Source organism: Pseudorhizobium xiangyangii, assembly GCF_020531965.1.
Taxonomy (GTDB): Bacteria; Pseudomonadota; Alphaproteobacteria; order Rhizobiales; family Rhizobiaceae; genus Neorhizobium; species Neorhizobium xiangyangii.
The window spans coordinates 52,406-107,627 of the sequence record NZ_JAJAWH010000004.1 but is presented as its reverse complement, the minus strand read 5'-3'; the positions used below and the strand labels follow the sequence as shown (position 1 = coordinate 107,627).

Annotated in this window: 58 protein-coding genes and 1 tRNA gene (2 of these 59 cut by a window edge); 20 read left to right on the top strand and 39 right to left on the bottom strand. The window is 60.8% G+C overall.

The window, feature by feature from the left end:
- The 3 genes from LH464_RS04725 to LH464_RS04715 form a co-directional block, all read right to left on the bottom strand.
- Positions 1-920, bottom strand: the 5' portion of a protein-coding gene (locus LH464_RS04725; RefSeq protein ID WP_226785216.1) for a L,D-transpeptidase family protein. Its footprint begins 403 nt before the window's first position; 920 of the gene's 1,323 nt are visible here — the first part of the coding sequence; its start codon is at positions 918-920; its stop codon lies beyond the left edge, outside the window.
- Between the two features lie 108 nt (positions 921-1,028).
- Complete coding sequence (locus tag LH464_RS04720) at positions 1,029-2,321, bottom strand: DNA polymerase IV (RefSeq protein WP_226785215.1); 1,293 nt, start codon at positions 2,319-2,321, stop codon at positions 1,029-1,031.
- A gap of 96 nt (positions 2,322-2,417) precedes the next feature.
- Entirely contained in the window at positions 2,418-2,726 is a 309-nt protein-coding gene (locus LH464_RS04715; protein ID WP_226785214.1) for a DUF3572 domain-containing protein, read from the bottom strand.
- Positions 2,727-2,855: 129 nt separating this feature from the next.
- Here LH464_RS04715 and LH464_RS04710 point away from each other — a divergent pair, with 129 nt between their 5' ends.
- Entirely contained in the window at positions 2,856-3,227 is a 372-nt protein-coding gene (locus tag LH464_RS04710) for a response regulator (protein ID WP_142521022.1), read from the top strand.
- Between the two features lie 16 nt (positions 3,228-3,243).
- Positions 3,244-4,614: a PleD family two-component system response regulator gene (locus LH464_RS04705; protein WP_226785213.1), complete on the top strand. Its 1,371-nt coding sequence runs from the start codon at positions 3,244-3,246 to the stop codon at positions 4,612-4,614.
- A 693-nt stretch (positions 4,615-5,307) separates the two neighbouring features.
- Here the strand turns inward: LH464_RS04705 and rpmG are convergent.
- The 6 genes from rpmG to topA form a co-directional block, all read right to left on the bottom strand.
- The gene (gene rpmG / locus LH464_RS04700; protein WP_226785212.1) at positions 5,308-5,475 is read right to left on the bottom strand and encodes a 50S ribosomal protein L33; all 168 of its coding nucleotides are present in this window, start codon (positions 5,473-5,475) and stop codon (positions 5,308-5,310) included.
- A 93-nt stretch (positions 5,476-5,568) separates the two neighbouring features.
- Positions 5,569-6,753, bottom strand: coding sequence for an MFS transporter (locus LH464_RS04695; protein WP_226785211.1), 1,185 nt, complete (start codon positions 6,751-6,753; stop codon positions 5,569-5,571).
- 9 nt (positions 6,754-6,762) lie between these two features.
- Entirely contained in the window at positions 6,763-7,458 is a 696-nt protein-coding gene (locus tag LH464_RS04690; RefSeq protein WP_226785210.1) for an NUDIX hydrolase, read from the bottom strand.
- Complete coding sequence (locus tag LH464_RS04685) at positions 7,455-7,907, bottom strand: DUF983 domain-containing protein (RefSeq protein ID WP_226785209.1); 453 nt, start codon at positions 7,905-7,907, stop codon at positions 7,455-7,457. Before LH464_RS04685 ends, LH464_RS04690 begins: the two co-directional genes overlap by 4 nt.
- 11 nt (positions 7,908-7,918) lie before the next feature.
- Entirely contained in the window at positions 7,919-10,291 is a 2,373-nt protein-coding gene (gene rnr, locus LH464_RS04680) for a ribonuclease R (RefSeq protein ID WP_226785208.1), read from the bottom strand.
- Positions 10,288-12,954, bottom strand: a complete 2,667-nt coding sequence (topA, locus tag LH464_RS04675; protein ID WP_226785207.1) for a type I DNA topoisomerase — start codon at positions 12,952-12,954, stop codon at positions 10,288-10,290. Before topA ends, rnr begins: the two co-directional genes overlap by 4 nt.
- Positions 12,955-13,193: 239 nt before the next feature.
- On the opposite strand from topA, the gene LH464_RS04670 reads away from it, so the two are divergent.
- Positions 13,194-13,412, top strand: coding sequence for a hypothetical protein (locus tag LH464_RS04670; RefSeq protein WP_226785206.1), 219 nt, complete (start codon positions 13,194-13,196; stop codon positions 13,410-13,412).
- Here the strand turns inward: LH464_RS04670 and dprA are convergent.
- From dprA to LH464_RS04650, 4 genes are read right to left on the bottom strand one after another with little or no spacing between them, the layout of a single operon-like run.
- On the bottom strand, positions 13,365-14,516 hold the full coding sequence (gene dprA / locus LH464_RS04665) for a DNA-processing protein DprA (protein ID WP_226785205.1): 1,152 nt from the start codon (positions 14,514-14,516) through the stop codon (positions 13,365-13,367). The genes LH464_RS04670 and dprA overlap by 48 nt on opposite strands.
- Before the next feature lie 2 nt (positions 14,517-14,518).
- Complete coding sequence (plsY, locus tag LH464_RS04660) at positions 14,519-15,124, bottom strand: glycerol-3-phosphate 1-O-acyltransferase PlsY (RefSeq protein WP_226785355.1); 606 nt, start codon at positions 15,122-15,124, stop codon at positions 14,519-14,521.
- Positions 15,125-15,148: 24 nt separating this feature from the next.
- Positions 15,149-16,435 (bottom strand): dihydroorotase, encoded by a 1,287-nt coding sequence (locus LH464_RS04655; RefSeq protein ID WP_226785204.1) that lies wholly within the window; start codon positions 16,433-16,435, stop codon positions 15,149-15,151.
- The gene (locus LH464_RS04650) at positions 16,432-17,373 is read right to left on the bottom strand and encodes an aspartate carbamoyltransferase catalytic subunit (RefSeq protein ID WP_226785203.1); all 942 of its coding nucleotides are present in this window, start codon (positions 17,371-17,373) and stop codon (positions 16,432-16,434) included. The genes LH464_RS04655 and LH464_RS04650 overlap by 4 nt, the downstream gene beginning before the upstream one ends.
- A 121-nt stretch (positions 17,374-17,494) precedes the next feature.
- Between LH464_RS04650 and LH464_RS04645 the strand changes: the two genes are divergently transcribed.
- Both LH464_RS04645 and LH464_RS04640 read left to right on the top strand, forming a co-directional pair.
- Entirely contained in the window at positions 17,495-19,147 is a 1,653-nt protein-coding gene (locus tag LH464_RS04645) for an acyl-CoA dehydrogenase family protein (protein WP_226785202.1), read from the top strand.
- Positions 19,148-19,260: 113 nt separating this feature from the next.
- Positions 19,261-19,905, top strand: coding sequence for a TetR/AcrR family transcriptional regulator (locus LH464_RS04640; protein ID WP_226785201.1), 645 nt, complete (start codon positions 19,261-19,263; stop codon positions 19,903-19,905).
- A gap of 93 nt (positions 19,906-19,998) precedes the next feature.
- Here the strand turns inward: LH464_RS04640 and LH464_RS04635 are convergent, their stop codons facing one another.
- The 3 genes from LH464_RS04635 to LH464_RS04625 are packed head-to-tail and all read right to left on the bottom strand — an operon-like array spanning position 19,999 to position 22,569.
- Positions 19,999-21,009, bottom strand: a complete 1,011-nt coding sequence (locus LH464_RS04635) for a Bug family tripartite tricarboxylate transporter substrate binding protein (protein WP_226785200.1) — start codon at positions 21,007-21,009, stop codon at positions 19,999-20,001.
- A 28-nt stretch (positions 21,010-21,037) separates the two neighbouring features.
- On the bottom strand, positions 21,038-21,901 hold the full coding sequence (locus LH464_RS04630; protein ID WP_226785199.1) for an amidohydrolase family protein: 864 nt from the start codon (positions 21,899-21,901) through the stop codon (positions 21,038-21,040).
- On the bottom strand, positions 21,898-22,569 hold the full coding sequence (locus tag LH464_RS04625) for a TetR/AcrR family transcriptional regulator (protein WP_226785198.1): 672 nt from the start codon (positions 22,567-22,569) through the stop codon (positions 21,898-21,900). The genes LH464_RS04630 and LH464_RS04625 overlap by 4 nt, the downstream gene beginning before the upstream one ends.
- Before the next feature lie 201 nt (positions 22,570-22,770).
- Here LH464_RS04625 and LH464_RS04620 point away from each other — a divergent pair, with 201 nt between their 5' ends.
- Positions 22,771-22,947 carry a hypothetical protein gene (locus LH464_RS04620; RefSeq protein ID WP_390624924.1) on the top strand — a complete coding sequence of 59 codons (177 nt, stop codon included), beginning with the start codon at positions 22,771-22,773 and terminating at the stop codon, positions 22,945-22,947.
- Entirely contained in the window at positions 22,944-23,273 is a 330-nt protein-coding gene (locus tag LH464_RS04615; RefSeq protein ID WP_226785196.1) for a DUF6105 family protein, read from the top strand. Before LH464_RS04620 ends, LH464_RS04615 begins: the two co-directional genes overlap by 4 nt.
- Here the strand turns inward: LH464_RS04615 and ruvX are convergent.
- Positions 23,222-23,704 carry a Holliday junction resolvase RuvX gene (ruvX, locus tag LH464_RS04610; RefSeq protein WP_226785195.1) on the bottom strand — a complete coding sequence of 161 codons (483 nt, stop codon included), beginning with the start codon at positions 23,702-23,704 and terminating at the stop codon, positions 23,222-23,224. The two genes, LH464_RS04615 and ruvX, sit on opposite strands and share 52 nt — an antisense overlap.
- 114 nt (positions 23,705-23,818) lie before the next feature.
- On the opposite strand from ruvX, the gene LH464_RS04605 reads away from it, so the two are divergent.
- From LH464_RS04605 to gatA, 3 genes are all read left to right on the top strand, one after another.
- Complete coding sequence (locus tag LH464_RS04605; RefSeq protein WP_226785194.1) at positions 23,819-24,523, top strand: metal-dependent hydrolase; 705 nt, start codon at positions 23,819-23,821, stop codon at positions 24,521-24,523.
- Between the two features lie 74 nt (positions 24,524-24,597).
- A complete protein-coding gene (gatC, locus tag LH464_RS04600) occupies positions 24,598-24,885 on the top strand; it encodes an Asp-tRNA(Asn)/Glu-tRNA(Gln) amidotransferase subunit GatC (RefSeq protein ID WP_226785193.1) in 288 nt (95 codons plus the stop codon).
- A gap of 56 nt (positions 24,886-24,941) precedes the next feature.
- Positions 24,942-26,423, top strand: a complete 1,482-nt coding sequence (gene gatA / locus LH464_RS04595) for an Asp-tRNA(Asn)/Glu-tRNA(Gln) amidotransferase subunit GatA (RefSeq protein ID WP_226785192.1) — start codon at positions 24,942-24,944, stop codon at positions 26,421-26,423.
- 138 nt (positions 26,424-26,561) lie between these two features.
- Here gatA and LH464_RS04590 read toward each other — a convergent pair whose 3' ends face one another.
- Complete coding sequence (locus tag LH464_RS04590) at positions 26,562-26,819, bottom strand: YjhX family toxin (protein WP_226785191.1); 258 nt, start codon at positions 26,817-26,819, stop codon at positions 26,562-26,564.
- A 279-nt stretch (positions 26,820-27,098) separates the two neighbouring features.
- Between LH464_RS04590 and LH464_RS04585 the strand changes: the two genes are divergently transcribed.
- Positions 27,099-27,608 (top strand): GNAT family N-acetyltransferase, encoded by a 510-nt coding sequence (locus LH464_RS04585; RefSeq protein ID WP_226785190.1) that lies wholly within the window; start codon positions 27,099-27,101, stop codon positions 27,606-27,608.
- Here LH464_RS04585 and LH464_RS04580 read toward each other — a convergent pair.
- Entirely contained in the window at positions 27,602-27,940 is a 339-nt protein-coding gene (locus LH464_RS04580; RefSeq protein WP_226785189.1) for a DUF1294 domain-containing protein, read from the bottom strand. The genes LH464_RS04585 and LH464_RS04580 overlap by 7 nt on opposite strands.
- Before the next feature lie 142 nt (positions 27,941-28,082).
- Here LH464_RS04580 and gatB point away from each other — a divergent pair, with 142 nt between their 5' ends.
- From gatB to LH464_RS04555, 5 genes are all read left to right on the top strand, one after another.
- Positions 28,083-29,585, top strand: a complete 1,503-nt coding sequence (gene gatB / locus LH464_RS04575; protein WP_226785188.1) for an Asp-tRNA(Asn)/Glu-tRNA(Gln) amidotransferase subunit GatB — start codon at positions 28,083-28,085, stop codon at positions 29,583-29,585.
- 3 nt (positions 29,586-29,588) lie between these two features.
- On the top strand, positions 29,589-30,092 hold the full coding sequence (locus tag LH464_RS04570) for a GNAT family N-acetyltransferase (RefSeq protein ID WP_226785187.1): 504 nt from the start codon (positions 29,589-29,591) through the stop codon (positions 30,090-30,092).
- A 13-nt stretch (positions 30,093-30,105) separates the two neighbouring features.
- Positions 30,106-30,570, top strand: coding sequence for a GNAT family N-acetyltransferase (locus tag LH464_RS04565; RefSeq protein WP_226785186.1), 465 nt, complete (start codon positions 30,106-30,108; stop codon positions 30,568-30,570).
- Between the two features lie 111 nt (positions 30,571-30,681).
- Positions 30,682-31,080: an NADH:ubiquinone oxidoreductase subunit NDUFA12 gene (locus LH464_RS04560; RefSeq protein ID WP_226785185.1), complete on the top strand. Its 399-nt coding sequence runs from the start codon at positions 30,682-30,684 to the stop codon at positions 31,078-31,080.
- Positions 31,081-31,174: 94 nt separating this feature from the next.
- Complete coding sequence (locus tag LH464_RS04555; protein WP_226785184.1) at positions 31,175-31,591, top strand: DUF2155 domain-containing protein; 417 nt, start codon at positions 31,175-31,177, stop codon at positions 31,589-31,591.
- A gap of 4 nt (positions 31,592-31,595) precedes the next feature.
- Here LH464_RS04555 and aat read toward each other — a convergent pair whose 3' ends face one another.
- From aat to LH464_RS04525, 6 genes are all read right to left on the bottom strand, one after another.
- Entirely contained in the window at positions 31,596-32,213 is a 618-nt protein-coding gene (gene aat, locus LH464_RS04550; protein ID WP_226785183.1) for a leucyl/phenylalanyl-tRNA--protein transferase, read from the bottom strand.
- A 7-nt stretch (positions 32,214-32,220) separates the two neighbouring features.
- Positions 32,221-33,567, bottom strand: coding sequence for an acetyl-CoA carboxylase biotin carboxylase subunit (accC, locus tag LH464_RS04545; protein ID WP_226785182.1), 1,347 nt, complete (start codon positions 33,565-33,567; stop codon positions 32,221-32,223).
- Positions 33,568-33,575: 8 nt separating this feature from the next.
- On the bottom strand, positions 33,576-34,037 hold the full coding sequence (gene accB / locus LH464_RS04540; RefSeq protein WP_226785181.1) for an acetyl-CoA carboxylase biotin carboxyl carrier protein: 462 nt from the start codon (positions 34,035-34,037) through the stop codon (positions 33,576-33,578).
- Between the two features lie 28 nt (positions 34,038-34,065).
- Positions 34,066-34,503 carry a type II 3-dehydroquinate dehydratase gene (gene aroQ / locus LH464_RS04535; protein WP_226785354.1) on the bottom strand — a complete coding sequence of 146 codons (438 nt, stop codon included), beginning with the start codon at positions 34,501-34,503 and terminating at the stop codon, positions 34,066-34,068.
- 120 nt (positions 34,504-34,623) lie between these two features.
- Positions 34,624-35,382, bottom strand: a complete 759-nt coding sequence (locus tag LH464_RS04530) for a DsbA family protein (protein WP_226785180.1) — start codon at positions 35,380-35,382, stop codon at positions 34,624-34,626.
- Between the two features lie 212 nt (positions 35,383-35,594).
- Positions 35,595-38,456, bottom strand: coding sequence for an Rne/Rng family ribonuclease (locus LH464_RS04525; protein ID WP_226785179.1), 2,862 nt, complete (start codon positions 38,454-38,456; stop codon positions 35,595-35,597).
- A 603-nt stretch (positions 38,457-39,059) separates the two neighbouring features.
- On the opposite strand from LH464_RS04525, the gene LH464_RS04520 reads away from it, so the two are divergent.
- The 3 genes from LH464_RS04520 (at position 39,060) to prfB (ending at position 44,225) form a co-directional block, all read left to right on the top strand.
- Positions 39,060-40,301 carry an N-acetylmuramoyl-L-alanine amidase gene (locus LH464_RS04520; protein WP_390624919.1) on the top strand — a complete coding sequence of 414 codons (1,242 nt, stop codon included), beginning with the start codon at positions 39,060-39,062 and terminating at the stop codon, positions 40,299-40,301.
- Positions 40,302-40,536: 235 nt separating this feature from the next.
- Positions 40,537-42,993, top strand: coding sequence for a penicillin-binding protein 1A (locus tag LH464_RS04515; RefSeq protein WP_226785178.1), 2,457 nt, complete (start codon positions 40,537-40,539; stop codon positions 42,991-42,993).
- 103 nt (positions 42,994-43,096) lie between these two features.
- Positions 43,097-44,225, top strand: a protein-coding gene (prfB, locus tag LH464_RS04510) for a peptide chain release factor 2 (RefSeq protein WP_226785177.1) whose coding sequence is annotated in 2 segments (ribosomal slippage) — positions 43,097-43,165 and positions 43,167-44,225 — 1,128 coding nt in all. Because the reading frame shifts where the segments join, the coding sequence is not laid out codon by codon here.
- A gap of 63 nt (positions 44,226-44,288) precedes the next feature.
- On the opposite strand, the gene LH464_RS04505 is transcribed toward prfB, so the two are convergent.
- Positions 44,289-45,062 carry an NAD kinase gene (locus tag LH464_RS04505; RefSeq protein ID WP_226785176.1) on the bottom strand — a complete coding sequence of 258 codons (774 nt, stop codon included), beginning with the start codon at positions 45,060-45,062 and terminating at the stop codon, positions 44,289-44,291.
- Between the two features lie 172 nt (positions 45,063-45,234).
- Here LH464_RS04505 and LH464_RS04500 point away from each other — a divergent pair.
- Positions 45,235-45,310 (top strand) — tRNA-Thr (locus LH464_RS04500).
- A 91-nt stretch (positions 45,311-45,401) separates the two neighbouring features.
- On the opposite strand, the gene LH464_RS04495 is transcribed toward LH464_RS04500, so the two are convergent.
- From LH464_RS04495 to LH464_RS04430, 13 genes are all read right to left on the bottom strand, one after another.
- A complete protein-coding gene (locus LH464_RS04495; RefSeq protein WP_226785175.1) occupies positions 45,402-45,956 on the bottom strand; it encodes a hypothetical protein in 555 nt (184 codons plus the stop codon).
- 201 nt (positions 45,957-46,157) lie between these two features.
- Positions 46,158-46,457, bottom strand: a complete 300-nt coding sequence (locus LH464_RS04490) for a hypothetical protein (protein ID WP_226785174.1) — start codon at positions 46,455-46,457, stop codon at positions 46,158-46,160.
- A 194-nt stretch (positions 46,458-46,651) separates the two neighbouring features.
- Entirely contained in the window at positions 46,652-46,996 is a 345-nt protein-coding gene (locus tag LH464_RS04485) for a hypothetical protein (protein WP_226785173.1), read from the bottom strand.
- Positions 46,996-48,201 (bottom strand): N-acetylmuramidase domain-containing protein, encoded by a 1,206-nt coding sequence (locus LH464_RS04480; protein ID WP_226785172.1) that lies wholly within the window; start codon positions 48,199-48,201, stop codon positions 46,996-46,998. The genes LH464_RS04485 and LH464_RS04480 overlap by 1 nt, the downstream gene beginning before the upstream one ends.
- 5 nt (positions 48,202-48,206) lie before the next feature.
- A complete protein-coding gene (locus LH464_RS04475; RefSeq protein WP_226785171.1) occupies positions 48,207-49,370 on the bottom strand; it encodes a phage late control D family protein in 1,164 nt (387 codons plus the stop codon).
- Position 49,371: 1 nt separating this feature from the next.
- The gene (locus LH464_RS04470; protein ID WP_226785170.1) at positions 49,372-49,590 is read right to left on the bottom strand and encodes a tail protein X; all 219 of its coding nucleotides are present in this window, start codon (positions 49,588-49,590) and stop codon (positions 49,372-49,374) included.
- Positions 49,583-49,939, bottom strand: coding sequence for a DUF6527 family protein (locus tag LH464_RS04465; RefSeq protein ID WP_226785169.1), 357 nt, complete (start codon positions 49,937-49,939; stop codon positions 49,583-49,585). The genes LH464_RS04470 and LH464_RS04465 overlap by 8 nt, the downstream gene beginning before the upstream one ends.
- Positions 49,939-50,307: a phage tail protein gene (locus LH464_RS24780; protein WP_390624922.1), complete on the bottom strand. Its 369-nt coding sequence runs from the start codon at positions 50,305-50,307 to the stop codon at positions 49,939-49,941. Before LH464_RS24780 ends, LH464_RS04465 begins: the two co-directional genes overlap by 1 nt.
- A gap of 52 nt (positions 50,308-50,359) precedes the next feature.
- Positions 50,360-52,336: a hypothetical protein gene (locus LH464_RS04455; protein WP_226785168.1), complete on the bottom strand. Its 1,977-nt coding sequence runs from the start codon at positions 52,334-52,336 to the stop codon at positions 50,360-50,362.
- Between the two features lie 151 nt (positions 52,337-52,487).
- Entirely contained in the window at positions 52,488-52,760 is a 273-nt protein-coding gene (locus LH464_RS04445; RefSeq protein WP_226785166.1) for a phage tail assembly protein, read from the bottom strand.
- Between the two features lie 9 nt (positions 52,761-52,769).
- On the bottom strand, positions 52,770-53,276 hold the full coding sequence (locus LH464_RS04440) for a phage major tail tube protein (protein WP_226785165.1): 507 nt from the start codon (positions 53,274-53,276) through the stop codon (positions 52,770-52,772).
- Complete coding sequence (locus tag LH464_RS04435; RefSeq protein ID WP_226785164.1) at positions 53,276-54,703, bottom strand: phage tail sheath subtilisin-like domain-containing protein; 1,428 nt, start codon at positions 54,701-54,703, stop codon at positions 53,276-53,278. The genes LH464_RS04440 and LH464_RS04435 overlap by 1 nt, the downstream gene beginning before the upstream one ends.
- 87 nt (positions 54,704-54,790) lie before the next feature.
- Positions 54,791-55,222: the 3' portion of a hypothetical protein gene (locus LH464_RS04430; protein WP_226785163.1), read on the bottom strand. It continues 150 nt past the right edge of the window; 432 of the gene's 582 nt are visible here — the last part of the coding sequence; its start codon lies off the right edge, out of view; the stop codon is at positions 54,791-54,793.

Here is a 55,222-nt window from a genome sequence, read left to right as displayed (position 1 = left end):
TTCTTCAACCCGACAGGCGCCTCGAACAATGGTTCGAAGTTCTGCCGCACAAGGATCTGTCCGAGCGGAGGCTCATTCTTTCCAGAGGAGCGGTAAAGGGCGGTCAGGAAATCGCTCGATAGGAGCGGGCCGTTCTGCGGCAGTTCCTTCCACCGCTTGAAGCCCGCAATGGCAGAGCGGGTCAGCGATCCGGCAATGCCGTCTGCCACGCCCGCATCGAAGCCCAGGTCGTTGAGAAGCACCTGCACGTCGTGGGTGATTTCGCGCTCGCCGCGCCGGTGAATGAGGATCTTGAGCGGCGCTTCGCCGCGTCCGGATATGGAGGACGTGATGGTCATATCCGGCGTCTCTTCGGCAGAGTTCATCGCAACCTCGTAAGGTCCGGAAGTCTTCCGTTTCACGGTGGGTCTGAGGTCGATATCCGAGAGCAGGGGTTCTGTCTGCAAGGGCTTCAGCGGTGCAAAGAGATTGACGTGCTCGATCCGGAGCGGTTCGACGGGGGCATCCGAGACCACGACGTGCACACCGCGCTGCGTCATATCGAACAACGTTTTAGCAAAGCCGGGTGGCAGGCGTACACAGCCGTGAGATGCTGGATAGTTCGGAACGTTCCCCTCGTGCAGGGCTATGCCAGACCACGTCAACCTCTGCATGAAGGGCATCGGTGCATTCGAATAGATGTTGGATTCGTGATACTTGCGTTTCTCCAGAATGGAGAAGATGCCGCTTGGGGTCGTATGGCCGCTCTTGCCGGTAGAGACCCGGGTGGTCGCGACGACTGTGGCGCCGTCATAGACCGTCATCGACTGGGCAGTCTTGGAAATCACGATCTGCAATGTGCGCTCGGCTTCGGCAAATGCGGAATGCGACAACATAGCCGCGGACATGAGCCCTAGCCCGAACACGAAACGATGCAACATGAACAACCTCTTACGCAATACAGAGCGGCCATATTAGCGTTGCGAACTTAATGAAGGTTTTCGAGGCGAGGGGCAGATCTCATGCCAGGCGCCCAATTTCATCACATTTCATTGATCCCGGCGGCGGTCGCCGAACGTGTAGCCCGTCTCAACGGCTGCCTTCCCGAACTTGTCGCGAAGACGGTCCATGGCCGCTTCTGCGGCGGCGCGTCGAGTGGCATTGTGATCCACCAGATCCAGGGGATCGGCGCGTGCCGGGTCGCAGAGATCGCTGACACCGATCCCGATCAGCCGGAATTTTGTTCCGTCGGTTTCCCGCTCGAGAAGAGACAGGCCCGTCCGGAATATCCGGTCAGCCAGTTGGGTCGGGTCTTCCAGCCGCCGGTTGCGTGTCCGGCTCTTGAAGTCGGAAGTCTTGAGCTTCAGCACAACGGTATGACCGGCGATGGTGTGCTTCTTCAGCCGCGCCGACACCTTTTCCGACAGGCGCCGCAGGATCGGAACCAGATCCTCATGGCGCGAGATGTCTTCGAAAAAGGTCGTTTCCGCGGAAACGCTCTTGGCCGGATCGTTCGGATGGACGTCGCGATCGTCGATGCCGCGCGCGAGGCGATAGAGCCGCTGCCCCATCGAGCCATAGCGGCGCATCAGGACGCTTTCCTCCATCGTCTGCAACTGGCCGATGGTGCGAATGCCGTCCGCTTCCAGGGTCGCGTTGAATGCCTTGCCGACGCCCCAGATGGTGGTCACCGGGCGCGGCGCCAGGAAATCCAGCGCACCGTCACGACCGACGACGGAAAAGCCGCGCGGCTTCTGCAGGTCCGAGCCGACCTTGGCGAGGAACTTGCAATAGGAAAGCCCGATCGAAATGGTGATGCCGAGTTCCGCCTCCACACGCCTGGCGAGCTTCGCCAGGGTGCGAGCTGGCGGATCATGGTGGAGCCGCTCCGTGCCCGAGAGATCCAGAAACGCCTCGTCGATAGAGAGTGGTTGCACGAGCGGCGTGAGATCCAGCATCATCTGGCGCACCTCGCGCCCGACCTTCACGTATTTCTCCATGTTCGGCCGGATGACGACGGCATCCGGGCAGGCTTCGAGCGCCTTGAACATGGGCATGGCGGAGCGGACGCCGTTGATGCGGGCGATGTAGCATGCGGTGGAGACCACGCCGCGCTTGCCGCCACCTATGATCACTGGCTTGTCGGCGAGTTCCGGATTGTCTCGCTTCTCGACCGAGGCATAGAAGGCGTCGCAGTCGATGTGCGCGATCGTCAGGTTGTAAAGCTCAGGGTGATAGACGAGGCGGGGGCTGCCGCAGCTCCGGCATCGGCGCACCTCGGCTTTCTGCTCGGCGAGGCAGTCGCGACAGAAGCCGGTTTTGATGTCGGGCGCGGGCGTCATTGGCGGAACATAAGTTGAACAAAGCCACCCTACGCGTCGTGTAGCAGAGGTTCAATGCCTGAACTGCCTTCATCCACACGGTAGGCGATCTGCCGCCTAGTATTCTCCGGAATCCAGGCCCGGCCTGGAATAGTGGCGCCAGGCCGACGCTACTATCTCCGGCTTGGTATCGGTCGCCTCGCAGAATGCAAGCAATGTCGGTTCGTGCCCCATCACGAAGTCGATCATACCGGCAAGAAACCCGGGATCGTCCATGGCCTGGCGGAGTTGACGCGCATCGACACCCGTCAGCGCAAGGAAACGCCCAAGCATATCCGGCTCGTTCGCCAGCCAGCCGAGAATTGCGACAGCTGTCTCTTCCGCGTGGCGTGCGTCGGCAGGAACGTTTTTTGGGTCATGTCGCATTACCGGGAACTGGTTACCTCTTTTTCAACCAAATGGCCTTACCGTCGGTGCAGCAATAAAGTGGAATCGGCCTGCGCGCGAACTTATATGCTGAAGGCGTGCTTGCAAGGCAGGATTGGGGAAGAGCACATGCCCAAACGGGTCATGATTGTCGAAGACAACGAGCTCAACATGAAGCTCTTCCGCGATCTGATCGAGGCCTGCGGCTATGAAACCATCCAGACGCGCAATGGGATGGAGGCGATGGACCTCGCGCGCAAGCATCGCCCAGATCTGATCCTTATGGATATCCAGTTGCCAGAGGTTTCCGGCCTCGAGGTCACCAAATGGCTGAAGGAAGACGATGAGCTTCACGTCATTCCCGTGATCGCCGTGACCGCATTCGCGATGAAGGGCGACGAGGAACGTATTCGGCAGGGCGGCTGCGAGGCCTATGTTTCCAAGCCGATCTCCGTGCCGAAATTCATCGAAACAATCAAAACCTATCTGGGCGACGCATGAGACCGGAGTTCTCGATATGACCGCACGGATACTGGTCGTTGACGATGTTCCAGCGAACGTAAAGCTGCTCGAAGCGCGGCTTCTTGCCGAGTATTTCGATATCCTGACTGCGGCGGACGGGTTCAAGGCCCTCGAGATCTGCGAGAGCACTCATGTCGACCTGATCCTGCTCGATATCATGATGCCCGGCATCAGCGGGTTCGAAGTCTGCGAGCGTCTCAAGGCCGATCCGCGCTTCGCCCATATCCCCATTGTGATGGTCACGGCGCTCGATCAGCCCGCCGACCGCGTGCGTGGCCTGAAGGCGGGCGCCGACGATTTCCTGACCAAGCCGGTCAACGACCTGCAACTGATTTCACGCGTGAAAAGCCTCGTGCGGCTGAAGACGCTGAGCGACGAGTTGCGCATACGGGCGGAGACGGCCCAGAACATCGGCATAGAGGACATGCTGAAGGGCATGGATGGACGGGACGAGCCGAGGCAGGTTCTCCTGGTTGATGGTCGCGCCAACTCGCAGGAGCGCATCATCAAGGCTCTCAAGCCGGTGGCAAACGTAATGGCCATGTCCGATCCGCAGGCTGCGTTGTTCGAGGCAGCCGAAAACAGTTTCGACCTCGTTATCGTCAATGCCAATTTCGACGATTACGACCCTCTGCGCCTCTGCTCGCAGCTCCGTTCCCTGGAGCGCACCCGCTTCCTGCCGCTCCTTCTGGTGACCGAGCAGGGCGAGGAGGAGATCATCGTGCGGGCGCTGGACCTTGGGGTCAACGATTATATCGTACGGCCGATCGATCCCAATGAACTTGTCGCGCGCAGCATCACGCAGATCAAGCGCAAGCGTTATAACGATCGCCTGCGGGTAAATGTGCGCCAGACCATCGAACTCGCCGTGACGGATGGACTAACGGGACTGAACAATCGCCGCTACCTCGACAGCCATCTGCGAACGCTGTTCAACAGGGCGGAGGCGAGGGGGCGGGCGCTGTCCGTATGCATTACCGATATCGATCGCTTCAAGCAGGTCAACGATGCCTATGGGCACGATGCCGGTGACGACGTCCTGAGGGAATTTGCCGCTCGCGTACGCGCCACAGTTCGCGGCGCTGACCTTGCTTGCCGATATGGTGGCGAAGAATTCGTGGTCGTCATGCCGGACACCGATGCCGTTGCGGCAGGTGTGATTGCGGAGCGGCTTCGCGGGCTCATCGAAAACCAGCCCTTTGTGATCAGGTCGTCGGGCATTGCGGTCAACATTACCGCATCGATAGGCATCGCCTGCAACGCGGCGGGTGCCGAGACGCCGGAACAGCTGTTGAAGCAGGCCGACAAGGCGCTCTACGAGGCCAAGAATAGCGGACGTAATCGGGTCGTTTCCGCCGCAGCCTGACATCAGTCACCGAAGCTGGACGGCGGAAAACCGCCCGCAATGGCACTCACATATCGTCACAAGATCGTGGTGAGCCGTGAACGCGCTCTCGGCTGCGTGCTGCCTTTGTGCAGCTGCACAGTACAAATGCCGAATGACCCCGAATTTAAAACGTTTTTCACGTAATTCCAGTGAGATAGCTGAGCGTAAATTAGCAGATGTGAATTATACGGCATCCCGTTACTCCACAAGAATGACAGAGGTTAGTCTGCGGATAGCCTCTATAATATAAGTTAAGTAAAAATCCACGGAGTCTGCAGGCCGTTATGTTGTGTAGGTGGGCTATTAATATCAGTGCAGATCAGGTGGTTACGATCTTAACCAACATCGGAGGTAGCGCGCTCCGCGAGCAATATTATGTTGATTTTGTTTCGCATATGCGCGATTTTTAGTTGAGTTAAAGTGTTTTTCCCGAGAGGGAGAGATACCCCATGATGCTCAGGTCCGCCGCATCTCCTGGGTCGTGGGGTCGGTCGATCGGTCTGCATCACAAGCGGTTCCTCGTGCCGCGTTGCAGCCGATCGACCCCCGAATAAAAAGCGCCGCCTCCAGATCTGGAGCGGCGCTTTTCTTTTGGCCTCAATAGAAATTCCAGGCAAAGAAAAGGCGCGTAGCTTTTCAGCCCGCGCCCCGCTTTAGCCAGGAAAGCCGATCTTACTTGATCTTGGCTTCCTTGAACTCGACATGCTTCCGGACGACCGGATCGTACTTCGTCTTGGTCATCTTGTCCGTCATCGTACGGCTGTTCTTTGTCGTCACATAGAAGAAACCGGTGTCAGCCGTCGACAGCAGCTTGATCTTGATGGTCGTAGCTTTCGCCATGATGGTTCTGCCTTTAAGAAAAATGAAGCCGTGGACGGCCGAATGGAGCCCACAGCGAAATCTGGCGCGAAACTACAAATCGCGCCCGAAAAGTCAAGTCCGTTTCGCCTTAAAAACGAGGCGGCCCAGGGAAAGCAGGACATATAGCCCAAAGAATCCCGCAAGAGCCAGTGCAAATCCGCTATTGCCGGTGATGTCGATCGCCGCCCCGATGGCCTGCGGGCCGGCCACGGTGCCGACGGCATAGCAGAAGACGAACGCAGCGTTGGCTGCCGCCAGGTCCGCGCCGGTGAGTCGTGATCCGAGATGGGCGAGGCCGACCGTATAGAGACCGGAAACACATCCGCCCCAGAACAGGAGAACGACGGCCGTCAGCACCCAGTCCTCGATCAGGAAGGGAAGAAGAAGCGAGCCGACCATGCCGGTGACCGCCATTGCCGCCAGCAGCGGTCGCCGGTCGCGAAGCCGGTCGGAGTACATTCCGAGTGGAATCTGGAAGATCATGTTGCCGATCCCCATCACGGTCAGGAGAAGCGCCGCCTGCGATTCGGTGAAGCCCTCGCGAACCGCGTAGATCGGAAACAGGGCGAGGCCGCCGGCTTCCACCGCGCCGAAGACGAAGACGGCTGCCGTCGCCGTCGGGACGAGCCAGATGTAGCGGAGGAAGTGGCGCTCGGGCTTTTCGTCGAGCACCGGGCTTTCGCGCCTTGCAATATAGATCGGCACCGCGGCAAGCAGAATGGCGGCTGAGCCGATCAGGAACGGTCTTATGCCGTCGCTACCGATGGCCGAGAAGAGAAGGGGCCCCATGGCGAACCCGACGGCCAGTCCGGTCGCATAGATCCCCAGGACCAGGCCACGTCGCCGCGGCGGAGCTGTGGCATTGATCCAGAACTCGGACAGGATGAAGAGTGTGGTTGTCGCTCCGTGGAATGCGAAGCGCAGCGGAAACCACATCCAGAAGGCTTCGGCATAGTAGAAGCCGAGCGCGCTTATAGCGGAGACCAGCACGGCCCATAGCATGGTGTTGGCAACGCCGAAGGAATGGGCGAGCCGCGTGGTGATCGGGGCTGCGATCATCGCGGCAACGCCCGCCATGGCGGAATTGAGGCCGATCAACGTGGAGGATATGCCCCGCTTCTCGAGGATGATGCTGAGCAACGGCAAGCCGAGGCCAATGGCAATGCCGACCGCACTGATGGCGGAGATGGCAGCCACGAGGGAGGGCCAGTGAATTTCTTCGACGTGGCCGTTCGAGTCGTACTGGGGCTGGGGCATTCGGGCTCTTTAGATATGGGTCCGGACGAACCGTCCGTAGCGCATGGAGTAGAAGGGCACGGGCATTCCGTATGGAAGTGTGGGATCGGTATCAAGCAAGGTCTTCACGTCGCCGAGTACGGCCTGCGTGATGCGCGGGACATTCAGGTCGGGCACCTCGTCCAGGCCAACCCAGCGAAGATCCTGCAATTCTTCTGAATCGCGAAGGTCCGTGGTGGCGATGCCGGCCTCGTCCGTCGGCAAGAGGAAGAAATGGGTATCGAACCGCCGCACATTGCCGGGCGGGGTGATGGCGCGTGCGATGTACCGCAGGAGAAGCAGGTCCGCCTCGTCCTTGGCGTCCTTGACGAAAAGGCCGGTCTCTTCCTGCAGTTCACGGATGGCTGCCAGTGCCAGGGCGCGAGCGCCCGTCACCGTTCTGCGGCCTGTCGACCCGGACAGCAGGCGTTCGGTCACGAGGGGATGAAGATCGCGCCTGAAGGGCAGGGCGTGGTCACGCGGATCGCGTCGACCTCCCGGGAATACGTAAAGGTCGGGCATGAAGGCGTGGCCGCTACCGCGCCGGCCCATCAGGAAACGTGGAGTTCCGCTCGTCCGGTCGAGGAGAATGATGGACGCGGCGTCCTTCGGACGCAACGCGACGCTACCGGTGCGATCAGGGGTGTCGACCGCAAATGGCACGGAGTCGACGGTTGGGCTGGTCATTCGTGGGGACCGCCATGACGGCCTTCAGGCCCGTCGCCGTGCTTGCTGCCGAACCCGTGCATCTTCAGCGCCCATTGCAGCCCGATAACGCCGCCTTTGATGGGTTGGATGCTGAGCAACGCAGCCAGGACCGCGATGGGAACCCAGATCGCCAGATGTATCCAGGGCGAGACCCGGAACGCCATGTCCGTCAGCATGTAACCTGTCATCATGACGTGGCCGACCACGACGATGACGATATAGGCCGGCAGGTCGTCGGCGCGATGGTGATGGATTTCCTCACCGCAGACGCCGCAGTTGTCCACCGGCTTGATGTACGCCCGGAAGAGCTTGCCCGTGCCGCAGGCGGGGCAGGTGCTTCGCATGCCGCGTCCAATCGAGCGCATGGGCGGCCGTTCGGCTTCCGGAACCCCACCGTACTGAATCGGCTGCTCGCCTGACTTGTGCATATACGTGACTCCTATCGACCGCGTGGTGGCCTGGTTCCCGGCTTCACGCGCCGCTGAGAACGATCTCTCCGTCCCGCCTTGTGGAACGAGCGCGTGGCGGTGGGCATCTTCCTGCCCTCGCTCAGCATCTCGAAGCGCAGGGCGCCCGCAAGCGGCACGGCCTCTGCCAGCTTCACGTCGACCGAATCCCCGAGCTGAAAGCCGAGACCCGTCTTTTCGCCGGTGAGTGCCTGGTGAGCTTCATCATAGATGAAATAGTCCGTGCCGAGCGTCGATATCGGAACGAATCCATCCGCACCATAGGCCGGAAGCGTGACAAACAGACCGGCCTTGGTGACGCCGGAGATGCGGCCTTCGAATTCTTCGCCGACGCGTTCACTGAGGTAGTGGGCGATCAGGCGGTTGATCGTATCCCGCTCGGCAGCCATCGCGCGCCGTTCAAAGGTCGAGATCTCCGCGGCGATATCGTCGAGCGCCGCTTCTTCTTCCCGTGTAATCCCGCCGTCGCCCAGCCCGAGCGAGCCGACCAGCGCACGATGCACGATGAGATCGGCGTAGCGGCGAATAGGCGAGGTGAAGTGTGCATACTTCATCAGGTTCAGGCCGAAATGGCCGATGTTTTCCGGGCTGTAGATCGCCTGGCTCTGCGACCGCAACACCATCTCGTTCACCATCGTCTGGTGTGGCGTGTCGAGAGCCCTGGCCAGAATGCCGTTGAAGGAATTGGCCCGAATCTCCCCGCCCTTCGCCATCGAAAGCCCGATGGTTGCGAGGAATTCGCGCAACGTCTCCTGCTTGGACAGTGCGGGCGTATCATGCACCCGGTAGACCAGCCGCTGGCGCTTGTTCTCGAGCGTTTCGGCGGCGGCGACATTTGCCTGGATCATCATCTCTTCGATGAGCTTGTGCGCATCCAGCCGATCCGGGATGAAGACCCGGTCGACCGTGCCGTCCGGCTTCAGCATGAGCTTGCGCTCGGGCATGTCGAGTTCGAGAGGCTGGCGACGGTCGCGGCCGCGCTTCATCGTGGTATAGGCATGCCACAGCGGCTTCAGGATGGGCTCCAGAAGCGCGGCAGCCTTCTCGTCGGGGTTGCCGTCGATCGCCGCCTGCGCCTGTTGGTAGGAGAGCTTGGCCGCGCTCTTCATCATGATGCGATGGAAGGTGTGGCCGGCCTTGCGCCCCTCCTTGGAGAACGTCATCCGCACGGCGATCGCCGGTCGGTCCTCGCCCTCGCGAAGCGAGCAGAGGTTGTTGGAAATCCGTTCCGGCAGCATCGGCACGACCCGGTCGGGGAAATAGACGGAGTTGCCGCGCTTCAGCGCCTCGCGATCAAGCGGCGAGCCGGTGCGGACGTACCAGGACACGTCTGCTATCGCCACCGTGACGATAACGCCGTCCGGATTGTCGGGGGAGGTGTCGGCTTCCGCGTAGACGGCGTCGTCATGATCCTTTGCGTCGGCTGGATCGATGGTGATCAGCGGCAGGTCGCGCCAGTCTTCGCGTTTGGACATGGTGGCGGGTCGGGCAGCTTCCGCCTCGTCAAGAACGGCCTGCGGGAAGATGTGCGGGATGCCGTGCGCATAGATGGCGATCATCGAGATCGCCTTTTCGGAAGCGACCGAGCCAACGACAGAAAGGACGCGTGCGCGCGGAAGGCCAAATCGTCCGCTCCGGGCGACTTCGACCTCCACGAGATCGCCGTCCTTGGCATCTCCGAGGCTGTCGCGCTCGATCACCATCTCGTCGCCGCGCCGCTCGATCGGCATGAGCCGGATCTCGTCCTGCATCATGCGGACGACACCCAGCGAAGCGCCGCGACGGCGGTCGATGATCTTGATGACGCGTGCGGTGTAGGCCGGGCCGGCGCGGTCCTTGTTGGTAAAGATCTTGGCCAGCACGCGGTCGTTGAGACCGGCTGACGGTGCCTTCCCCTTGCCGCGCTGTTCGGAGGACTGGCGGATCAGTACGGCGGGTGCTGCCCCCTGATCATCAGGCCATTCCGCCGGCCGGCCGATCAACTCGCCGTCCTTGTCGCGTGTGGTGATGTCGAGGACCGTGACGGGGGGAAGTGCTCCGGGTCGCGACAACGATTTCCGGCTCTTTTTGAGAAGGCCTTCATCCTCGAGAGTACGCAACAGGTCCTTGAGCTCGACTCGCGTCTCGCCCTTCAGGCCGAAGGCCTTGGCAATCTCGCGTTTCGAGGCGTGATCCGGATTGTCCGCGATGAATTCGAGAAGCACTTCACGCGGCGGGACGGCGCCATGGATGATGGAAGAGCCCGATGTCTTGGGCTCTCCATTGGCGCGCCTGTCGGTGCGCCTGCTCTTCGGCTTGTCGCCGTTTCCGGTCGGGGCATTCGTCCTGTCGCGCGGTGTTTTCACGTACCCGTCTTCTTTGCCTTGGTCGTCGTTTTTGCGGTGTTCTTCGCGGCTGCCTTGGGCTTAGCGGCAGACTTTGTCTTCGGTGCGGCCTTCTTCGTTGCGCCCGCCGATGTCTTCGCCTTGCTTGACTTCGCCTTGCCGGAGGAGGCCTTGCCGCCCTTTTCGACGATCAGCGCCAATGCCTCTTCCACAGTCACGGACTGCGGATCCTTGCCCTTGGGGAGGGTCGCGTTGACCTTGCCCCAATTGACGTAGGGGCCGTACTTGCCATCGCGAACGGTAATTGCGCCGCCGTCGGGGTGATCTCCGAGTTCCTTCAGGGCTGCAGGCGTGCTGCGGCCGCCCGGACCCTTCGCCTGCTTTTCGGCGATCACGATCACGGCGCGGTTGAGGCCGACCGAGAACACGTCCTCGATGCTTTCGAGGTTCGCGTAGGCGCCGTCATGCAAGAGGAATGGACCATAACGTCCGAGGCCGGCCGAGATCATCTTGCCGGATTCCGGATGCTTGCCGACGTCGCGAGGCAGGCTGATAAGCGCCAGCGCCTTCTCGTGGTCGATATCTTCCGGCTTCCAGCCCTTGGGCAACGACGAGCGTTTGGCCTCCTTGCCTTCACCGCGCTGGATATAAGGTCCGAAGCGGCCGGAGCGGAGGGTCAGTTCCTCACCCGTATTCGGGTCCGCGCCGAGTGCCTTCGGCTCGTTCAGGCCGGATGCCTCCGCTTCCGCCCCGTCCGAGGAAAGCTGGCGGGTGAAGTTGCACTCGGGATAGTTCGAGCAGCCGACGAACGCGCCGTACTTGCCGAGCTTCAGCGACAGGTTGCCGGTGCCGCACACCTGGCAAATGCGCGGATCGCTGCCGTCCTCCCGCTTGGGGAAGACGAGCGGTGCCAGCGTTTCGTTCAAGGCGTCCAGCACGTTGGTGACGCGCAGTTCCTTGGTGTCTTCGATCTGGGCGAAGAAATCCTGCCAGAACTCGCGCAGGACCTGTTTCCAGTCGAGTTCACCGGCAGAGATCTTGTCGAGCTTTTCCTCGAGGTCGGCCGTGAAATCGTATTCCACATACTTGGTGAAGAAGCTCTCGAGGAAAGCCGTCACCAGCCGACCCTTGGAATGCGGGATCAGCTTGCGCTTGTCGACGACGATATATTCGCGGTCGCTCAGCGTCTTGAGCGTCGCGGCATAGGTGGACGGCCGGCCGATGCCGAGCTCTTCCATCTTTTTGATCAGCGAGGCTTCCGAATAGCGCGGCGGCGGCTCGGTGAAATGCTGGCTGGAGTTGACCTTCTGCCTGTCTAGCTTTTCGCGGGCGTTGACCTCGGGGAGGCGGCCATCGGCGTCGTCATCGTCATTCTTGTCGGCGTCTTCGCGGCTGTCCGTGTAGGCACCGAGGAAGCCGTCGAACCGGATGACGGAACCGACCGCGCGCAGTCCGGCCTTCTGGCCGTCATTGTCGGCGATGATTTCGACCGTCGTCCGCTCGATCTCGGCGGACGCCATCTGGCTGGCGATGCCGCGCTTCCAGATCAGTTCGTAGAGGCGTGCCTGATCGGCATCGAGATAAGGGCGCACCTTGTCTGGCGAGCGATTGAAATCGGTTGGGCGGATCGCTTCGTGGGCCTCCTGGGCGTTCTTCGCCTTGGTGGAATACTGGCGCGGCTTTTCCGGCAGGTAGCGGTCGCCGAACTGATCCACGATCGCGTGGCGCGCGCCGTCTATTGCTTCCGGTGCCATCTGCACGCCGTCGGTACGCATATAGGTAATGAGGCCGACCGTTTCGCCGCCGATATCGAAACCTTCATAAAGCTTCTGCGCGACCTGCATGGTACGCGACGCGTTGAAGCCGAGATTGGAGGAGGCGGCCTGCTGCAGCGTGGATGTGGTGAAGGGTGGGCCTGGGTTGCGCTTGACCGGCTTGGCCTCGACGGTATCGACCGTGTAGGCCGCACCTTCGAGCAGCGACTTCAGGCGACCGGCGTCATCGCCGGTCTTGATCGCACGGTTCTGCAGCCGCTTGCCGTCTGCCGAAACGAGACGCGCCTCGAATTCATCGCCTCGCGGGGTGCGCAGAAGCGCGGAGATATTCCAGTATTCCTCGGAAACGAAGCGCTCGATCTCGTTTTCCCGGTCGCAGACCAGGCGGAGTGTAACCGACTGCACGCGCCCGGCGGAACGGGCGCCAGGAAGCTTGCGCCATAGAACGGGCGAGAGGTTGAAGCCGACGAGATAGTCAAGCGCGCGACGGGCCAGGTAGGCGTCCACCAGCGGCACGTCGATATCGCGTGGGTTCGCCATGGCATCGAGGACGGCCTTCTTGGTGATGGCGTTGAAGACCACGCGCTTCACCGGCTTGTCGCCCAGGACGCGCTTCTTCTTCAGAAGGTCGAGAACATGCCACGAAATCGCTTCTCCTTCGCGATCCGGGTCGGTCGCGAGAAAGAGGCCGTCGGAGCCCTTCACGGCATCGGCGATGTCCTTCATGCGCTTTTGCGATGCGCTATCGACCTCCCAGGACATCTCGAAGTCCTGGTCCGGCAGAACCGAGCCGTCCTTTGCAGGAAGGTCGCGGACGTGACCAAAGGAGGCGAGAACCTTGTAGCCAGGGCCGAGATACTTGTTGATGGTCTTGGCCTTGGAGGGAGATTCTACAACGACGACGTTCATATTGCTTCTCTAAGATGAGTTCTGTTGTCCGGAACATACCAAGGTCCCTGACTAATGTTGGCTCCGACATGGATGGCCTTTGGGCTGCGGTCAAGTGCCAGCGCCAAATTAGGCGGCGCAACGACATGCAACCTAAAGGGGATTTTCTATCTGTTGCAATTCTAGATAACTGCATTATCCTGCTGCAACCAATGCAAGCTTCGGTGCCTCTGCTGGGGTCCAGCACAACAGGATGGATCATGGGAACAGAACATCAGACCACCGAGGACGGAGAGGCCATCGCCTATATTCGCCAGATGCTTGGTGAGTTGCATCAGGTGGCCCACAAGCAAGGAGCCGACATGCTCTGCTATCTTATTGAGATGGCCTATGTCGAAGCGGGCGATGTCCAGTCCGGTCGCCGCCCGCGCTCAATCGGCCATGGAGAGCGAAACAAGTCCACCGGCGTGACGATATAGGCGCCCGGCAAGATCGATCTCCAGGAGAACCAGATAGACTGCGGCGGCCGGAAGCCCGGTATGGCGGATGATGTCGTCGATCTCGACGGGTGTCGGTCCGAGGGCGGAAACAATGGTCGCCCGTTCGGTCTCATCGGGTGGCAGGAAAGCCCTGTCAGCGTTTTCCTTTTCAGGCTCCTCAATGACATGCGCCGATGGCAGTTCCATGCGTGAGAGCGGTGCAAGCGCATCAAGCACATCCTCGGAACCGGTCGTAACGATCGCTCCGTCCTTTAAAAGAGCGTTCGTGCCGTGGCAGCGCGGATCGAGCGGAGAGCCGGGCACGGCGAAAACCAGCCTGCCGTAGTCGCTGGCCATTCGGGCGGTGATGAGGGAGCCGGATTTTTGCGCGGCCTCGACCACGACGAGACCAAGGGAAATGCCGGCAATCAACCGGTTCCGCCGCGGAAAATCGCGGGCGCGCGGTTCCCATCCGAACGGCATCTCGGTGACGACCAGACCGTTGCTCCTCGTGATCTCATCCATGAGCGGGATGTTCTCGGGAGGATAGGGCTGGTCGAGCCCGCCGGCGAGGACGGCGATCGTACCCGTATCGAGACTGGCGCGGTGCGCGGCCGTGTCAATGCCCCGGGCAAGGCCGGAGGTCACGGTATAGCCGGCGCGGCCGACGTCACGCGCGACCATTGCAGCGAACTTTGCGCCGCTGATCGAGGCGTTCCGGGATCCCACGATCCCCACGGATGGCTGGACGGTAGCCGAAGAGTTTCCCTTGGCGGCAAGCAGGGGCGGTGCGCCATCGAGCTGGCGCAGTGCAGGCGGATATTCCGGTTCGCCGATGCCGATGAAGCGTGCGCCAGCGCGGCGGGCAGTCTCCAGCTCGCGCTCGGCGTCCTCGACCGTTGCGATCCTGATGCTGCGCGAGGCTCCGCCACGGTTCGAGAGTTCCGGCAGCATGGAAAGCGCTGCCTCGGCGGATCCGAAGTGATTGATGAGATCGCGGAAGGTGGCCGGGCCGACGTTGTCACTGCGGATCAGGCGGAGCCAGGCGATCCTTTGCCTCTCGGTCAGCGCAATTCCGGTTCGTCCTGCGCCGCCGTCCGGCATGGTTATCCCTTTTGGCCGATCTTGCCTTCCGTCCCCGCCAGCAGCCGTCTGATGTTGGTTTCGTGCCGCCACCAGGAGACCACGGTCATGATCGCCATGATAAGCGCGATCTTTTCCTCGCCTACTATCCACAATGCAACCGGAATCACAAGCATTGCAACCAATGCGGACAAGGATGAGTATTTGCTGATGAAGGCCACCGCCAGCCACACCGCCGCAAAGACGAGGACCCAGAGCGGCGCGACGCCCAGCAGCACGCCGATATAGGTGGCGACACCCTTGCCGCCCTTGAAGCCGAGCCAGACCGGGAACAGGTGACCGAGGAAGGCAGCGAAACCGGCGAGGAGGCCAGCCTCCGGGCCTGCAATATAATAGCCTGCAAGAGCCGCAGCCGTCGCCTTGAAGGCGTCGAGAAGCAAAGTGGCTGCCGCCAGCTTCTTGTTGCCGGTCCGAAGCACGTTGGTGGCGCCGATATTTCCCGACCCGATGGAGCGGATATCGCCCAGCCCGGCCATGCGGGTCAGGATCAGCCCAAAGGGTATCGAGCCAAGAAGATATCCGAGCACGACAGCTGCCACCGCAACAAGGCCGGTGATCTGCCAGTTCATCAATTCATTCACTGGCCTGTCTCCTCAAAGGGTGTGGACGCATTTGCCGCCGACATAGGTGGCGACCGCGCGACCGGAGAAGCGGGCATCCTCGAACGGCGTGTTCTTCGACCGGGAGCGAAGCATTCCCTCGGCAACCAGCCATGGCTCGTCGAGATCGACCAGCGTGATATCGGCGCGCGAACCTGGCTTCAGCGTACCGGCATCGAGCCCGAAGATCTGGGCTGGACGCGTCGACATCGCATCGATCAGGCGCATCAGCGGCACCTGGCCGGAATGGTGCAGGCGCAGGGCTGCCGCAAGCATCGTCTCCATGCCGACGGCTCCGTCGGCTGCGTCGGCGAAGGGCAGGCGCTTTGTGTCGACGTCCTGGGGGTCGTGCGACGAAACGATGATATCGATCGTGCCGTCGGCCAGCGCCTCGACCATCCCCATACGGTCGTCCTCCGTGCGCAGGGGAGGCGAAAGCTTGAAGAAGGTGCGATACTCGCCGATGTCGTTCTCGTTCAGCGACAGGTGGTTGATCGAAATGCCGCAGGTGACGTTGGCGCCGCGGTTGCGCGCGACCCGCATGGCCTCGGCGGATTCCGGCACGGAGATCTTCGCCGCGTGGTATTTGGCCCGTGTCAGCCCGGCGATGCGGAGATCCCGCTCCAGCGGAATGAGTTCGGCCTCCTTCGGCACGCCCGAAAGACCGAGCCAGCTGGCAAACAGCCCCTCGTTCATCACGCCGTTGCCGAGATATTTTTCGCGCAGCTCGAGCGAGATGACGGCGTCGAGTTCGCGCGCATAGGTCATGGCACGGCGCAGAAGCAGCGAGTCGGACAGGCCGTGGCGCCCATTGGTGAAAGCGACTGCGCCGGCACCCTGAAGGAGCCCGATCTCCGTCATCTCATGGCCGGCAAGCCCTTTTGTCAGGGCGGCGGCCGTATGCACGTTGACGATCGCCTTGTCGCGGGCCGTCTTCTGTACGAACTCCACCAGCGCGATGTCATCGAGCACCGGGTTTGTGTCCGGCATCATGATGAAGGAGGTCACGCCGCCCGCGGCCGCAGCGCGGCTGGCGGATTCTATCGTTTCGCGATGCTCGGCGCCGGGTTCGCCGACATAGACGCGGGCATCGACGAGGCCGGGCACAGCCACGAGGCCTCTGCAATCGCGAACCGTTGCGCCGTCCGGCGTGCCCTGGTTCTGGGCCTGGCTGCTGGCCGCGAGAATGCGGCCATCGTCGCCGATCACGATCGTGCCGGTTTCGTCGAGATTGCGGGACGGATCTATGATGCGGACGTTTTTGAGAACGGTATGGCTCATGCGCGTTCTCCGTGATCATGCGAGGTCAGAAGGGTCTCCATCACCGCCATCCGCACCGCGACCCCCATTTCGACCTGGCTCTCGATCACGCTCTGCGGCCCATCGGCGACCTCCGACGCGATCTCGACGCCGCGGTTCATCGGCCCGGGGTGCATCACCAACGCATCCTCCTTCGCGGCCTTCAGCTTTTCGGCATCCAGGCCGTAGAAGTGGAAGTACTCGCGTACGGAAGGCACGAACGAGCCCGACATGCGCTCACGCTGCAGGCGCAGCATCATCACGACATCTGCATCCTTCAGGCCTTCTTCCATAGAGTGGAAGACCTCGACGCCCATCTGCGCGATGCCGGAGGGCAGGAGCGTGGCGGGTGCGACGACGCGTACGCGTGCGCCCATTGCATTGAGAAGCAGTATGTTAGATCGCGCGACGCGGGAATGCAGTACGTCGCCGCAGATGGCGACGATGATGCGCGACAGCTTGCCTTTGGCCCGTCGGATCGTGAGGGCGTCCAGCAGCGCCTGCGTCGGGTGTTCATGCTGGCCGTCACCGGCATTGACCACCGAGCAGGCGACCTTCTGCGCCAGCAGCGCGGCAGCCCCCGCAGAGGAATGGCGAAGCACGAGCACATCCGGCCGCATCGCGTTCAGCGTCATCGCGGTGTCGATCAGCGTTTCGCCCTTCGACACCGACGAATTGCCGACGGACATGTTCATCACATCCGCGCCCAGCCGCTTGCCGGCGAGCTCGAACGAGGCCTGCGTGCGCGTGGATGCTTCGAAGAACAGGTTGATCTGCGTCAGCCCGCGTAGCGTCGACGTCTTCTTTTCGCGCTGCCTGCTGATTTTGACGGCCTCGTCGGCCTTGTCCAGAAGGAAGGTGATGTCCGGTTCGGTGAGGCCCTTGATGCCGAGGAGGTGGCGGTGAGGGAAGAAGACCATGAGACGTCTCCGCTTGCGTTCGCGCGTCTATAATGACTGGCTGGGAAGGGGGCAAGCGAATGGGTGGGAAAAGTCGGTTCATCCTCATGCATTTTTCAGAGAAACGGGCTAGAAGCGCTCCATGACACAGAATAGCCGGACCGAACAAAAGCTTGCCGAACTCAACCAGCCAAACCCCTGGTCCGGCATCAACGCCTACCGCTCAGATCCGCTGGTCGTCGACCTCACCGCGGGACTGCATCGCTCGCTGCGTGAGGAGTTCGATTCGATCGGCCATTACGTGACCTCGCCCGAGGCGCAGGAACTGGCGCGGATGGCGAACGAGGGCGTGCCGAAGCTGCGGACGCACGGACCGCGGGGCGAACGGCTGGACGTGGTCGAGTTCCACCCGGCCTGGCATGCGCTCATGCGCCGGTCGATGTCGATCGGCCTGCACTCGTCTGTCTGGGAAAGCATTCCCGAAGCGAAGGGCAGCGAGCACAAGGCCCGTGCCACGCGCTTCTATCTTTCGGCGCAGCTGGAAACCGGCCACCTCTGCCCGCTGACGATGACCAGCGCCTCCGTCGCCGCCCTGATGGCATCGCCACGGGTGCAGAAGGAATGGGCGCCGAAAATCCTGTCGCGCAAGTACGATTCCTCGAACCGTCCAGCCCTGCAGAAGTCGGCGATCACGCTCGGCATGGGCATGACGGAGAAGCAGGGCGGCACGGACGTCCGCGCCAACCGCTCGACCGCCGAGCGGGTCGGCGAGGGCATCTATCGCCTGTCCGGCCACAAATGGTTCATGTCCGCGCCGATGAGCGACGCCTTCGTCATGCTGGCCAAGACCAACGAGGGTATCGGCTGCTTCCTGGTGCCGCGCCTGCTGGAGGATGGGTCGGCCAACGGCCTCGAGTTCCAGCGCCTGAAGGACAAGCTCGGCAATCGCTCGAACGCATCGTCGGAAGTTGAGTTCACGGATGCTTTCGGCTACCTTCTGGGCGAGCCTGGAGGCGGCATCCGCACCATCCTCGACATGGTCACGCTGACGCGCCTCGATTGCGCCCTGGCCTCCGCGGGCATCATGCGGGCCTCGCTTGCCGAAGCCGTGCATCACTGCCGCGGCCGCAGCGTTTTCGGCAAGAACCTCGTCGATCAGCCGCTGATGACGCGGGTTCTGGCAGACATGGCGCTTGATGTGGCCGCAGCCACGGCGCTGGCATTTCGCCTCTCGGAGGCTTTCGACCGGGCGGCGAGCAGTGCGTCGGACGCAGCCTTTGCCCGTGTCATGACGCCGGTGATCAAGTACTGGAACTGCAAGATCGCTCCTTCGCTGATCTATGAGGCAATGGAATGCCTTGGCGGCAATGGATACGTCGAAGACCGGCCTCTGGCACGCCACTATCGCGAGGCGCCGGTCAACGCGATCTGGGAGGGCTCCGGCAATGTCATGGCGCTTGACGTCCTGCGGGTCCTGTCGCGCGGCAAGGACCTTTTCGATATCGTGCTTGCCGGTTTCGAACGGGATCTGGGCGCATCGGGCCGCAAGACCATAGAAGTATTGCGGGCGGCAATGGCGCTCTGCGAAACGGACGAGGGTGCGGCAAGGCTGCTTGTCGAGCAGTTGGCTCTGGCAGCGGGCGCTGCCGAACTGGCGCGGCTGGGTGCCGGCAAGATCGCCGACGCCTTCCTGGAAACGCGGCTCGCAGGCGGATGGCGTTCGACCTACGGCATGCTCGATGCTCGCTTCGACGCAGGCTACATCATCGATCTTCTCTATCCGGCAGCAGCCTGATCTCTCGGCCACGACGGGCATAATTCCTGCGGGTTTCTGTGTATGGCCGGTGCGGGCAGATTGTTTCCGTCGCCACTGGGCATTATCCGGCAGGGATAGTTGGAGTGCCGTCGATGCTTGCAGTGCAGGAAGCTCAAGACCAGTTCGTACCCGAGAAGCGCGTCAAGAACCGTGCCCACACAGAGGGTGCGATCTTCAGGGCGGCCCGCGATCTTTTGGCCGAGGAAGGTTTCCAGGGCTTTGGGATCAATGCGATCGCAAGACGAGCCGGCTGCGACAAGCAATTGATATACCGTTACTATGGTGGATTGGACGGGCTGCTCGATGCGATCGGAACCGATCTCGGAGACTGGGTCAAGGAGCGCATTCCCGAATGCACGGGGGGAATGTTCCTTCTGACCTACGGCGACCTGATGGAGCGGCTGGCGCTTCTCTACATGGAGGCGTTGAGAAACGATCCGCTGGTCTGCAAGGTCATTGCGTGGGAAGTATCCAAGGATACGCCGCAGGTTCGGCGCCTGGCCGAGGCCCGTTCGAAGGCGCTTGCCAAATGGCTCGACCGGATGCGGGGAAGCCTGACGCCGCCCAAGGGCATCGATGCGTCGACAGTCAATGGCATTCTCTTTGCGGCAATCCAGCATCTGGTGATCGCCGCTGTTGCGACGGGCGAGTTCGCTGGCCTGTCGCTGCGCAGCGACAAGGACTGGGAGAAGGTCGAAGCCTCCGTGCGTCGGCTCGTGCGGGGCATCTACGGCTGAGCGGAAAGGCCCGAAAGGCAAGCCGGTGGGCTTCTACCTTCCGGGCAGTTTGAGGACGACTGCGGCCGCCCTCCTGGGACCATTGCAACCTGTCTACTGCTTTGGAATTCCCGCCTTATCAATAACATCCGCCCATTTGTTGATGTCGGATGCGAGACGGTCGCCAATCTCCTGAGGCGTGCTCGAGCGCGCTTCCACCCCGAGTTCTGCGAAGCGCTTCTGGATTTCGGGATCTGCAAGAACGTCCACAAGCGCCGCGTTCAACTTGTCAACCACGTCCTGCGGGGTGCCTGCGGGTGCGAAGATCGCATTCCAGGATGTCACGTCGAACTCTGCCACACCCTGTTCCTGTGCGGTCGCGAGATCCGGCAGCAGCTTCGAGCGCGTCGGACCTGAGGACGCAAGCGCCAAGGCCTGACCCTGCTCGAGTGAAGCCTTCAATGCCGTCTGACTGTCGATGATGACATCCAGTTCGCCCCCGAGGAGAGCGACCAGCAGGTCCGGCGTTGCCTTGTAGGGGACAATGGTGAACTCGGCACCGGAGGTGGACATGAACAGTTCGGCTGCCAGGTTCTGGCTGCTGCCGACCGTGATCGTGCCGACATTTAGGGCGCCCGGTTCGGCCTTGGCTGCTTGCAGAACATCACCGAGCGACTTGAACTTGCCGCCCGCCTTGGTCACGAAGACGAAGTCGAAATAGGCAAGGCTTGATACCGGCACGAAATCTTTCACCGGATCGAACTGCAGGCTTTCGAACAGAGGGACGCTGATGGCCGTCCCATTGGAAAGCAGGGCGAGGGTATAGCCGTCCGCAGGAGCATTGAGCGCGGCGCGCGCAGCAACGGATCCGGCTGCTCCCGGCTGGTTCATGATGACGATCTGCTTGCCGAGCTTCTTCCCGAGTGCATCGGCGACGACGCGTGAGGTGATATCGGCGATCCCTCCTGGACCGAACGGCAGCACCAGCGTGATCTCGCGCGTCGGATACTCTTCCTGGGCCCAGCTTGCGGTGGGTGTCGCGGTAGCAAATACCAGTGCCGGCAAGATTGCAGTCAGCAGCGTTCTCCGGAATAACCCTGGCCGGTGTGCCTTGTTGAAAACCATTCTCTTCCTCCTCCAAAATAGCCGCCGTTCAGGCGGCGAACCCGTAAAGTCGTGCCGGATTGTCGACCAGCAGCCTGTGCCTTGCCTCCTCGGTCCTCGCGATGTCCGGGACGAGATCCATGAGATCGGCCTCGTCCACCGGCTCCTTGAGGTTGGGGTGCGGGAAATCCGTTCCCCACAGCGTCCGGTCGGGGCTCGCCTCCACGAGCGCCTGAGCGAAGGGCAGCGCCGCATCGAAAGGGTGGCGGGATATCCTTTCGGACCCGCACACCTTGACCCAGCAGTTCTCCTGCCGAGCCAATTCCAGCAGCGACCGGAAGGCTGGCTGTTCGACGCCGAGCGTCGTGTCGACGCGGCCCATGTGATCGATCACGAACGGCACCGGCAGGCCGCGGATGATGTCTGAGAGTGGCACGATGTCGGCAGCGTCGAGGTGCAGGACCACATGCCACCCACGTCCCTTGATCCGGTCTATCACCCGGTTGAACACGTCCATGTCCGGTGCGCCGCCGAGATGCCTGACGAAGTTGAACCGCACGCCGCGTACACCGCCGTCGTCCAGATCCTGGAGCGCCCGGTCGTCGAAGCTGTCGTCGACGATGGCCACACCGCGATAACGGTCGGGGCGCCACGCGATGGCATCGAGCATGGCGCGGTTGTCGGTTCCGTGGCAGCTGGCCTGCACGATGACGGCGCGTTCCACGCCCAAACGATCGTGCAGCGCTGCAAGCGCTTGCTTGGGCGCGTCTTCCGGGGTGTAGCTGCGGCTCTGTGCGTAGGGGAACGTCGCGGCGGGTCCGAAGACGTGGCAATGGGCATCGCAACTTCCGGTGGGAGGGCTGAAGGTCGGTTTCCGTTTACCCGCGCTGAGGGCAGATGAGGTGGATGTCATCTGTCGATGGTCTCCTTGCTGTTCTGATGTGCTGTCGAAGGAACGGCGAGGCTCCTGAAGCTGGCATAGCTCGCTTCGACGAGCTGGTTCACCGCCGCCTCCCGGTCGTCGCCATCGACCGCACCGTTGGAAAGGCGCGTTACCCGCTCGGGGTTGATGAGCGCGTAGTAGAGGGCGCCAAGCAGGAACTGGCTTCGCCACACCAGCCCCTCTACCGATGCGCCGCCAAGGCACTCGCCAAGTGCGTCGATGAATGTTCGGCTGGTTTCGTCGAAAGCGTCGGCAATGATCGCCTGGGCGTCTGGATTGCCCTCGGCCGAGAGAACCGCGCGCATCCGGGTAAACTCTGCCCCGCCGCCATCGCCATCTGACGACGAGACGAATGCCGGTACGACATAGGCCCTGAGGATCGCCATCAGCCGCTCGTCCGGATTGCTGATCCGCTTTGCCTCGCCGAGAAGTTCGAGGCGCCGTGCGTTCATCGGCAGCGTGTGACGGGCGTAGATCTCGCGCAGGAGATTGGCCTTCGAGCCGAAGTGATAGGTGAGGCTGCCGACGTTGACGCCGGCTGCCTTTGCGATGTCGCGCAACGAGACGGCATTGTATCCGCTGCGGGAAAACAAGGTTGCGGCGTTGCGGAGGAGAGGTTCTTTTGCGCTCGTTCTCATGTCTTGTACACTTGTACAAATTGGATGGGCAGTCAATCAAGAATCGCGGCGCGATGTCATGCCCGGTTCAGCAGGATGGAGGCGGTCTTATCCACAGTGATCCGTGCCGGCGTTAACCATGTCCGGCGGAATTCGTTGCACCGGGACGGATGGCGCCTAAATTGCGGTTAACCGTATGTTAACCATGGACGGATGAAGCCGTTGCCGCACGGAACTGCCATTGCCGATCGCGCATTGCTGATCATCATGATGATGTTCTTTGCGGTGCTGGCGTTGGATATTGCTGTTCCCGCCACAGTCTTGAGTCTGATGGCTCTGCTGAGGTGGGTGGCGACGGTTGAGTTTAATTTCGATCACCCGGGAAGGAGAACCGCATGAAGTGGTTCCTGATTCTGTGGGGTGGACCGGTCCTGCTGCTCGGCAGCTGGTATGGCCTTTCCTACAACGACATGAGTTTCGGCTTCTTCATGCTGACCCGGCAGACCCATGATCTCGTCTTTCAGGTCTACAGCAATGTGCTCGGCATTCCCGCCGAGGATATCCCGCCGCTCGTCATGCGGGCGGTCGCAGTCGACAGCCTGATCGTCTTCGCGATCATTGGCTTCCGTCGCCGCAAGAAGATCGCGGCCTGGTGGCGCCAGCGTCAGGCGGATCAGTCTTCGGAAATTCTTGCCAGGGACGAGAGCCTGTCGAGAGCGCCCTGAAGGATAAAGCTCGCGGCGGCCGAATCGATTCGCTCGGCCCGCTTTGCTCTCGAAACATCCATTTCCAGCAGCGCCCGCTCGGCTGCCACCGTGGAAAGGCGCTCGTCCCAGAAGACGAAGGGCAGGGCGGTCTTGTCGCTCATGGACCGGACGAAGGCTCGCGTCGCCTGAACCCGGGGCCCGGACGAACCGTCCATGTTCACCGGCAGGCCGATGACGAAAGCAGCGACCTTTTCCTTCTCGGCAAACGCGAGCACGATCTCTGCATCCTTGGTGAACTTGATGCGCTTGATGACCGGACGGGGTGAGGCGAAGCGGCGGCCGAGGTCCGACATGGAGATGCCGATCGTCTTCGTGCCGAGGTCGAGCCCGGCAATCGCTTGGCCGGGCTGCAGCGTGGCGGCCAGTTCCTCGATCGTCAGCACTGTCATCCGGTTTATATCCTGTTGTTCAAATTCACCCGCTACGGGTTCCAATCGAAGCCGTGTGGGATATCTCTTTAGGCACTTCCGCGAGCTTTCGCATCATCTAACGAGGAAACCTTCATGAAGATCACCTGGCTCGGCCACTCCGCCTTTCGTATCGAGACGGCGAAGGCGAAAATCCTCATAGATCCGTTCTTCACCGGCAATCCAGGCTTCTCCGGCCTCGACCGTCGCGATGCAGTCGAAGGGGTCACCCACCTGCTTTTGACCCATGGTCACGGCGACCATGTCGGCGACACTGTCCAGATCGCCAGGGAAACGGGTGCAATCGTGCTTGCCAATGCCGATCTTGCTGCCTGGCTCGGCACGAAGGGCGTGGAGAAGCTCGACATGGGCAATACCGGCGGCACCGTCTCCTTCGACGGATTTACCGCCACGTTCACGCAGGCGCAGCATTCTTCCGCGCAGGTGACGGAAGACGGTGTGTCACATGCTCTCGGAAGTGCAAACGGCCTGATGCTGCATATCGATGACGAGCCGTCCTTGCTCCACATGGGCGACACGGACATCTTCACCGACATGGGCCTGATCAACGAATTGCATCAGCCCGATATCGGCCTCGTCCCGATCGGCGATCGCTTCACCATGGGCGGAGCGGTGGCGGCGCTTGCCTGCCAGCGTTTCTTCGATTTCAAGCATACGATTCCCTGCCATTACGGCTCTTTCCCGATCATCGACCAGACGGCGGAAAAGTTCGTGAAGGGCATGGAAGGCACCCGCACACGCGTTGAAGCTCCGGTTCCAGGAACGACACTCAGTTTCTAAGCCTCGGCTTTCCCGTTGCGAACGGCGGACGTGGCGATTATAGCGGTAGGAAATTTCTTGCCCGGAGTTATGCCATGTCCGTCGATCTCGCCACCGTCAAGCGCGTCGCGCGCCTTGCCCGCATCGCTGTCAGCGAAGATGAGGCAGAGCGCATGGTCGGCGAACTGAACGGCATCCTCGGCTTTGTCGAGCAATTGTCGGAGGTTGACGTGAGCGGCGTCGAGCCGATGACGTCCGTGACGCCGTTGGTCATGCGCAAACGCAACGACCAGGTGACCGATGGCGACAAGGTTGACGATATCGTCGCCAATGCGCCCGAGACCGACCGCAATTTCTTCCTCGTGCCGAAGGTCGTCGAATAGCATCCGCTATCGCTGCCGTTCCGACCATTCCAGACACTGCCAGGCGACAAGATATCATGACCGAACTCACCAGCCTCACCATTGCCGAAGCCCGCGAAAAGCTGACGTCCAAGGACATCCAGGCCGTCGAACTGACGCAGGCCTATCTGGACGCTATTTCGGCTGCAAACGAAGCACTGAACGCCTACATCACCGTGACGCCTGAAAAGGCGATTGAGATGGCGAAGGCTTCCGACCAGCGTCTCGCCGCCGGCAAGGGCGGTGCGCTTGAAGGCATTCCGCTCGGCATCAAGGACCTGTTCGCCACGCGCGACGTCCACACCCAGGCCTGCAGCCACATCCTCGACGGCTTCGAGCCGAAATACGAATCGACCGTCACGCAGAACCTCTGGGACGATGGCGCCGTCATGCTCGGCAAGCTGAACATGGACGAATTCGCCATGGGCTCTTCCAATGAAAGCTCGCACTACGGCCCGGTCATCAACCCGTGGCGTGCAGAAGGCTCGAACCAGCAACTCGTCCCGGGTGGTTCTTCGGGTGGATCGGCCGCAGCCGTTGCAGCCCATCTCTGCGCCGGCGCCACCGCAACCGATACTGGCGGCTCAATCCGCCAGCCGGCTGCCTTCACCGGCACCGTCGGCATCAAGCCCACCTATGGCCGCTGCTCACGCTGGGGTACGGTCGCGTTTGCCTCGTCGCTCGACCAGGCCGGCCCGATCGCCCGTGACGTGCGCGATGCCGCGATCATGCTGAAGTCGATGGCAAGCGTCGATGCGAAGGACACAACCTCCGTCGATCTGGCCGTTCCGGACTACGAAGCGTCGCTCGGCCAGTCGGTGAAGGGCATGAAGATCGGCATTCCGGAGGAATACCGCGTCGATGGCATGCCGGAAGAGATCGAAAAGCTTTGGGCTCAGGGCATCGCCTTCCTGAAGGATGCCGGAGCCGAGATCGTCGATATCACGCTGCCGCACACGAAGTACGCGCTGCCGGCCTACTATATCGTCGCCCCGGCGGAAGCGTCCTCCAACCTTGCCCGCTACGACGGCGTTCGCTACGGCTTGCGCGTCGATGGCAAGGACATTATCGACATGTACGAGAAGACCCGTGCAGCCGGTTTCGGCAAGGAGGTCAAGCGCCGCATCATGATCGGCACCTACGTGCTGTCGGCAGGCTATTACGACGCCTATTACCTTCAGGCGCAGAAGGTCCGCACGCTGATCAAGCGCGACTTCGAGCACGTCTTCGATGCAGGCGTCGATGCGATCCTGACGCCGGCGACCCCGTCCTCCGCCTTCGGTGTTGCCGACGAGAACCTCGCCGCCGATCCAGTCGCCATGTACCTGAACGACATCTTCACGGTAACGGTCAACATGGCCGGTCTGCCGGGCATCGCGGTTCCCGCGGGCCTCGACAAGAAGGGGTTGCCACTCGGCCTGCAGCTGATCGGCAAGCCGTTCGAGGAAGAAACCCTGTTCAAGGCCGCTTACGTCATCGAACAGGCTGCCGGCAGGTTTACGCCTGCCAGGTGGTGGTAACCGGTCTCAAAGTTCGGAAAATGACAGTCGCCGACCACATCGTGGTCGGCGAAGCTGGTTTTGCCACCTGGAAATCCAGCGATGCATTCAAGGGCTGAGAGACGGCCCAACTCGTAGGCCGTCCCCGCTACCGTTGCCTTATCGATTATCCTGTTCGGCTCTCACCAGAACCAGGCCGCGTTCGGTGATGCAGTAGGGTTTGCCGCCCTGGGACTTGATCGCCTTCTTTTGCTTGAGCTTGCGGAAGGTCATGAGGTCGAGCCCGGAGAAGACCCACCCCTCACGGGTGAAGAGTTGAAGCTTTTCGATCTTTCTGCCGTTGTCACGGGTGATTTCGATCCTGCCGCCCTGGGCGAGCATGTGGAGAATGCGCTGTTCGGCGCGGGAGATGTCCATAGTCTGATGTCCGGAGATGCGCTCGAAAAATGAGCGTGCAAAAACGTTGCCGGCGCTTGAGGAAGCGTCAGCGGTTCGCTTTCGTCAGGCCATGCGCGCAGTTCTTGCGGGCAGGCCTCTCAGCAGGACTCAGACTGAATGAACATAAAAACTCCAATGTACGGGGAAACCGTAAATCTCCCGGGCCCCGCCCGTCAATCCTCCTGATCTTGGTACGAGTACAGGGGACTTGGCAAAACCCAAGACTCAGTTGCCTATTATGCGCAAACAGGGGCGACCATGGCGACCATTCGCAATGCGCGGGAAGACGAAACCGGAATATTGAGCGAGATCGGGCTGAGGGCATGGGAAAAAGCCATGTCGTCGGTCGGCGACATGGCTGGTATCCGTGAAAATGCCCGTGCCGCCTTCGACAACTTCACCCAATCCTCGTGGTTGACCATCACCGTGGTCGAGCACGGAGGAGCCTTGGCAGGATGGGCAGCGCGCGAAAAGCTCGACGAACTGATCAGCGATTTCTGGATCGACCTGCCGTTTCAGCGCCAGGGTTTGGGTAAGGCGCTTCTCGCAGTAGTCGAATCGGACATTGTCCGGCAGGGCTTCGTCAGTGCCCGGGTCGAGACGCATGCCCTCAACGAGCAGGCTATCGGGTTCTTCGGCAGGAACGGGTATCGCATCAACTGGCTGTCCGCCACCTATTCGCAGAAGCTCGATCGCGAAGTGCAGTCGGTCGGGCTTTCGAAGGAACTTGTCGAGACCTCGCCGGAGACCTATGGGCCGGCTTATTGATAGTCGGTTGCTATGCGAAGCATGGCAGGGAACGTGCCCTGAGGTGCAAAGAGCCAGATCCCCGCAACGAAAGTGACGATTACGACGTGGAGCGAGGCGGTCAGCGCCAGGATGGTCCGGAACGGCTCCTTGCGCGTCTTGTGACGGAGCAGTCGTTGCGCCGTTATTGCTCCAAAGCTGCCGCCGATGAAAGCCAGCATCAGCAGCGTGCTCTCGCGCACACGCCATGCCCCTCCGATCGCCGCCTGCTTGTCCCACCAGTAAATGCAGAACACCACAAGGTTGAGAAGCAGGTAGATCAGAAAAAATGAGGCGAGCTGTGCGAGTTGCATTGCGATAGTCTGGCACGCTGTAGTTAAGTTTATGCCAAGGCCGGCAGCGATGTTTTGTCTCCGGACAGGGGCGTACGCTTGCGCCGTCGTCCCATTTGCTCTACCCACGAAACACTTGAAACTGAGCCTGAACGAGCATCCGATGACCCTTGTCGACGTCCGCACTCCCGACCCGAAACGCTTCATTCCCGGTGCCACCGGTGATTGGGAAGTGATCATCGGCTTGGAGGTCCATGCCCAGGTGCTCTCTAAGTCAAAACTGTTTTCGGGCGCCTCCACCGAGTTCGGCAAGGATCCGAATGCAAACGTGTCGCTGGTCGATGCGGCCATGCCGGGCATGCTGCCGGTCATCAACGAGGAATGCGTCCGGCAGGCCGTGCGCACGGGCCTCGGACTGAAGGCGCAGATCAACAAGCGCTCCGTCTTTGACCGCAAGAACTATTTCTATCCTGACCTGCCGCAGGGCTACCAGATTTCGCAGTTCAAGGATCCGATTGTCGGCGAAGGCACGATCGTCATTTCGCTCGGTCCTGACCGCCAGGGCCAGTTCGAGGATATCGAGATCGGCATCGAACGCCTGCACCTGGAACAGGACGCCGGCAAGTCGATGCACGACCAGCATCCGACCATGTCCTTCGTCGACCTCAACCGCTCCGGCGTCGCGCTGATGGAGATCGTCTCCAAGCCGGACATGCGTTCCTCCGACGAAGCCAAGGCCTACATGACGAAGCTGCGCTCGATCGTGCGCTATCTCGGCACCTGCGACGGAAACATGGACGAGGGCTCGATGCGCGCCGACGTCAACGTGTCCGTTCGCCGTCCCGGCGAAGGTTTCGGCACGCGCTGCGAAATCAAGAACGTCAATTCGATCCGCTTCATGGGGCAGGCCATCGAATACGAAGCCCGCCGCCAGATCGGCATTCTCGAAGACGGCGGCTCGATCGACCAGGAAACCCGCCTGTTTGATCCGGGCAAGGGCGAGACCCGTTCGATGCGCTCCAAGGAAGAGGCGCACGACTACCGCTATTTCCCCGATCCGGACCTGCTGCCGCTCGAGTTCGACGACGCATTCGTCGAGGAGATGGGCCGCGACCTGCCGGAACTGCCGGACGACAAGAAGGAGCGCTTCGTGCGCGAACTTGGCCTGTCGATCTACGACGCGTCGGTGCTCGTGTCGGAAAAGGCGATTGCCGATTATTTCGAGGCGGTGGCTGCTGGTCGCGACGGCAAGATGGCTGCGAACTGGGTTATCAACGACTTGCTGGGCGCCTTGAACAGAACCGGCAAAGATATTGAAGAGACTCCGGTTTCTGCCGCTCAGCTGGGTGCGATCATCGATCTCATCAAGGCGGAGACCATTTCCGGCAAGATCGCCAAGGACCTGTTCGAGATCGTTCTCACCGAAGGCGGCGATCCGGCGGAAATCGTCGAAAGCCGCGGCATGAAGCAGGTGACTGACACGGGCGCGATCGAAGCGGCCGTCGACGAGATCATCGCCGCCAACCCGGACCAGGTCGCCAAGGCGCAGGCGAAGCCCGCGCTCGCCGGCTGGTTCGTCGGGCAGGTGATGAAGTCCACCGGCGGAAAGGCCAACCCGCAGGCGGTGCAGGCGCTGGTAAAGGCCAAGCTGGGCATCGAGGAATAGGCCATGGTCTATTTCGTCCGCACTGCAAGCGAGCGCGACATCGATCAGTTGCATGCGCTTCTGGTCGAGACGTTCCATGCAAGCTACGACCCCTTCTACGGCGCTCAGGCCGTCGAGAAGATGCTGAAGGCGTGGAATTCGCCTTCAGCCATCCAGGCAAGGGTCATCAAGCGCGGCGCGGAATTCCTGGTTGCAGACAGCGGCAAGGCTATCGGCGGCATGGGCTATGCCGCCACCTATCCGAAAATGGAAAAGACGGTGATGCTTCACCAGCTCTACGTCCGTCCGTCCTGCCAGGGCGAGGGGATCGGACGCGACATTTTCGGCGAGATCGAGACGTGTTTTCCCGACTCTGAGATCATGCGGGTCGAGGTGGCGCTCCAGAACAGTCGTGCGATCTCCTTCTACAGCCGGCTCGGCTTCACGGAGGTTGATCGCATGGAGGAATTCGGCGGCCCTGCCTCCGGCCTGCCGGCGGTGGTGATGGAAAAGCCGCTGCCGCGGTAATTGGAGACGATACATGGTGGAAGATCTGCTGATCCGTCGAGCACGGGAAGAGGACCTCCCGGCATTGATTGCGCTCTTTTCCGCCGACGATGTCGGGGGCCACGGCGACACCACCGATCCTGCCGCGTTCGACGATTATCTTCGCGCCTTTAACATGATCGAGGCCTCCGCCAACGAACAGCTTTTTGCCGCCGAACTGGCCGGCGAGGTTGTCGGCACCTTCCAGATCATGTTCAGCCGCACGCTCACCGGCCGGGGCGGCCTGGTCATGGTTATCGAAGCTGTGCAGACACGCGACGATATGCGAGGCAAGGGCATCGGCGCCACGATGGTCAATTATGCCATTGCGGAAGCCGCTCGGCGCGATTGCCGGCTTGTGCAGCTCGCGTCGAACATGGCGCGGACGGATGCACATCGTTTCTATGAGCGCCTCGGTTTTGCCAAGAGCCATGTCGGCTTCAAGATGCGACTTAAATGACCACGGGTACGCACTGGAATCGCTGGACATCATGGCCGACAGGTTGCATAAGCTGTCGAACGGTCGCAGATCATATTGCCCCTAGCGTTTGCCATAGCTGACGAAGAACACATGAAAAATCTCCTGCTGCAGATATTCACCTGGTGGAATGGCCAGACCCTCGGCACCCGGTTCTTTACCTGGCGCTTCGGCAAGAAGGTCGGCGAGGACGAATTGGGCAACATCTACTACGAGGGCTCCATGAGCTCCTACGGGTTGCCGCGCCGTTGGGTGGTCTTCAAAGGCTACGCGGACGCTTCGGCGATCCCGCCGGGCTGGCACGGCTGGATGCATCACCGCACCGACGTTGCGCCCTCGCAGGAAGACTACAAGCCGCGCGAGTGGGAAAAGCTGCACCAGCCTAACCTGACGGGCACGGCTGGCGCATATCGGCCGAAGGGTTCGCTGGCTGCATCGGGTGAGCGCGCCCGCGTTACCGGCGATTATGACGCCTGGACACCGGGTAGCTAAGCACCTGTTTTGGCCACATTCGGCTTCTAGGCGATAGATGCGCTGGATGGCGTATCTGGAGCTTCCCCGGACCGGACGCAGAATGGGATCATCGATGAAATTCTCCCGCAAGCTGACCATAGGTGTGGCTTTTGCGACGGTGTCGGTTCTGACGGCTGGCGCAGTGTCTGCAGCGCGCATTTCAAACCCTGTTGCGGTCTTCGCCGGCATCGACAAGATCACCGGTCGCATCACCACATTCGATGTCTATATCGACGAGACGGTGCAATACGGCGCCCTGCAGGTAACGCCGAAGGTCTGCTATTCCCGCGACGATACCGAAGTGCAGATGATCGACGGCTTCGTCGAGGTGGAAGAGATCACGCTGGACCGCAAGATCAGGCGGATATTCACGGGCTGGATGTTTGCGGCGAGCCCCGGCCTCAATGCGGTGGAACACCCGATCTACGATATCTGGTTGACCGGCTGCAAGCTGAAGTCCGACGTGCCGGCGCCCGAGACAACAAACTGATCCGCTAGAACTGCAGGTGCGGAGCCTCGACGGCGTCCTTCAGCATCTCCAGATAGTCTTCCCTCGCAATATCGACCGCACCGAATGTCTTGAGATGCTCGGTGGTGAACTGGGTATCGAGAAGCGTGAAACCATCCGCCCTTAGTCGCTCCACGAGATGGACGAGGCAGATCTTCGAGGCGTCGGTCCTGCGCGAGAACATGCTCTCGCCGAAGAAGGCGGAGCCCAGCGATACGCCATAGAGTCCACCCACAAGCTCCTCGTCCTCGAACGCCTCGACGCTGTGGGCGTGCCCCATCTTGTGCAGTTCGGAATAGAGATGCCGGATCGTGCCGTTGATCCAGGTGCTGGGACGGTCGCCCGTGGCTTCGGCGCAGTGCTCGATAACCGAATCGAACGCCGTATCGAAACGGATGCTGAAGGGGCTTTTTCGTATGGCCTTGGCGAGGCTCTTGGAAACGTGAAATTCGTCCAGCGGCAGGATGCCGCGAACCTCGGGCTCGACCCAGAAGATTTCGGGATCGTCGGCGGAGTCCGCCATCGGAAAAAGGCCGATCGAATAGGCGCGCAGCAGAATGTCCGGTGTAATCGCCGGGTAATATCTGCCGCGTCGCCCGATCATGCGTCTCCTAGTGTGGCTTGTCGCCCGCCAGATAGTTTTCCAGCCAATGGATGTCGTAGTCGCCATTCGCGATGTCCTGGTTGGAAACCAGATCCTGGAACAGCGGCAACGTTGTCTTGACACCGTCCACGACGAATTCGTCGAGAACACGGCGAAGGCGCATCATGCATTCGACGCGGGTGCGTCCATGCACGATCAGCTTGCCGATCAGACTGTCGTAGTAGGGTGGGATCTTGTAACCCGCATAGACACCCGAATCGACACGGACGCCAAGACCGCCAGGCGCATGGAAGTGCGTGATGGTGCCCGGCGAGGGGACGAAGGTGCGGGCATCTTCCGCATTGATGCGGCATTCGATCGCGTGACCCGAGAAGGTGATCTCTTCCTGCGTGACCGAGAGGCCGCCACCGGAAGCGACACGGATCTGCTCGTGGACGAGGTCGATGTTCGTGATGGCCTCGGTGATCGGATGCTCCACCTGCAGACGGGTGTTCATTTCGATGAAATAGAACTCGCCGTTCTCGTAGAGGAACTCGACCGTGCCGGCGCCCCGGTACTTCATCTTCTTCATCGCGTCGGCGCAGATCTGACCGATGTTCATACGCTGCTCGACATTGAGGGCAGGGGAGTTGGCCTCTTCCCAGACCTTCTGGTGGCGGCGCTGCAGCGAGCAGTCACGTTCGCCCAGATGAATGGCGTTGCCCTCACCGTCACCCACGACCTGCACCTCGATATGGCGTGGCTTGCCGAGGTACTTTTCCATGTAGACGGCGCCGTTGCCGAAAGCGGCGAGCGCTTCGGTGCGGGCAGTGTCGAAGGCTTCATCGAGGTCGGCCTCGGTCTTGGCGACCTTCATGCCGCGTCCGCCGCCGCCGGCGGTGGCCTTGATCAGCACCGGGAAGCCGATCTCGCGAGCGGTCTCCAGGACGTTCTCCGCGGTCACTTCACCGACGGAACCAGGAACGACCGGAATGCCGAGTTCGACAGCCGTCTGCTTGGCGGTGATCTTGTCGCCCATCAAGCGGATATGCTCGGCGGTCGGCCCGATGAAGGTGATGCCGTGCGCCTCGAGAATATCGGCGAACTTGGCATTTTCCGACAGGAAGCCGTAGCCCGGATGCACGGCGTCGGCGCCGGTAATCTCGCAGGCGGCGACGATCTGGTGGATGTTCAGGTAGCTATCGCGGGACGGCGGTGGGCCAATGCACACACTTTCGTCCGCAAGGCGCACATGCATGGCGTCCGCGTCGGCCGTCGAATGAACGGCTACGGTGGCGATGCCAAGCTCCTTGCAGGCACGCAGCACGCGAAGGGCAATTTCTCCGCGATTGGCAATGAGGATTTTCGAGATCATGGGTCGTCCTATTCGATGACGACGAGCGGCTCGCCGTATTCGACGGGTTGCGAGTCGTTGACCAGAATCTCTGTGACCTTGCCGGACCGGGGTGCCGGGATCTGGTTCATGGTCTTCATCGCTTCGATGATAAGGAGGGTCTGCCCTTCCTTCACCGTTGCGCCGACTTCAATGAACGACCGCGAGCCCGGAGCCGGGGAAAGATAGACCGTGCCGACCATCGGTGCGGTAACCGCATTGGCGTTGTCGCGGGCAGCAGGGGCTGCTGCCGGTGCTGCGGCCAAAGCCGCAGGAGCCGCCATCGGTGCGCCGACCATCGGGGCCTGAACGTAATGCGTAGTGGATGCGCGCGAAATGCGGATGCGCAGGTCATCCTGCTCCACTTCGATCTCGGTGAGGTCGGTGTCGTTCAGGATGTTCGCGAGATCGCGGATCAATCCCTTGTCGATACCGTTCTTATTCTCAGACATGGCAAACCCTATTGTTCTGTTTATCTTGTCAGTCAGTGATGCTTTTCAAGGCGTATAGCGCCAGAATGTAGCTCGTTGGCCCAAAGCCGCAGATGACGCCCTTGCAGGCAGGCGCGATCTTCGAATGATGCCGGAATTCTTCCCGGGCATGCACATTCGAAATATGGACTTCGATGACAGGAACAGAGATGGCGCGGATCGCATCATGAAGTGCCACGGAGGTGTGGGTGTAGGCGCCGGCGTTTATCGCCACGCCAACTGCCTTTTCGCTCGCCTCGTGCAGCCAGTCGACAAGCACGCCTTCATGATTGCTTTGGCGGAAATCTATGGTCAGCCCATAGTCGTCCCCGGCCTTTCGGCAATCGCTTTCGATGTCCTGCAGCGTATTGCCACCGTAGATACCGGGCTCGCGCTTGCCCAGCATGTTGAGATTGGGACCGTTAAGGACGAAGACCGTCTTGCTCATCTTTTCCAATGTTCCATCAAAAGTCAGGGCCACCTATAGACCTCCCGACTAGCGAGGAAAAGCCCCCGGCCGTTGAAACGCTGGGCTTTCCCCGGTCGGAGTGACAGAAGAACGAACGGATCAGCAGGTGCCTTTGCCGCAGGCGCGGACGTTTGCCACCTTCTCTTCGATGGCAGCCTGCCCGACGGCGCCGAACAGCGCCTCATTGCCAACGACATAGGTGGGGGTTCCGGTTATGCCGAGGTTGGTTGCCAGCTCATATGCTTCGCGAACGAGCTTGTCGTTCGGGTTGGCTTCCATGGATTTTTTGATGTCCGCCTCGCTGATACCAAGCGATGTGGCGACGTCTATCGCGCTCTCCTCTGTCGCCATGCCGGTGCTGGAGAGCAGGGTGCGGTGGAACTCCTTGTACTTCTCGGGCGCAACCAGCCGGACCGCATTGGAAACCCGGTGGGCATCAAGCGAATCCTGCCCGAGAATGGGGAATTCCTTCAGCACGAAGCGCACGTTGGAGTCCTTCTCGACGATCGTCTCCATGTCTGCCAGGGCGCGTTTGCAATAGCCGCAATTGTAGTCGAAGAACTCGACGATCGTCACGTCGCCGTCCGGATTTCCAAGCGTGACGTCATTTTTCGAAGAGAAGATGGCGTCGTGGTTCGCGGTGACGGCCTGGCTCGCCTGAGCAACTCGCTGCGACTGCTGTTTCGCTTCGAGCGCGGCCTGGACTTCGACCATGACTTCCGGGTTCTCGACCAGGTACTCGCGGATGAATTCGCCCATCTCTTTTTTCTGCTGATCATCGAGCGCCGCCGCCGGCGTCAGCCAGAGAGCCGGGATCAGCATGGATGCTAGGGCAAGGGTTTTGGAACGGGCAGGCATGAGGAAACCTCGTTGATCAGTGCTTATACAACGCGTCTAGCGTCTGTTTACGGCGAACCTATGCCAGTGGCACGACGATAGGAACTTCAAACTTGCAGTCTGGCTCCGTCCGGACTTCACATCTGCGTTGCTGTAGCAGGCACGGAAGACATAGGTTCAGACAAGAAAATGGCCGCGGGTTGCGCGGCCATTTCCTGTCAATTTCGTTCAGATCAGAAGAATCCGCGACGCTGCCACCAACCGGCCTTCTTCGGCTTTGGCGGTTCACCGTCGGTGGGTTCTTCCTGCGGGCGATCCGAGCTCTTCACGACTGGATCGGAGGCGCTGATGTTCGAGGCCCGGTTGGCGCGGGCAGGCTTCGCCTCATCCTCGGCTGGTACGGGCTCCGCTACGACGGGCTGTTCAACCAAGGCCACGTCAACCTTCAGCGCGACCGCTTCTTCGGAGACAGTCTCCGCAATTGCGACAACGTCCGCCGGAATGGCTTCGACCGATGGATCGGCAACGACGGCGGCCTTCTTCCTGCTTCTGCGCGGCTTGGCAGCCGGCGGAGCTGCGGCCACGGGCTCGTCGCTCTGTACGGCTTCGGTCGCTGCGGCTTCCACCGGCAGTTCAACGGCAGGCTCTTCCGCCGCGGAGACGGCCGCTTCACCGTCCTCTTGCGAACCCTCGGTTGCCTGGGTCTCGCCTTCGGCAGTACCGTTCAGGGCCTCGTCTTCCGGCCGGTTGCGACGACCACCGCGCTTGCCACGACGGCGGCGCTTGCGGCTTCCGCTTTCATCCGTCTCGGAAGCGGATACAGAGGCTTCGCGGCCTTCAGCATCCGTGTCGTCTTCATCCTCGTCTTCGTCACCTTCGGCTGCACCGGCATCGTCGCCGGACGCGGCGTCCGTACCTTCCTGCCGATCGCCGTTCTTGTTGCGGCGGCGGCGGCGGCGCTTGCGCTTGCGTCCGCCTTGTTCGTCGCCCTGTGCAGCTGCATTTGCCGGCTGCGAAGGCTTGGCCTCGACGACGTCCTCTTCGTCGAGTTCGTCCTCTTCGATGATGATGTCGTCATCCTCGTCTTCGATCGGAAGTGCCGCGAACTGCATCAGGCTTTCGATCTTGATCGGATTTTCGACAGGCTCGCCACGATCGATCGCGAAGTGGCTGGAACCGATGCCGTCATCCGATTCGATGAAGATCGAAACGCCGAAGCGATTTTCGTAATCCACCACAGTGTGGCGCTTCTGGTTCAGAAGATAGAGCGCAATATCCGGAGTGGTGCGGATGGTGACGTCATGCGTCGTGTTCTTCAGAAGGTATTCTTCGACACCGCGGAGAACGTGCAGCGCGACCGACGATTGCGAGCGGACGTGGCCCGTGCCGCCGCAATGGGTGCAGATCTGCGTGGTCGACTCGAGAACGGATGCACGAATGCGCTGGCGCGACATTTCGAGCAGGCCGAAATGCGAGATGCGGCCGACCTGAATGCGGGCGCGGTCGTTCTTCAGGCAATCCTTGAGCCTCTTCTCGACAGCGCGGTTGTTGCGCTTTTCTTCCATGTCGATGAAGTCGATGACGATAAGGCCGGCAAGGTCTCGCAGACGCAACTGACGCGCCACTTCCTCAGCGGCTTCCAGGTTCGTCTGAAGTGCGGTCTCTTCGATCGAGTGCTCGCGCGTCGAGCGGCCGGAGTTGACGTCGATCGCCACCAGAGCTTCCGTCTGGTTCATGATCAGGTAGCCACCGGACTTCAGCGTCACCTGCGGCTGCAGCATGCGGTCGAGCTGCGCCTCGATACCGGAGCGCGAAAAGATCGGATGAAGGTCGCGATACGGCTGAACCACCTTGGCGTGGCTCGGCATCAGCATCTTCATGAAGTCTTTTGCTTCACGATAGCCTTCTTCACCGGAGACGATGATCTCCGAGATATCCTTGTTGTAGAGGTCGCGGATCGAGCGCTTGATGAGGCTGCCTTCCTCGTAGACGAGGCAGGGCGCAGTAGAGTTGAGGGTCAGCGTGCGAACGTTTTCCCAAAGGCGCATCAGGTATTCGAAGTCACGCTTGACTTCGACGCGGGTGCGGTTGGCACCGGCTGTGCGAAGGATCACGCCCATGCCCTGCGGCACTTCGAGTTCCTTGGCGATTTCCTTCAGGCGCTTGCGGTCCTGCAGCTGCGTGATCTTGCGCGAGATGCCACCGCCACGTGCCGTGTTCGGCATGAGCACGGAGTAGCGCCCGGCGAGCGAGAGATACGTGGTGAGAGCGGCACCCTTGTTGCCGCGTTCTTCCTTGGCAACCTGTACGAGGAGGATCTGCCGGCGCTTGATGACTTCCTGGATACGGTACTGCTTGCGCGGCCTGCGCTGGACGCGATCCGGAACCTCCTCCATGGCGTCTTCGGCGCCAACGGATTCGATCTCTTCCTTCTCGTGGTTGTCATCGTCGTCATCATCGTCGTCGTCGTTCTTGCCACGACGGCCGCGGACGTCTTCCGAAATCGAATCGGTCTCCACCATGGCGGCCATTTCGCCAGGCGTGCTCTTGTCGTCTTCGCCTTCCGCTGCGTCGGAGACAGAGGCTTCCACCTCTTCCACCTTCTTGCGCGCACGGCTGCGGCGGGGCTTTGCCTTCGGCTTTTCTGCCTCGACGGCTTCAACCGCCACCGGGCTCGCTTCTGCATCAGCCTCAGTGGTTGCTGTCTCCGCGGACACCGGGGCAGGCTGGTCGTTGATGACGGGCTGTTCCGCTTCAGCGAGATCGGCAACCGAATCGGCCGCTTCGGCGTCGGCGATCATCTTCTGATCTTCGGCCTCGGCCTGCATCAGCGCCTGCCGGTCGGCGAGCGGGATCTGATAGTAGTCGGGATGGATTTCCGCAAAGGCGAGGAAGCCGTGACGGTTACCACCGTAATCGACAAACGCAGCCTGAAGCGAGGGCTCTACCCTCGTTACCTTGGCCAGGTAAATGTTGCCCCGGATCTGCTTCTTGTGTTGGGACTCGAAATCGAATTCTTCGATACGGTTGCCGCGAACAACGACTACCCGCGTCTCCTCTTCGTGAGACGCGTCGATAAGCATTTTGTCTGCCATGTAAACTCTGCTCCTCGGCGCAGCCGAGCAGGTGCAAAAAAGCCTGCCGCGGGGACAGGCCGTTCATGCAAGATGGTGATTGCGCCGGAAAAAAATATTCCCGTGGGACGGCATTGCGGCGACGACCGGACGGCTGACGGGGCATTTAGCTCCTTCAGGGTATCCAGGTTCTGAAACACTTGCCGCGACATGAAAGTCCAAACGAGAATGACGATGTCTTAGGCCTCGTGGGCCCGGTGGAGTTGCTCCGTGTGAGCGTGGGTGGCAAGCCACCCGGTATTGGTCCGGCCCTGCCGGCTGAGATCGAGTATCAGGAGTAGAGTGTACAGACGGCGGATGAACTGCCCGGTTTTGGCGCCAGGTCCCTAAGGCTGGCCGGCCCACCGGAAGACTATCCCGTCAACACTCTAGTCCTCATGCGCCTTGTATGGTTTCTGTGACATAATAGCAAGGGAAAAGCCTGTGTCGCCATATTGTAGATAAGATTGAGAGGCTATTGGAAGTCGTTGATTCGTAAAGCGCCGATGCGCAAAATCGGGCCGGATGCAAGCATTTGGCGGGACGTGGCAGGCGCCTCGGGCGGAAGTTGGGGAAGATGGCAGCATGAAGAAGGCGATCGCGCATGCGGCGCGGGGGAGGCGGTTGTGCAAACGAATCATGCGGGCGGCACTCTGTTCGCTGACCGTTTCAGCTTTGCTGGTTCCTGCCTCCGTTCATGCCGCTCCCGATAAGCCTCTCCTCGCGTTCGCGGCCCGGATTGCCGGCGATGAGGCCAGGACCCGGATCGTGATCGATTTCGAGGACAAGCCCGAATTTGCAATTCACTATGTGACGGCGCCGGAGCGGGTTGTGATCGATCTGCCTGCCACGGCCTTTGGATTTGCAGCGGAGGATCTGAAAGCGCGGGGCCTCTTCAGCGATATCCGTTTCGGAGCCATGGACGACACCAGTGCGCGGATCGTCCTCACCGCCAAGCGACCGGTCCGACTGGGCCTAGCTGAAGTGCAGGAGGGCGAGAATGGCGAATTCCGCCTTGTGCTCGATGCCGAGATGGCGACACCGGAGCTCTTTGCCAATCTGGTGCGTGAGCAACGGTGGGGCGACGAGCAGGAGAATGCGACGGACGAGCCTGTTGTTGCGGCGGACGAAAACGTCTTCACCGTGGCCCTCGATGCCGGTCATGGCGGCATCGACACCGGTGCGATTGGTACCGCGACGAAAACACCCGAAAAATCCATCACGCTGTCGTTCGCTCGGGCACTGGCAGAGCAACTGAACAAGCAGCCGGGCACCAGAGCCATTCTGACCCGCGACACCGACAAGTTCCTCTCGCTGTCGGAACGGGTGACGCTGGCCCGTCAGGCGAAGGCCGACCTGTTCATCTCGCTGCACGCCGATACGCTGAGCCAGAAGGACATTCGCGGAGCTACCGTCTATACGTTGTCCGATCGCGCCTCCGACCGGATGGCGGAGAATCTCGCCGCTCGTGAAAACCTGTCCGACCAGTTGGCAGGCTTCAGCCTCAAGGACGAGCCGCCGGAAGTGGCCGACATCCTGCTCGACCTGACACGTCGAGAAACTCAGGCATTTTCGATCGCGCTTGCCGGGAACGTGCTCAACTCCTTCGAAGGGCAGGTCGGGCTGATCAACAATGCCCATCGCCATGCCGGGTTCCAGGTCCTGAAAGCGCCGGATATTCCGTCCGTCCTTCTGGAACTGGGCTTTCTTTCCAATCCCGAGGACGAAAAGCTTCTTCTCGACGAGACCTGGCGGGCAAAGGTCAACGGTCTTCTCGTGGACGCGGTCAGCCGTTACAAGGATCGCGCCGTAGCCAACGGCGGGTGATGTGCCATTGGTGGCGCGCTTGCAACACGCTGCGCATTCCTGTGCCCCGCTTCGGGAAGTCTCATCGCAGAGCCCTATTTTCCTCACATTCAAGCAGTTAGTCGCATTGATGTGATGCGGTGAATCGGCCTCTGGATCTTTGCCGGCTTGCGCTACGGTAGCCGCCGTGCAAAAGCCCGACAATCATGCGATGGTGTGCGCCAGCACCGAATGAAAGCCGAACGGTAGCTTCGATATGATCAGACTTATTGGGTATTTCTTTGGTTTGGGGTGCGTCCTCTTTCTGGCCGTAGCCGTCGTCGTCGCGGTTTATCTCGCGGGCGTCTCCAGGGATCTGCCGGATTACGAGGTGTTGAGCGCCTATGAGCCGCCGGTCGCAACGCGCGTACATGCGGGCAATGGCGCGTTGATGGCGGAGTACGCGCGCGAGCGGCGCCTGTTCTTGCCGATCCAGGCGGTTCCCGATCGCGTCAAGGCCGCTTTCCTTTCTGCGGAAGACAAGAATTTCTACAACCATCCTGGCATCGACCCTGCCGGTCTGGCCCGCGCCGTCCTGAACAATTTCCAGAACCTCGGCTCCGGCCGTCGGCCGGAAGGTGCGTCCACCATCACGCAGCAGGTCGCCAAGAACTTCCTGCTCAGCAACGACCAGACGATCGACCGCAAGGTCAAGGAAGCGATCCTGTCGTTCCGTATCGAGCAGACCTACTCGAAGGACAAGATCCTCGAACTTTATCTCAACGAGATTTTCTTCGGTCTCAACTCCTACGGTATCGCTGGCGCGGCGCTGACCTATTTCGACAAGTCCGTCACCGAACTGACGATTGCCGAGACCGCCTACCTTGCCGCCTTGCCGAAGGGGCCGAACAACTATCACCCCTACCGCCGGGAAGCGGCAGCGGTCGAGCGCCGGAACTGGGTCATCGATCGGATGGCGGAAAACGGCTACATCGCGCAGGTCGATGCGGACGAAGCCAAGCAGCAGCCGCTGGGCGTGAAGCCGCGCCGTGGCGGAACCCATCTGTTCGCCTCGGATTTCTTCGCGGAGGAAGTCCGTCGACAGATCATTGGACAGTATAGCGACGACGCTCTCTACGAGGGCGGCTTGTCGGTGCGGACTTCTCTTGATCCGGACCTGCAGATATTGGCGCGCAAGGCTCTTCACAAAGGGCTCGTGGATTATGATGAACGTCGCGGCTTCCATGGCCCGGTGAAGCAGATCGGTATTGGCGGCGACTGGGGTCCTGAACTGGCGAAGCTGCCTGCATTGCGGGATGTGCCCGAGTGGAAACTCGCCGTCGTGACGGCGGTTTCTTCCGGCGAAGTCGATATTGGCCTGCAGCCATCCACGGATGCGGCCGGCAAGGTCGCCGAGGCTCGCGAGCGAGGCACGATCACCGCCGAAAACATGAAGTGGGCCTATCGTGACGCGAAGGGCGAACGGAAGACGGCAAAGTCGCCGGAAGGCGTTCTGGCGTCCGGCGACGTGATCTTCGTCCAGCCCATTGCCGGTGCCGAGGGAAGCTACCGTCTGCGTCAGCCGCCGAAGGTGCAGGGTGGCCTCGTCGCCATGGATCCGAATACCGGGCGTGTTCTCGCCATGGTTGGCGGCTTCTCCTATGCCCAGTCGGAATTCAATCGTGCCACGCAGGCGATGCGCCAGCCGGGCTCCTCCTTCAAGCCCTTCGTTTACGCCGCCGCACTCGACAACGGCTATACGCCCGCGTCGGTTATCCTCGATGCGCCTATCGAGATGGTCTCCGGCGGACAGGTATGGCGTCCGGAAAACTACGGCGGCGGTTCGGCCGGTCCGCAGACGCTCCGCCTCGGCATCGAGAAATCGCGTAACCAGATGACTGTCCGGCTTGCGCAGGACATGAGCATGGAACTCGTCGCGGAATATGCGGAACGGTTCGGCATTTACGACAAGATGCTGCCGGTTCTCGCCATGTCGCTCGGTTCGGGCGAGACGACCGTCTTGCGCATGGTTTCCGCTTACGCCGTGCTCGCCAACGGCGGCAAGCAGATCAAGCCGACGGTGATCGACCGCATTCAGGACCGCTACGGGAAGACCATTTTCCGCCACGAGGAACGCACCTGTGACGGCTGCAACGCGACCAGCTGGGCAAACCAGGAAGAGCCTATTCTCGTCGACAATCGCGAGCAGGTCCTCGACCCGATGACGTCCTACCAGATCACATCCATGATGGAGGGCGTGGTCCGTCGTGGCACCGCTGCCGGCAAGATCAAGATCGACGATCGCCCGGTCGCCGGCAAGACCGGCACCACCAACGACGAAAAGGATGCCTGGTTCGTCGGCTACACGCCGAACCTCGTTGCCGGCGTCTACATCGGTTTCGACACTCCGGCGCCGCTCGGTCGCGGTGGAACTGGTAGCTCGCTTGCGGCTCCGGTCTTTGCCGACTTCATGGAACCGGCTGTCAAGCGGATGCTTCCCGAGAAATTCCATGTTCCGGAAGGCATGCAGTTCATCCCGGTCAATCGCACGACGGGCATGATGGCTTTCGAAGGTGAGCCGGACACGATCGTGGAGGCCTTCAAGCCCGGAACCGGCCCGGCCGACGTCTTCTCCGTTATCGGCGATACCGAGTATCTGCCGCCGGACCAGATTCTCGAAACGTCGCCGCAGGCTCAGCAGGCGATCACCTCCGGCGCCTCCGGCCTTTTCTAGGTTTCGGTCTTGCCACCTTGCGCCGGCGCGGCCTTTACATCCGCGGCCGGCACAACTATGTCCACCCCGTCTTCCAATTCAGAACGAAAGCAAGAACGTAGCCATGCGGGCTGAAATCATCAGTGTAGTCGACGAAATCAAGCAGGCCATAAGCCTGCTGAGGAGGCATCTTTGACTGGGATCAGGCGGTAAGACGACTGGACTGGTTGAACAACAAGGCAGAGGATCCGAACCTCTGGAACGATGCGACCGAAGCCCAGAAGCTGATGCGCGAGCGTCAGCAGCTCGATGACAGCATCTCGGCGGTCAAATCCTTCGAACAGCAGGTCAACGACAATATCGAGTTGATCGAAATGGGCGAGGAAGAGGGCGACGCCGACATCGTCAAGGATGCCGAAGAGGCACTGAAAGTGCTGAAGACCGAGGCCAACCGCCGACAGGTCGAGGCGATGCTCTCCGGGGAAGCGGACGCCAACGACACCTATGTCGAGGTGCATTCCGGCGCAGGCGGCACGGAGAGCCAGGACTGGGCGAACATGCTGTTGCGCATGTACACGCGCTGGGCCGAGCGCCAGGGCTACAAGGTCGAAATTCTCGAAGTCCACGATGGCGACGAAGCCGGCATCAAGTCGGCGACCATTCTCGTCAAGGGCCACAATGCCTATGGCTGGATGAAGACTGAATCCGGCGTTCACCGGCTCGTCCGCATCTCGCCTTACGATTCGAATGCGCGTCGTCACACCTCGTTCTCATCGATCTGGGTCTATCCGGTGGTCGACGACTCGATTCAGATCGACGTCAACGAAAGCGACTGCCGTATCGACACCTACCGCTCGTCGGGCGCCGGCGGACAGCACGTCAACACGACCGACTCGGCCGTGCGTATCACGCATATTCCCACCGGTATCGCCGTAGCCTGCCAGCAGGAGCGTTCGCAGCACAAGAACCGCGCCAAGGCGTGGGAGATGCTGCGTTCGCGCTTGTACGAAGCGGAGCTCAAGAAGCGTGAAGAGGCCGCCAATGCCGAGGCGGCGTCCAAGACCGATATCGGCTGGGGCCACCAGATCCGTTCCTACGTGCTGCAGCCCTATCAGTTGGTGAAGGACCTGCGCACGGGTGTGGAAAGCACCGCTCCCGACGACGTGCTGAACGGTGATCTCAACGAGTTCATGGAAGCAGCGCTGGCACACCGCATCAGCGGCTCGGATGCGGCTGTCGCCGACCTGGACTGATCACGGCACGATCACAGATAGAGAAAAAGGGCGGCCCGCGAGCTGCCCTTTTTCTTGTTGTGCCTAGTTGTTGAATTGCTCGGCAAGGATACGGTCCGACCAGGAATGATCGGGATCCGACAGGATCCGCGCGGTCATGTCCTCCGACTGCTCGATCTGGATATGAAGCACCGACTTGACCTCCATGTTGTCGGCAACCGCATTCACCGGGCGCTTGTCGGCCTCCAGGATGTCGATGTCGACGCGCACGCCGTTCGGCAGCAGTGCGCCGCGCCAACGCCGCGGACGGAAAGCGCTGACCGGCGTCATGGCCAGAAGCGGGGCCTCGAGTGGCAGGATAGGGCCGTGGGCGGAGAGATTATAGGCCGTCGATCCGGCTGGGGTGGCGATCATCAAGCCGTCGCAGATGAGCTCTTCCAGGCGCACCTTGCCGTCGATCTCGACCTTCAGCTTGGCGGCCTGGTAGGACTGCCTGAACAGGTAGACCTCATTGATGGCAAGCGCGGTGGAGCTTGTGCCATCTGTGTTCGTGGTCTTCATCTGCAGGGGACGAAGGACGTTCTCCACGGCAGCATCGATACGCTCATGCAGTCCGGTCGTCTGATAATCGTTCATCAGAAAGCCGACAGACCCGCGGTTCATCCCGTAGATGGCCTGGCCTGAGTTGATGGTGCCGTGCAGCGTATGAAGCATGAAGCCGTCGCCGCCGAGCGCAACGATCACGTCGGCCTCGTCCATGGGCGCGTTGCCGTAGATGCGAATCAGTTCTTCCCGGGCAGCCATGGCCTCCGGTGCGGAGGAAGCGCTGAAGGAAAGGCTTTTTTTCGGCGTAGCCATGAATAGCCCTCGTAATGACGGCCATACCTAGCGGAGAAAATCCATGCACGACAAGGCCGATGCACCCGCAAATCGTACGACTTCGAATTATGAATGATGATGTTGATGGTGCCGAACCGGTGTTTTTTACTTTACAGAAAATCAGAATCTGCTAACTCGACGGCTAATGGATGCCCTTGTAGCTCAGTTGGTAGAGCACCTGATTTGTAATCAGGGGGTCACGAGTTCGAACCTTGTCGGGGGCACCATTGAAATTCAACGAAAAAACCCGCCTTTGTCCGGCGGGTTTTTTTATGCGTGGTAGCACACTGGTAGCAGCGCGGCGCCCTGGTAGCGGGGTCACTTCGCCCCACGGCTAATTTTCGATAGCAACGGCGTGTCCGGAATCGGCTTTAGTTGAGTTCCAAAAAGGAACCCGGCGCAGATGCCGAGGAGGATAGCGCCAGCCACCCACAGCGTGCCGGACATCCGCAAGCCTTTTTCTGTGGATTGCGGCGCGAAGTACATCAGCAAGAAGCCGACCGCCATGATGGCGGATCCGAACGCGGAATAGACGGTTCCGGTCCACGCGTCCGGGGTCCCGTGGTAGACCCACACCAGCCGGAAGATTCCAGACCACACCGCACCGGCGGACATCAGCCAGGCGCCGTAAACGCCGAGGTGGGACCACCTGGCGCCATCGGCTTCGAAGTTGCTGCGATGACCTAAGACAACAACCCCGTAAGCGGGACGCGCGTAGTAGGCGAATGTGAGGCCGCCGAAGGCAAGCAACATGAAGCCGACGATGGTGGTCATGACTGGACCGGGGACAATTGCCCCCGTCAGCCAATACGCCGCCACGGCCGCGATAGAGACGAGCAAAAGCCTGTTGGTAAGCAATTTATCCACTTTCATGCCCTCGGACCATTAGCATGGCTCCCGCCATGGAGTTCATAACCCGCGCGCTTTGGCGGGTTCCCGACTGGACCCTTTGAATTTTCTGGCGCAGTTCTTGCCGCTCCCGCTGCAACAGCGCTTCGGAAGCCCGAAGGCTATCGGGGTCCACGGTTGACGATTTCGCCGGTGCTGGAATTCCGAGGATGCGATGAAGGACACTCATGCGCTCGGCCTCATGTTTTGAGCAAACTGAATCATCGCTTGCGTAAACTCCCGTCGCATATCATCCACGGAGTCCACAATCTTCCCGGATGTCCGAAGTTCCGCGATTTGCGCATTCACCAGCGCTTCGCGCTTCGCAATCTCTTCGATGATGCGAGCGTTCAAGCTCGCCACATCGGCCCGCCACGTCTTCACCACCCACGCCAGCGCCGCCAACACCAGAACAAGAAAACCGCCGAGCACTGGGTCGACGTTTATTATTGCTCTCCCGGCTTCTAGAATGGCGGTGTCCGGCATTAGTCCATCATCGGTTCGGCGCGTAGGTCTGGCGGATTTGCTGATACCATGACCGCGACGCCGAAATTACTTCGTTGGCGTCATCGGCCTCGACCATACATACGCCCAACGCTGCCTTCGCGTCATTGCCGGATTGTGGAGTCGTCGTCTTCACCGGCGCGAACCGGGAGGGCCAGGCGGGGAGGCTAACGCCCTCAACGCTGCCTGATGTTGCGCAACCTGTTGAGGTCGTCGCCAGTAAGAGCGCAACCGCCACTTGCCGGGAGAGATGCCGCATAGTCTTCCGCCTTCTTCCTTGCTTCGACCGACCGTCTATTCGCTTCGGACATCAGCCGTTCCGCATTGGTGGCCGCGTCCTCGGCGGCCCGGAGGTCACGCAACGCGGCGGCACGCTCCATCTTTATCCGGTCAACTTCGTGCGCCTTTGTGGATGCCCGGTAACCGGCAACGTAGACCCCGGCGCACAACGCGAAGCCGAGAACGGCCGCCGTGATGTAGCGGCCGACTCCCTTCGTGAAGAACGCTAGGGCCGCCAGCATCAGACAATCCGCCCGGCCTGATGACCCGCAAGGCGAGTTTCCTTGATTCGCTTCGCGAAGAAGTAGAGGGCGACCCCGGCGCCACCGGCGAGGAGCCACCAGTTTTCGGAAACGAGCGAGACCAGCACGCCAAGCGGCTCCGCCATCGCGGCGGCTGCATCCGATGCTTGCTTGATCTTATCGAACACCCCGGCCTCATTCGCGGCGCCAGCCACGGCAACCGCACCCGTCACCACGGAAACGGCTTGCGTCTTGTCCGCTTCCTTAATGGTGGATGACCCTTGATCCCGCAAATCGGCGATTGTGGCGGTCGCCCGCGCCTCCGGAATTGACGTTTTGGCAACGTCTAAGGCCAGTTGAGTGAGGGCACCGACGACGCCGTCCACTTCCAAACCGTGGACCGCCTGGAATGCAACCACGGCCTTCCGGGTATTCTCGCCGAAATCACCGTCAACGCGGACCGGGAAGCCGAGTTCATCAAGCCGCTTCTGTAGAGCTTCGACCCGATAGCCCTCGGAGCCGATGCGGAGACCGGCGGCCCGAACCGTGCTTTCAATCGTGGCCTCTTTTCCGGTGAAAGCGGCGTATGCCTTCCGCATCTTGCCGCCGTAGGTCTCCACCTGGCCGCTTCCGTTGTAGACGCGCGCCACGGCGTCGAAGTCGCGGGCGCGCATTTCGTCCGCCAGGCCACTCCCAACAAGGAAGCCGATCATCGCATCGACGTGCTTGTTTTCGTGCTGGCACATATCCGCAACGAAGGCTTGCACGGAAGCCCATCCACAAAGCGCGAAGTTCTCGCCGAGGACTTGCCCGGTTCCGTAGCTCGCCGACTTGAGGGCGGCGGCTTCATCGGTCCCGTTTGCCCGGCACCACTCCACGGCCTTGATAAGCATCGCCAAGGCGGCTTCGTTGCTTGGCTGATCCTTGTATCCGCCATTCTTCGGCGAAATCCAGACTTTGCGGCCTAGACCGGCTTTCACGGCGGCAGCACGTTTCGAAGCCGGGAGGTTCTTATAGAACCGGTGCTTTTCGAAGAGGACTTTGACGCGGCCCTTCGCATCGATACCGGAGCCGTTTGATTCAACGTCAACGATGGCGTGAACCACCGCAACTTCGCAGTTCAACCGCTCTGCCACGGCCTTGAGGCCGTCCGCGCTACGCCGTGGGATGCCGCCTTGCTGAAGTAGTTCGATGATGTCAGTCACAATCTCTATTCCTTTGGGAGGTCTATGACGAAGGAGTCGGATGTATTGCGAGGCTTCACGGATTCGGCCGGAGCGTCTTTATCAATCTTATCGTCGTCGGATGGCTTCGTGTCTTTAACTTTTCCGGGAATATCGTCCTGTTTCTCTTCGAACAACTCGGCGGAAATGTCCGTGGTGTAGCCGACGCCCTCAATGCGATGCGAACAAGACTTGATCCGCCATTCCAAGGGGATGTATGGCCGAAAGCTTGCGAGGATTAATTTTGCCTCCGCCTGGACGTCGACGCGGCCGCCGATGGTGCAGGAAAACGAAGCCTTGCCGCGTGCCGCCGTGTTCCGCTTCTGGCTCACCGCCGCCACGGCCTCGGCTTCGTTGTGGTAGCTAAAGCGGAGGTCGTGGAAGGGTGCTTCCCCGGCGGTCACCAACTTCGTTTCGCCGGTCCGGATATCCGTCCACTTCGCACGGACGCCGCCACCGCTGGACCCGCTTTCCGCGCCTTCCATGCCTCCGGCTTCCCCGGCCTCTTCACGGGCGGAATATTTGAAATCCCAAGAATCGCAATCCGTCTCCCGGATGGTGATGACGGGCAATTCTTCCCCGGCGATGTTCTTGCCGGTCCCGCGTTTTGCCACCGCCAGCTTCCCGGCCACTGGCTTGGCGACGCCGTCATGCATCTCCGCGATGCGGGTCGCAAAGGCCATGTCACTTTCGTTATGTTGATCCGTGTGCCTGATGACGATCCCGGATAGCTCCGGATCCACGGCCGGTTCGTATCCATTGCGGGAGGCGATGGCCTCCATAAGCTCGCCAAGCGTCTTTTGGTGATAGCTTTCTGTTCGCGGCGTCCGATAGCTCTTCGCCATCGCGGCGGAACGACCGGTGACCATGAGCTTCCGAGGCGGCGAAGATACCGTGAGGTCATCAATCAAGTAGGTCCCGCGGCTTGCCGACTGGCCATCCCGGTATCCCATGATGATTTCAACGGTTAGGCCGATAACTGGAAAATCAATGATTCCGCCATCCGCGAACCCGGCACGGTCGTCAATCTCTATCGAAACCCGGTCCGACTTGTCCTCGGCTTCATCGAAGCACTCGACGGACAACAGCCGGTCACCTAAGCCGCCGGTTAGGTCGCTTCCGCCTCCAATGATTTGCACGAATGGCTGCACGTCACTTCCCCCAAATTCGGATTATCGGGGTCGACTCCGGCTTCGGAAGATCCGGGAGGAAGACGCGGGTTCCGGCCTTGAGCTTGACGCCAGGGGAGGCGAGACCACGGTTCGCTTCTAAGACGCGCTCCACGGCCAAAGGTTGTTGCGCCTTCGCGTAGAAACGCCAGCAAATTTCATCCACCATGTCGCCGTCACGGGCAATGTATGTTTCAGCCATGGTCGAAATCCGGGATGTCTACGGTTTGCCCGGCGAGACCATGGCTGCAATCCGAAAGGAATTGAATGCGGCCGTCCTTCACGAACGAATGGCAAATTGTCTTCTCCGGCTCATCCGGAATAGACACGTCGCCCATCAAGAGCCTTTCGGCGTCATCATCAGTGAGAGGCTTGATGCCAGTAACCAGAATGGACGGCGTGAACGTAGGCGTATCCGGGTTGCCGTTATATCCCCAACGCGGACCCGGCCCGTCGCCTACGCCAACTTGATGCGCGCCGTCACAACCGGGACACCAGAACATGAGGCGGCCGCCTTCGACGCTCCGGAGCTTCTTCGATATCGCGCCCATTAGAAATGTTCTCCCGCGAGTCCGTCTTCGCCATAGCTCTTGAGTTCAAGCGCGAATTCCTGCTTCCTCGGCGCCCCATTCGGGAGAAGGTGCGTTTGCGTTTCGTCAATCTTCATGACAACGAAGCGGCCGAAAATCTTTCCGTATCCGGACACCAGAAAGAGCGGGGAACCCAACTTGGCGGCCGTCCGCATCTTTTCAATCTGACCGAGGCCGCCGCGCCAGTGTGGGTAGATGACCCCTTCAAGATTGAAGGTGGTGTGGCCCTCTCCGATGAACTGCATAGCGGGGTGACGGCCAATTCTGGTTTGCGATTCCCACCTGTATTCATCGCTCCGATTCAAGTTCTGATATGCGGCGGTGTCCATCGCGAATCGGAAGCCACCTAGTCCCATCATTACCCTTGCCATGTCTGGCCCCTTAATCTGATAGCGAAGAGCCGTTGGCGGCGGCGGCGCGGCGGTTGACGTTGTCGAGTTCACGCCGAACAGCGGCACCGATAGCGGCTGCATCAGAACCGGGCGGGGCCGTAATGTTGACGGTGGCTTTCATCGTCGTGGTGTTCGTATTGCTGGAATTGGTGAGATAGTTTTGCTCCACGTCGCCGGAGGTCGGCGGCGCGTTGGTGTTGGCAGCGGCAATAGCAGCCTCTTGGCTGGCGCCCGTAGGAACCCCGCCGATCAATCGGGCCGGCGTGCTTGACGCGGCGGCACCGGCGGCGCCAGCGTTGTCATTGACGGGCCCGGCCGGAACCCCTTCGACCTTCACGCCGAGGCGTGTCTGGATGCTCTCCGGAAGCCATGAGACGAGGTTGGCAACGGCGCCACGTAGCCAGGCCACCACGCTATCCCACTTCGATTTCAGGCCGTCCCATATTGCGTTTACTAGGATGGCGCCCGCATCGAACATATATTGATAGAAGCCGGATACCGTCTCCGCTATCGCCTGGCCCCGCGCCCGAAGCCATTCCATGATGGCCGCCCATCCGGACTCGATCCCCGTGGCCAGCGTTTGGATCATTGCGGACCCATGTTCGATAAGATCAACGCCGGTGAAATACTCAATCATCGCGTTGATGCCGCGCACGATGTGGGTGACCGGGTTGAATTCCTTAAGAAGCGCGATGACGCCGTGAATGAAACCTTGCTGAAATCCGGCCTTGACCCGATCCCACAAGCTGGACCAGTAGGCGGCGAATTCGTCCCACTGCTGATAGATGACGTAGACGGCGCCAGCCACCAAAGCCAGGCCGCCGAGGATCCAGCCAATCGGCGTAGACAAGATGACGATGCCAAGCTTCACAAAGGCGGCGCCGAGGGTGGCTAGCGCAACAACCAACGGACCCATGATCCAACTAGCAACGGCAATCAAAGCGGCGTTCATGGGACCGCCGAGGAAGTCCACAACCGGACGAATAGCCGTCATAAACGCCGTGAAGCTAGTGGCGAGGCCATCAATTTGACGGCGAACTTCCGAGGTGGGATCAATCAAGGCTCTGATGAAGCCGACAAGGTCCTTCGCCCAATCCGTAACCGTGGACCGGATCAATTCGGCGTTGGCATCCGCCCAATCCGTGATCCCCTTAACGGCTTCATTGAATACCGGGATAAGCTGGACACCTAGAAGGTTCTTAAGGCCGGTGACCCGTTCAACCAATGCATCTACGCGGTCGCCGAGTTCATCACCGGCGCGCGCCGCGTCTTCGCTCATAACGTTGCCGGTGCGGCGCGCCTCTTCGCGGAGGTCACGCAAGCCTTCGGCGCCGTCCCCTAGCATCTTCGTGAGGTCAACACCGGACTTCCCGAACAGCTTGAACGCCAGTTGGTTCCGTTTCAGCGGATCCTCTATCCCGGACAACGCCGCCATGGTGTCATCCAAAATATCTTCCGTGGAGCGCATGGCGCCGCCAGAACCCCTAACGCGGATGCCGAGAGACTTGAACGCGGCTGCAAGCTGCTTGTTGCCCTTGCTGGCTTCAACCGCATTGATGCCGAGTTTTTCCACGCCCTTGTCGAAGGTGGCGATTTCAACCCCACTCATCTTTGCGGCGAAGCGATATTCCTGCAAAGCCTCGGCACCGATGCCAAGCTTTCCGGACATCTCCGTTAGCTCGGCGCCAACATCGGCCGCGCTCTTCGCCAGGCCGTAGGCGGTAGCAATCACACCGGCACCACCGGCGCCGAACAATGTGAGGAACGCGGAGAGGCGGCCCGTAGTGGCCATAAGCCCGGAGCCGAGACCCTTAAGCGATGTGCCGAGGCGGCCCACGGCTCCCGTGATCCGGTCGATACCGAGTGTGCGCGAAACCGCCGCGATGCGGGCAGATATCCGCCTAATCGGCCCCGTGATCCGGTCGATAAGTGATAGTGTTACTGTTGCTTCGGCGTTGGCCGCCATCACTTACCGCCCTTCTTCGGCGCCCTGGCGGCCGCCATTTCGCGCCACCGCCTCAATTCCGAAAGGTCTAATTCGTAGGCTTGATTGTGCGGAAGGAAGCCGGGGAATATCACGGCAATGTCAGCAATGAGGCTTTCAACAACCTCAAGGCTTAACGCTTGGCCTTCCGCCCCATAAAACCCTCAATGATTTTTGAGATGGCTTCGAAGTCGGCACCGTCCAGTTCGTCAACGCCTTCGGGCGGCCATCCGGAGAGTTCGCCGATAAGGAAGAACGTCTTGTCGACGTCATCGCTGTATTCGCGAAGCTTTTTGATGTCCTTCCCCTTCAGGCGGCGAAGCGTGATAGTGGACTTCTCCGAACCTTCGAAGGCTACCGGAAGAATGAGGGTGTGCTGTACAAGCTTTTGAATCGCGGCGGTCATTTCGGTTCCTTAGAGGCCGATTGCAGCACGAAGCCCGGCGACCTGATCCACGCCCCCGAACTTACGAACCATGTTGATGATATCGATTTCCACCAGTTCAACGTCGTTCTGACGAAAGCGGAAATAGGTGAGCGAATAGGTGAGGTTTTGCGTGGACTTGCCGCCGCCCGCCGTCCATTCGCTCAACTCGGCGCCCTTGAGCATGCCGCGCATGTTGATGACTACCGGTTCCGCGCGGCCCCCTTGAGCCTGGACGCCGCCACGTGCAACTAGTGGCACATCCTGCTTTCCGAGTAGCGCGATGATGGACGGGTCGTAGTCAGAAATAACCATGGTCGCAATCAATGCTTCCATGCCCATTTCCAGTTCGACGGGCGCGTCCATGCCACCGGCACGATGCTCTTCCGTAAGGAAGGCCAGCGGAGGAGGGGTGAAGGTATCGATCCGGCCCGCGAAGCTGCGGCCGTCGTTGTAGAGATTGAACGCGCGAAGCTGGCGCGGAAGTTGAGCGGCCATTATACGATGTCCTCGAGGTAGTCGTTGACGATGCGCGAACGGAAGATGATGTGTTCCGCCGGGTAAGGCGGCGTGAAGTCCACGTTGAACCACACCTTTCCTTCGGCAATGGACGCCGGGGAATTGAGGTCCGGGTCGGCGCGGCAATGGCCGCCGATAAGGGCACCCATAGCCACCAGTGAGCGGATATAAGCGTTCACGGACTCCTCAACGTCATCGATATAGGTTTTCGTGATGTTTCGATCCACGGCCCACATATGGGCGGCGAGAATGGAGTCGTTGATGATGTCCGCCGTCCGCACCACGGAAAGAAACGCGAACTTCGGATCACTCGAAAGCGTCCGGTTGCCCCATAGACGGAAGCCGTCTTCGTTGATGATGGTGGCCACGTTCTGTTCGTTCAACAGATTGGCGCGGCTGGATGCGTCACCTAGAGCGAAATCCACCGCCCGCGCGGTTCCGACGATGCCGTTGATGTTCTGGTTTGACGGAGACCACCAGAAGCCCCGGTCGTTGTCGATCTTCGCAATGAGACCGGCAACAGCCGAGGACGCCGGTTCAATGACGATGTTTCCGCCCCTAGCGACCTTAACTCCGGGGTCAACCATATAGACGCGGCGGGAGCCGAAGTCGTTGGCGTACTGGATGGCGGCGGTGTCCGTGGTGTTCGGACCGTCAGCCACGATAACAGCCTTGAGACGTTCCGCGATACCCACAAGTTCCGCCACTACCGGGTTGGCAACGGCGCCAAGAGCAAGGGTTGTCACTGCGCCGACAAGGCCAGCGGACGCAGAGAAGTCCGGGGACGGAGCCACAGTGTAGCGACCGCCTCTAGTGATGGTGACGTTGACTAGCTTTCCATCGGTGACGGTAAACGTCCCGGCCGCGCCCTCGCCGGTGCCCCCAGTAAAAGCTAACGGGAAGCTTCCGTCCGTGCCGCCGCTCCCTTGATTGCTGATAGGACCACGGCCGATAACGCCTTGCGGGCGATGCGAAGTGAAGCCGGGAGCTATGAGGACTCTAGGCTGGACTCCTAACTCCGACTTCGCGCCGAGGAAGGCGTGGACGCCTTCGTATTCGCCGGTTTCGCCGTCCACACCGCCGAGGATGTTGGCTAGCGTTGCCATTTCGTCAACGCCCTCTTCAACGCGAACCACGACCACAACGGCGCCGATCTGGTCAAGAATGAGGTCGACCGCATTCGGCAACGTCCCGGCGCGCGTCTGGCCCGTGGAGACGTCCAGCTTTGCGGCCTCGCCACGGGACCCAGCGATGAGAACACGCTTATTCAGCGGGAACGCCAGCGGATCAGCGTCGGGTGCGGTGCCTACGATACCGATAACGGAGGAACGGACGGTGCGAACCGGGCGTGGTCCATCGTCTATTTCGATGACTTCCACACCGTGAAGAAATTGCGCCGCCGCCATGGCTTACACTCCGATTGAGATCGTTTTGCCTCTTATAGTCCAGCATTCGGAAAACCGCATTGCAGGAAACGGGAAGTCCGGGACCCGCTACAAGGACAACGCTTGTCCCCACATCTGGTCGACATCCTCCGGGGTAAGACCGAAGGCGGTAGCCAGTTGATCGACCAACGGGTCGGTGCGGACGAATTGAGTGTTGTACTCCCAAGCGTTCATCGCCTTTGCCTGTGCGACTGGATGGCCAATCTGCTCGATCACTGCCGTTACTGCCGAGGGCATGATCCCATTGTCGATCAGCGTATCGCGGAATTCGCGAGGGGTAAGGGAGGGCATGCTGGCCCTGACCTCCTCTATCGTCGGCGCCGGCGGATCTCGCAGGGCGGCGTCGGAATAGAGCATTCCAGGACGGATATTCTCAACATCTGCATCGACGCCGAGGACAGTCTTGTTGTCGGGGACGATGCGTGACGGGTCGTATTCCACGTTGGCTACAACGCCTTTCTCGGTGACGGTTACCCAGGC

Coding starts and splice junctions, on each gene's coding strand:
- LH464_RS04715 (WP_226785214.1), bottom strand. CDS start 2,726: ATGCGACATGACCCAAAAAACGTTCCTGCCGACGCACGCCACGCGGAA.
- LH464_RS04695 (WP_226785211.1), bottom strand. CDS start 6,753: ATGCCCCAGCCCCAGTACGACTCGAACGGCCACGTCGAAGAAATTCAC.
- LH464_RS04485 (WP_226785173.1), bottom strand. CDS start 46,996: ATGCTGGCGGCCCTAGCGTTCTTCACGAAGGGAGTCGGCCGCTACATC.
- aat (WP_226785183.1), bottom strand. CDS start 32,213: ATGATCGGGCGACGCGGCAGATATTACCCGGCGATTACACCGGACATT.
- LH464_RS04635 (WP_226785200.1), bottom strand. CDS start 21,009: ATGGTTTTCAACAAGGCACACCGGCCAGGGTTATTCCGGAGAACGCTG.
- dprA (WP_226785205.1), bottom strand. CDS start 14,516: ATGCCGGACGGCGGCGCAGGACGAACCGGAATTGCGCTGACCGAGAGG.
- ruvX (WP_226785195.1), bottom strand. CDS start 23,704: ATGACAGTGCTGACGATCGAGGAACTGGCCGCCACGCTGCAGCCCGGC.
- LH464_RS04490 (WP_226785174.1), bottom strand. CDS start 46,457: ATGCCGGACACCGCCATTCTAGAAGCCGGGAGAGCAATAATAAACGTC.
- LH464_RS04530 (WP_226785180.1), bottom strand. CDS start 35,382: ATGCCTGCCCGTTCCAAAACCCTTGCCCTAGCATCCATGCTGATCCCG.
- LH464_RS04640 (WP_226785201.1), top strand. CDS start 19,261: ATGCTTGCAGTGCAGGAAGCTCAAGACCAGTTCGTACCCGAGAAGCGC.
- LH464_RS04720 (WP_226785215.1), bottom strand. CDS start 2,321: ATGACGCCCGCGCCCGACATCAAAACCGGCTTCTGTCGCGACTGCCTC.
- LH464_RS04555 (WP_226785184.1), top strand. CDS start 31,175: ATGAAATTCTCCCGCAAGCTGACCATAGGTGTGGCTTTTGCGACGGTG.
- gatC (WP_226785193.1), top strand. CDS start 24,598: ATGTCCGTCGATCTCGCCACCGTCAAGCGCGTCGCGCGCCTTGCCCGC.
- LH464_RS04465 (WP_226785169.1), bottom strand. CDS start 49,939: ATGGGCGCGATATCGAAGAAGCTCCGGAGCGTCGAAGGCGGCCGCCTC.
- LH464_RS04565 (WP_226785186.1), top strand. CDS start 30,106: ATGGTGGAAGATCTGCTGATCCGTCGAGCACGGGAAGAGGACCTCCCG.
- gatA (WP_226785192.1), top strand. CDS start 24,942: ATGACCGAACTCACCAGCCTCACCATTGCCGAAGCCCGCGAAAAGCTG.
- LH464_RS04520 (WP_390624919.1), top strand. CDS start 39,060: ATGAAGAAGGCGATCGCGCATGCGGCGCGGGGGAGGCGGTTGTGCAAA.
- LH464_RS04470 (WP_226785170.1), bottom strand. CDS start 49,590: ATGGCTGAAACATACATTGCCCGTGACGGCGACATGGTGGATGAAATT.
- LH464_RS04655 (WP_226785204.1), bottom strand. CDS start 16,435: ATGAGCCATACCGTTCTCAAAAACGTCCGCATCATAGATCCGTCCCGC.
- gatB (WP_226785188.1), top strand. CDS start 28,083: ATGACCCTTGTCGACGTCCGCACTCCCGACCCGAAACGCTTCATTCCC.
- accC (WP_226785182.1), bottom strand. CDS start 33,567: ATGATCTCGAAAATCCTCATTGCCAATCGCGGAGAAATTGCCCTTCGC.
- topA (WP_226785207.1), bottom strand. CDS start 12,954: ATGAACGTCGTCGTTGTAGAATCTCCCTCCAAGGCCAAGACCATCAAC.
- accB (WP_226785181.1), bottom strand. CDS start 34,037: ATGTCTGAGAATAAGAACGGTATCGACAAGGGATTGATCCGCGATCTC.
- plsY (WP_226785355.1), bottom strand. CDS start 15,124: ATGAACTGGCAGATCACCGGCCTTGTTGCGGTGGCAGCTGTCGTGCTC.
- LH464_RS24780 (WP_390624922.1), bottom strand. CDS start 50,307: ATGGACACCGCCGCATATCAGAACTTGAATCGGAGCGATGAATACAGG.
- LH464_RS04445 (WP_226785166.1), bottom strand. CDS start 52,760: ATGACCGCCGCGATTCAAAAGCTTGTACAGCACACCCTCATTCTTCCG.
- LH464_RS04625 (WP_226785198.1), bottom strand. CDS start 22,569: ATGAGAACGAGCGCAAAAGAACCTCTCCTCCGCAACGCCGCAACCTTG.
- LH464_RS04650 (WP_226785203.1), bottom strand. CDS start 17,373: ATGGTCTTCTTCCCTCACCGCCACCTCCTCGGCATCAAGGGCCTCACC.
- LH464_RS04435 (WP_226785164.1), bottom strand. CDS start 54,703: ATGGCGGCGGCGCAATTTCTTCACGGTGTGGAAGTCATCGAAATAGAC.
- LH464_RS04615 (WP_226785196.1), top strand. CDS start 22,944: ATGAAGTGGTTCCTGATTCTGTGGGGTGGACCGGTCCTGCTGCTCGGC.
- aroQ (WP_226785354.1), bottom strand. CDS start 34,503: ATGAGCAAGACGGTCTTCGTCCTTAACGGTCCCAATCTCAACATGCTG.
- LH464_RS04525 (WP_226785179.1), bottom strand. CDS start 38,456: ATGGCAGACAAAATGCTTATCGACGCGTCTCACGAAGAGGAGACGCGG.
- LH464_RS04515 (WP_226785178.1), top strand. CDS start 40,537: ATGATCAGACTTATTGGGTATTTCTTTGGTTTGGGGTGCGTCCTCTTT.
- rpmG (WP_226785212.1), bottom strand. CDS start 5,475: ATGGCGAAAGCTACGACCATCAAGATCAAGCTGCTGTCGACGGCTGAC.
- LH464_RS04570 (WP_226785187.1), top strand. CDS start 29,589: ATGGTCTATTTCGTCCGCACTGCAAGCGAGCGCGACATCGATCAGTTG.
- LH464_RS04495 (WP_226785175.1), bottom strand. CDS start 45,956: ATGAAAGTGGATAAATTGCTTACCAACAGGCTTTTGCTCGTCTCTATC.
- LH464_RS04645 (WP_226785202.1), top strand. CDS start 17,495: ATGACACAGAATAGCCGGACCGAACAAAAGCTTGCCGAACTCAACCAG.
- LH464_RS04440 (WP_226785165.1), bottom strand. CDS start 53,276: ATGGCCGCTCAACTTCCGCGCCAGCTTCGCGCGTTCAATCTCTACAAC.
- LH464_RS04685 (WP_226785209.1), bottom strand. CDS start 7,907: ATGCACAAGTCAGGCGAGCAGCCGATTCAGTACGGTGGGGTTCCGGAA.
- LH464_RS04455 (WP_226785168.1), bottom strand. CDS start 52,336: ATGGCGGCCAACGCCGAAGCAACAGTAACACTATCACTTATCGACCGG.
- LH464_RS04590 (WP_226785191.1), bottom strand. CDS start 26,819: ATGGACATCTCCCGCGCCGAACAGCGCATTCTCCACATGCTCGCCCAG.
- LH464_RS04710 (WP_142521022.1), top strand. CDS start 2,856: ATGCCCAAACGGGTCATGATTGTCGAAGACAACGAGCTCAACATGAAG.
- LH464_RS04670 (WP_226785206.1), top strand. CDS start 13,194: ATGGGAACAGAACATCAGACCACCGAGGACGGAGAGGCCATCGCCTAT.
- LH464_RS04605 (WP_226785194.1), top strand. CDS start 23,819: ATGAAGATCACCTGGCTCGGCCACTCCGCCTTTCGTATCGAGACGGCG.
- LH464_RS04580 (WP_226785189.1), bottom strand. CDS start 27,940: ATGCAACTCGCACAGCTCGCCTCATTTTTTCTGATCTACCTGCTTCTC.
- LH464_RS04705 (WP_226785213.1), top strand. CDS start 3,244: ATGACCGCACGGATACTGGTCGTTGACGATGTTCCAGCGAACGTAAAG.
- LH464_RS04585 (WP_226785190.1), top strand. CDS start 27,099: ATGGCGACCATTCGCAATGCGCGGGAAGACGAAACCGGAATATTGAGC.
- LH464_RS04560 (WP_226785185.1), top strand. CDS start 30,682: ATGAAAAATCTCCTGCTGCAGATATTCACCTGGTGGAATGGCCAGACC.
- LH464_RS04690 (WP_226785210.1), bottom strand. CDS start 7,458: ATGACCAGCCCAACCGTCGACTCCGTGCCATTTGCGGTCGACACCCCT.
- LH464_RS04505 (WP_226785176.1), bottom strand. CDS start 45,062: ATGGCTACGCCGAAAAAAAGCCTTTCCTTCAGCGCTTCCTCCGCACCG.
- LH464_RS04630 (WP_226785199.1), bottom strand. CDS start 21,901: ATGACATCCACCTCATCTGCCCTCAGCGCGGGTAAACGGAAACCGACC.